Origin of the sequence: Methanobrevibacter thaueri, assembly GCF_015062905.1 — an archaeon.
GTDB lineage: Archaea > Methanobacteriota > Methanobacteria > Methanobacteriales > Methanobacteriaceae > Methanocatella > Methanocatella thaueri_A.
Window position 1 is genome coordinate 57,672 of the sequence record NZ_SUTK01000002.1, and the last position, 48,511, is coordinate 106,182.

Below are 48,511 nucleotides of genomic sequence, written 5' to 3' on the forward strand. Positions count from 1 at the left end.
TATATAATTTACATTGAAATGTTTCACTACAATTTTAATAATCATTAAAACATATCATTTAACATGATTGAAAAATCCCTCTATGAAAACTACCAAATCGATTTTAGTGATGAAATTACCCCAGATAATGACGATTACCTATTTGTTTTTAATGACATGAGACAGCTGTATCTGGATGAAGAAAAGAGATTGCCTGAAAACTTAGATGGTTTTGATGTTAATTTCTGCCTATTCATTGGAATGTATAAAGGAAGGAAGGCATTCGTCGCAAATGCTGATGGCGACGGGACATACCATGACCTGTTTGAGGTCTATGAATTCAATCATGACCTGTACCATATTGCAGGAAAAGCGGTTTTGATAAACGATTGGTATATATCACACAGGTTTTGTGGAAGATGTGGAGTCAAGACTCAATTAGATGAAAAGGACATGATGTTAAAATGCCCTGAATGCGGCCAAGTGCATTATCCTCGCATCGCTCCTGCAATTATTGTGGCCATAAGAAATGATGACAAATTGCTCATGGCAAAGCACAGCTACCACGACACCATCAGATATGCATTGATAGCAGGATTTGTGGAACCTGGCGAAAGCATTGAGGACGCCGTTCATCGTGAGGTTTTAGAAGAAGTAGGGATTAAAATAAAAAATCTTAAATATATGAAAAGCCAATCCTGGCCGTTTCCGAATTCACTTATGCTCGGATTTACTGCAGAATATGAATCCGGAGATATTAAAGTGGATGGTGATGAAATAGTCAAGGCGAAATGGTTTGAAGCTGATGAAATAATAAGATTTTCATCAGACATCAGCATTTCGGACTGGCTGGTGCAGAATTTTATTGATTCTGTTAAGCACACTTTTAAATAGCAATTATCCTTTTTCTATTTATTTAATTTCATAACCCTCCAAATTATAACTTGAATTAACTACAATAATTTAATATTTTCCCGCATAAGATCCTAATTCAATATGTCCCTGGGAATCATGCCCCCCATAGGTATAAGCTCCATCACCGGCAAAAACATAATATTCTCCATTTGAAGTTTCAATGAGTGCTAATTCCTGTTGTGTTTCAACTGTTCTATAATTACCGAAGTAAGGAGAATATTCAGAATATACACTAGTATCCACACTATTTTTATTATTATCAGATTCTTTGGTTTCTTCTTTAATTTTCAGTTTCTGTGATGCACTATTTCCAGTGTAGTTATCATTTCCGCCATAAGTGACATTAACAACATATTTGCCCTTTTTCAAATCCAAATCAAGCTTTGCCTTACCCTTGGAATTGGTTTTTACAGTTTCATTAACTACAACTTTACCCTTCTTGTTTTTTACAACAATCTTAACTTTTTCCTTTGATAATGCAGTCTTGTTTAAGTCTGTCAGTTGTATCTTAAGTTTTCCACCTTCATTTTGCTCCTTATCACTAGTAATTTTTATTTTAGTCGGTTCTTTAGCATTAATTGACTGCATAAACATTGCTCCTGCAATAACTGCAAGAACTATAACTATAGCAACTAAAATTATTATAATATTTTTGTTTTCCATGAATTCCAACTCCCCATTATTTAAATCCTAGACTATGTATCTCACCAGTCCTTACATCTACAGTTCTCATGTAACCATCCTGATATTCCTGTTTAACATGATATTCATCAATATAATATCTATTTGTTTCAGGATAAGGATCATTACTTGGAGGTAAATTATTAATATCATATGATGTGGTTGATGAAGATTGTGAATTTGAGGAGGTTGCTTCAGTAACAGCCTCTTTAATTTTCAATTTCTGGGATGCAATATCTCCCGTATAGTTCTCATTTCCACCATAAGTAACATTAACCATATATTTACCCTTCTTCAAATCCAAATCAAGTTTAGCCTTACCCTTGGAATTGGTATTAACAACATCATCAACAACCACCTTACCCTTTTTGTCTTTAATAGTAATATTAACTACTTCCTTTGAAATCGGAGTATTATTCAAATCAGTCAACTTGATTGACAATTCTCCATCTTCATATTGCTCCTTATCACTTGTAATTTTAATTTTTGTTGGTTCTTTTGAATTTACTGGATTCAATAACATTACTCCAATCGCAGCTGCAAGAACAACAATTATTACAACCAATATTATAATTATCTTTTTATCTTCCATTTTAATCACATTTTAAAGAGATATAATAATATATAACCAAATAGAAGTTATATATAATTTGTGAAAAAAATATTAAAAAAATAGCGGCATCCCAAGAAATTTTTTGGATTCAACTTCAAGGGATTCTTAATTGATTTAAAAAAAGTTTTTGTACTTATCATCTGATGAATACAAATTCATTAATCATCTTTTCGGTTTTTTAACCAATTTCGGCCTGTCTCCGGATTTATCCCAGTATGTATCCAACTTCAATCCGCAGTTGATGCACCTTATTGCATCGTCCCTGTTGGGATAGCTGCAGTAAAAGCACTGTTTAGTCATTTCAAATCACCTATTTCAATGAATTTTAAATGTTTCCTGATAATCTGTTGATGTTATTCAGGGCGATGACGCCTGATTTCAGTTTCAGCAGCCCTTCATTCAAGAGTTCCTGAGGGCATGCTATATTCATTCTTAAAAAGCTGTCTCCATTTTGACCAAAATCGCTTCCGGCAGATAAGAATAAGCCCTGATTCTGCCTTAAAAATTCTGACAATACCTTTGACGGAACATTTAATGCTGAACAGTCCAGCCACAGGAGGTATGTTGCATCACACTCGACAAGCTTTACAACCGGCAATTCATTGGCCATAAATTCCTTTACTATTTGCTTATTTTCATAAAGCACTTCCCTTAACTCTTCCAGCCAATCTTCAGACTCATCATAAGCGGCAATCACTGCAGATGTTGCAAATACGTTGCATGAATCTGAATTGTCAACATGCATCTGCTTTTTAATCCTTTCCAAGAGTTCACCGTTTTTGGTGTGAACCACAGAGCTTTGAAAGCCTGCAATGTTGAAGGACTTTGAAGGGGAGAGACATCTGATGACATTGTCCTCTGATTTGAACGGATTGTACTTGACTCCGGGATCTGTCAAATCGCAGTGTATCTCATCGGAAATCAGAATGACATCATGCTTCATGCACAAATCTGAAATCCTGTCCAGTTCATCCCTGGACCAGATTTTTCCGATTGGATTGTGGGGATTGCAGAGTATCATCATCCCGACCTTGGACAGCTTCTCATCCAGGCCATCAAAATCTATTTTATACTCGCCGTTTTCATAGACCAGCTCGTTTTCAAGGACCTTTCTGTCATTGTCCTCAATAACATAGTAGAAGACATGATATACAGGGGACTGAATCAGTATTTCATCGCCGACATCCGTCAGGCACCTGATCATTGAGGATATTGACGGCATTACGCCAATTGAATATGCCATGTCATCCCTTGACATGTCAAGGCAGTATCTTCTTTCCCACCAGCCAATATAGGCTTCAAAAAGCTCATCTGGAACTATCGTATATCCGTATACCGGATGCCTTGCCCTATTTGAGATGGCCTTTTCAATGGCCGGAGCCACCCTGAAGTCCATATCCGCCACCCACATGGGCAGGTCGTCATCAAAGAGTTCCCATTTGAGGGAATTGGTGCCTGTCCTGTCGATTACGCTTTCAAAGTCATATCTAGTATTTTTCATAGTGTATTCTTTCCTCGTCAAACTTGTCCATGAACTTGTTTTCCCATCCGTCAGCGGGATAACCGATTGTGACGATTGAGAAAGGCCTCAAATCGGTGATGTCATCGATACCGATTATTTTACCGATTGCCTTCATGCGCTCCTCTTCAGGGGCAACTCCATTCCAGAGACCTCCCAGTCCAAGGTTTACGGCTTCAAGGAGCATGTTTTCACATGCAGCACCCATATCCTGCTGCCAAACCAGCTTATAGAATGATCTTTCAATGTTGGCAACAAGAACGATTGCAACCGGAGCATTAGTAACCCTAGGCTTTATTTCACCGAGCTTTGCAAGAGTTTCCTTGTTTTTAACAACCACAAACTCCCACGGTTCGGCTCCAAGCCTTGAGCCCGGTGCCTGCATTCCCGCCTTAATGATTTTCAAAATGTCATCGTCACTTACATCCCTGTCTGCATATTGACGGATGCTTCTTCTGGTGTTAATAATCTCATCAAATTCTGCCATAATATAAATAACATTTTAAACATATATAAATTAAATGGAGGTGACAGTAATGAACGGCAACAAAGGCATGGGAATATTATCAATAGTCGTAGGTTTGATTTTCATATTGTTCCCAATGTTTTCCGAATCACTGATTTCAATAGTTGTTGGATTGAGCTTGCTGTTTTTCGGTATTTCCGCCGTATACACCGGATGGAATATGAGACAATATGCAAACAACACATATTCAAGCCCATTTATTGTAATTGGAATTATTGTAATTATTCTTGGATTCCTGTTCATATTCTATATTGATGCGCTATCATTCCTTGTGGGCATCCAATTCTATCTTGTAGGATTCATCATGATAATATTCGGTATAACCGGAATGTTATCAAGAATAAATGCATTCTCCCTTTTCACATCAATACTGGTTTTTGTAATGGGAATTGTCGCAATAGCTCTTGCAGCATTTGCAATGGCTCAACCAATATATATTGCAATAATAATCGGCGTTATCTTGGTCATTGAAGGTGTGGCATTGCTCTTCATTGACTAGGCAGCAACTAAGCTAACCATCACCCCTAAAAATTAAAAAAAATAGTTGAAGTGTGTAAAACACACTTTGACTTTCAAAAAATTATATCTCTGAATTTTCGATTGATCTGAATCCGATATCGTTTTCGCTGCAGTACTCTTCAACATGAGCGATGATTTCAGATATGTCCTCATCGGAATACTCGTTTTTAAAGTAGTATGCAATAGGCTGGGCATTGGTATAGACGGTGATTATCAGATACTCATTGCCGTAAACACACACATCCAGAGTATTGTAGATTTGAATATCCTTGATTATATCGCTTTTGGCCTTTTCAGCAGGAGTCTCATTTCCGATTGTCTTGACTTCAGTATTTTCATACTGGTTCTGCAGTTTGGCCAATTTTCCTTCATCGGTTAAAATATCGCTGTCAGGCTCGATTTCAACCAGCTTTTCTCTGAAGAGCTTTGCATTGTGAAGTTTTTCCTGAACCTCAACCAGTTCCTTTTCAAGTTCCTTTTCCTCTTCAATCAATGAGTTGATGAATGCTTCGGAACCGTTGTTGAATTCTTCATACATTTCCAATACATCTCTTGGAGATAAAATAGAATGATTTTTGAAAAATTCCTTGGTATGAGGTTTTACGCGTATACTTAGGGGTTTCAGGTTTTCCCTTTTGGATTTCTGATCAAATATTTCTTCTGCAAATTCGTTTCCTCTTTTGTGTAAGGATTCCATTTTTTGAGTGAATATTTTTTCAAAGTCTTCACGGGTCATATCTTCAGGGAAAGTGAATTCAAACTCTCCGGGAGTATATGAACCTCCGAATCTTTCATTTCCGAATACAAATTTTCTAGTTCTTTTTTGGTTTGACATTTTATCACTCTATCAATTGTATTACAAATTTGATTTTTGTATACAATTAAATATTGTGACAAGGTAGTATATAAAGGTTTGTATTCATTTTTAAAAAATGTATACACAAAAATTTGAAAAAAAATTAGCAGCTTAAATCTGCAGCAATTTCAAAAACCCTTTCCAAATCCCTGGACAGCTGCTCTTCTTTTGATTTCAGCTCATCATCGGATGACTTGGACTTCATATTCTTAGATATGTTTGAAAATGTCTCAATGACAACTTCCCCATTAAGCATTTCAAGCAAATCCTCGGACTGCTTAAGCTGAGGCCTTACAGACTTTTCGAAATAGCCCATAGGATAGTTGATGGTATAGAAAAGTCCGACATTCACCTTGCCCCTGAACTTGTTTCCGGTCTTGTATGAAACCAGACTATAAATCAGCCTTTCAAGCAGAGCCATGTAATGGCTTGTCGGCTGTGAGAAAAATATCGGAGCTGCAACCAACAGTGAATCCGCATCGAAAATCCTTTCAATCAATGGGGACAGCTCATCCCTCCAGAAGCATTTGCAGACATCTTCATCGTTTTTGCATATCAGACAGACATGGCATCCTGACAGGTCCATCTTATATAAGTCGACATATTCAACTTCCGAACCGACTGACTTCGCTCCTTCGGCTGCAGACTGTGCCAGCTGCGCATTGACATCCCTTCTTTTAGGACCTGCATTAATCACGACAGTTTTCATTTGCTCAGCTCCGCACCGATTTCAAATGCCTTTTCCAAATCATTCGGAAACTGCAAAATCCACTGCTTTTCCTTGGCCTCCTGCGAAAAGCCGGCCATGTTGAACTTGGAATAATCGCTGATTTGAATAGTATCGCATACAGGATATGTTACAATCTCCCCATTCAAAAATGAGAAGAGATACTCTGTTGTCGAGAGGCTGTCCTTCATGGACTGCTCGTAGAACTCCTTAGGGGCATTCATGGTGTAGAATATCCCCACATTGACCTTGCCGGTGAAATAGCTTGTGCCGTCATCATAGGACATGATGCAAAAAATCAGTCTTTCAACCAATGCCCGAAACTCGCTTGTAGGCTGTCCGAAGTAAATCGGTGAGCCGATTAAAAGACAGTCAGCATCGAAAATCTTATTTATGACATCTGTCAGGTCGTCATTCCAGTAGCACTTGCCCTTGGTGTTGGTCTTTAACTTGCAGGCAAGACAGCTCCTGCAGCCCTTGTAGACCAAATCATATAGATTGAAATATTCCGTTTCGGCACCAACCGATTCAGCACCCTTTTGGGCAGCCTGCATGATTTCTGCAGTGTTCCATGTCTTTCTGGGACTTGCATTGATCACAATTGTTTTCATTTTGACAACTCAGCACCAATCTCAAATGCTCTTTTCAAATCGACAGGGAACTGCTTTTCATGATTCAGTTTCTTGTCTTCCTCATCAAATGCACCCATCGCATATTGGGAATAGTCATTGACCTGCAATGTATTGAATACAGGGTAAATCTTGACTTCACCGTTAAGCATGCCGAAGACCTGTGATGAGCTTTCAAGGTACTCCTCCATCATTGTTTCATAATAGTCTTCAGGAGCGTTCATTGTAAAGAAGAGCCCAACATTGATTTTGCCTTCAAAATAGGAACCGAAACCGTCATATGACAATATGCAGAATATCAGCCTTTCCATCAGGGCACGGTAGTGGCTGGTAGGTTCGTTGAAGTAAATCGGAGAGCCAATTAATAATGTGTCAGCATCCAGAATCCTTTCAATCAATGGGGACAGCTCATCCTTCCAATAGCATTTGCATCTGTCCTTGTCAGCCTTTTTGCAGACAAGACAGCTCATGCATCCATGTAAATCAAGCTTGTATAAATCAACATATTCCACTTCCGCACCGGCTGATTCGGCACCTTTGGCGGCCTCCTTCATTACCTGTGCGGTGTTCCATCTTCTTCTCGGACTTGCATTAATAACTACTGTTTTCATAATAATCAATATAACTATTTGTCGAAATCCTTAAATAAATGTGATTGGAAAAGGCTATCTTCACTGAGTTTTTCAAGTTTCAGGAACAGATTCCATGGCATTGTAAGTGTCACGTAATCGTTAGGAATGAAATGCTTCATATGTTTACGTGCCGCAAGGTCAACCGGACCCAAAAGCATATGAGGATCCTCGCTTTCGGCCTGTTCGAATGTGAAACATCCAATCAGCTGGCATGCAGAAGATTGGGGCACGCAGACGTAATTGCTTTCAACCCTGTGGGACCCGTCAAGCTGCAGCAATAGCATCAGTTCAAATGCATTGACTGTGAATATAACTGAATCAGGGATTTCACCTTCCTCCAGCTCTTCCAAAGGCTTGAAGACCACATAATCCTCGCTGTCATAGATTGGCCTTGATGATATATGTCCATAGGCTGTTTCAAAATCCTCATAGATTCTTTCACCTTCAGTGAACATCTCCCTTATATGCATAGGCCTTGATTCCAGTTTTTTGAGGTATTCATCTCTGTCTTTAGCTGAATCAGCTCCTTTTGAAAGAAATGTTGCCTGAAATTCCTTTGCCTCTTCAGTGGCAAAACCGTCTCCCCATCCAAAGCCTGGCCAGATTCCTCCGCAGGTTCCGTTTTCACGGCCAAAAACAAATGCTTTTCTTTTAGCGATGCACTGTGCAACAAAAGACATTACACAACCGCCACGCCCTTCCTTCGGACCTTTTATATCATCGGGCTTTTCATTGGTTTTGATTAAAACGATAGGGTCGAATTTTCCATTTAGATAATTGGCGATACTACTCTTCATGAGTAATAGTTTATTATGTGTAGTTTAAATGTATTTTGAAAAGAAAATTGAAAGTAATATATTATTTACTTCAATCAAAAAAAATAGTTGAAGTGTGTGTAAACACACTAGAATTTAAAATAACTTATTTTTTAGCTTCAATGACAGTTTTTCCATTCATGTAAGGGACCAACACTTCAGGAACTTTAACGCTGCCGTCAGCCTGCTGATAGTTTTCCAAGATACAGCACATTGTTCTTTCGGTTGCGATTGCAGTACTGTTTAAGGTATGTAGTATCTGCGCATCGCCTGAACCTGCCCTTCCAACACGGGTCTTGGTCTTACGTGCCTGATAGTCCTTACAGTTGGTACATGAAACCAGTTCACGGTAGGTTTCAGATCCAGGGAACCATGCCTCAAGGTCGTATTTGATGGCCGCATTGTCGTTCAATGCAGATGACACTATAGCTATGACCTGGTATGGAAGACCCAGTTTCTGATAGATTCCTTCAGTCACTTCCATCAGTTTCTCATGCTGGTTTTTGGAGTCTTCAGGTGCTGAGAAGATGAACTGTTCGATTTTTTCAAACTGGTGGACCCTGAAAATTCCCAGGGTATCCTTACCGTGTGAGCCAGCTTCCTTTCTGAAGCAGGTTGAAAGAGCGCAGTATCTCAACGGCAACTCATCGGGACTTATGATTTCATCACGGTGAAATGCTGCAAGGGTCTGCTCAGCGGTTGCAATCAGGTACATGTCTTCATTCTCAACCTTGTACAGGGTCTCTTCAAACTCGCCGAGTTCGGAAGTTTCGGCTGCAACTTCCCCTTTTACAAAGAATGGGGTCTGCATCGGAATGTAACCTTCATTTTCCAGTTCATTGAGTGCAAATTGAATCAAGGCCAGGTTAAGGTGCAGAATATCTCTTTTCAGATAGTAGAATCTTGCTCCTGCGATTTCAGCTGCAGTCTCCAAATCTGCACCGTCAATTGATTCAATCAAATCGACGTGATTGAGAGCTTCGAAATCAAATTCCGGCTTTTCGCCGTAGGTCCTCACAACCACATTGTCATCTTCAGTGTCTGAAATCGGAACATCCTCGTCAATGACGTTTCCGACCTTGTATCTGTAATCGTCTCTGAGCTTGAGGTAATCGGCATTTTTGGCTGTCAGCTCCTTGATTTCCGCAGCCACTTCCTTGGATCTGGCAATGACCTCTTCAAGATTGCCTTCCTCTTTAGCCTTTTTGAATGATTTGGATAATTTGTTTTTCTCAGCCCTTAATGAATTGAGCTTTTTCTCACCTTCTCTCCATAAGGTGTCATATTCTATTACCTTTTCCACATTTTCAGTGCCTCTAAATCTCTTCTTTTCAGAGTCTATTATTATTTCCGGATTTTCTCTGAACAATTTTATATCTAACAATATTTTGTCCCCTAAAATATTTTATTCAATATTAATTAAGTTCCTTTTGTATATTAAAGTTAATGAAAAAAAGTAGCTTTTTAGGGTCCACACCGAAACCCAAATATTAATTTTTCAACCTAAAGCAGGTTTTCCTGAAAACTTGTTTTCAGGTCATTTCTGATTTTATCAGAGTAGTTCTCGCTGTCAACGGTCACCATGGCGATTTCATATATAACCTTGTTGAGCGATTTGCCCTTTTCGGTCAATATGTACCTGACGTTCTTCTTGTCGCACTTGTCGACAATCTTTTGAATCAGACCGTTGTTTTCCATGTCTTTCAGGCAGTGGCTCAATACCTTGTTTGAAAGATCAGGTTTGTCTTCCTTGAATTCATGAAAACGGGATTTACCGAAAAATAAATCTCTCATTATCTGAATTACCCATTTTTTGTTAATCAATTTTACAACCAATTCTATAGGACAAGATGTTACATGTTTAGTGATGTTCATGATAGTTACCTCCAAAAAATCAGTCGGCTATATTGACTTGTTTTTGAAGTATATAAACTTTTCTGTTTATGGTGACCAATCGGTTACCAAAAGTTTTTAAATAGCATTGACCTACTATTGAGTGAAAGCGCAGTAATGCACTTTCGAGAGATGGTGAATTCAAAAGATTGCAAATGAACATGGTCGCCCATTTTCCTCTAAATATAACACGCATACATATTCAATGACCATGGGATTTTAAGAGAGTTTTTTGACAAGTCATTGCGATATCAGCCAAAACAGTTAATTCCCTTTTAAAAAGTTGAATCAAAAAATTCTAACCCATCTCTATTCCTTTTTTAAGTGACATGAAAAAATTTATATACATATAATAACAATTGTTATATGGTTGATTTGAATTCTCAATTGCATTAAAAAATAAGTATTAAGGCAACAATACCAAGATATAAATATTTTTCAAAGCAATATACAAATTAACTTATTACATTTTAGAGTTGAAAGAATGAACGACACAACAAAAATATTAACAATCCAGGATATATCCTGTTACGGACAGTGCTCAATAACCGTTGCACTGCCTGTAATATCTGCATTTGGAATAGAGACTGCAATATTGCCTTCCGCTGTTTTATCCACACACACTTCAGGATTTACAGACTTTACCGTAAGGGATTTGACAGAAGATCTTCCTGCCATCCAAAAGCACTGGGAAAAGGAAGGAATCTATTTCGATGCGATATATACCGGATTCATAGCTTCAATAGAACAACTAGACTACATCAAAGACATTATTGAGTCTAGACTGAAACCCGATGGACTCGTATTTGTTGACCCTGCAATGGCAGACCAGGGCGAATTCTACAACGGATTCGACCAGGAATTTGCAGACAGTATGGGGGAACTCTGTAAACTGGGTGATTTTATCCTTCCAAACACAACAGAAGCATGTTATATCCTGCATAGACCCTGGAAGGAAGAATTCACAAATGAGGAAATGGTGGAAATGGCAAACGAGCTTGCCGAGTTTACAAAAAAATACGTTATCCTGAAAGGAGATACCCACAAGGAAAATAAGATGGGAATGATTGTCCTGGACAAAAGCGAATCCTCACTTGAAATGGTATACAACGACAGAGTCGATTACGTATCCCACGGAACAGGGGACGTCTTTGCATCATCATTTGTAGGCTCAACCATGGTTGGCAAAAGCCCTACATCAGCAGCAAAGATTGCCGGCGAACTCACCAAAAAGGCAATAGAAGAAACAATTGATGATCCAACCCACACCTATGGAGTCCGATTTGAAAGGGTAATCAAAGACATACCGGATTTATTAAAAACATATTAATCAATTTCTTGATTGAAAAAAGACTAAAAGCATAGTACCATTATTATGCTTTTACATGTATTTTTTTTGAAAAACTATTATACGAGCTTGCAAAATTAGCTTCACCTGAAATGCATGATTAAGATACTTGAATATGCAGCAAATATAATGAATTTTGCATCAGGGGAATGGTGAAATATTGAAGCTGCATTTAAAAATTATAGCGATGATTTGATATCGAAAAAATAAAAAAGAAAGTAACTGCCGAAGCAATTACCTTTTAACTTTAACGGTTACTTTTTTGGTAACTTTACCATATTTTGCAGTATAAGTAACTTTTTTACCCCTTTTGAGTTTTTTAAGAACTTTTTTCTTGATTGTTACTTTTGCAACACCTTTCTTGTTTGTTTTTGCCTTGTATTTTTTGCCCTTGAATTTGAAGATGATTTTTTTGCCTTTGGCGGCCTTGCCGTTGATTTTAAGGGTTGCCTTCAATACAAGCTTTTTGGCTGACCTTTTGACCTTTACCTTTTTGAGGGTCAGTTTTATGGTGTTCTTTTTGACAACAGGTTTTGTATCGTCCTTTTTCTCAGGCTGTACCGGTTTTGCAGTCACGTTGAAAGTGGCTGTTTTGACACTGCTTAGGAAAAATGCATTCGGTGCAAAGGTTGCGGTTGCGGTGTATGTGCCCACATCCAAACCGGTGACGGAGACGTTACCTTTACCCTCTATGACATTGACGGTGAGGTTCTTGCCTGCAACCTGTACGAGGACATTGCCTGTGAATGTGGAATTGGTAGTGATTAACACAATTGCATCATTTCCGACTTCAATGTTAGCTATAGAAATTGTCAATGCAGGATCAATGTTTTCCTTTAAATCTACAGTGACATTCACGTTTGCCAGAGGTATGAGATCCATACCATTTTCAATGGAAACGCTTATTGAGTGAGGACCGTCTGTAAGTCCAAGCTGAGTCTGGTTTATGAAGTATATCTTCTTGCTTTGTGAATCAACTCCTTCGCGTAAACTTGATTTATCAAATCTTATAGGTTCGTTTCCGTCAATTGCAACCAATATGTCATTATCAAATGGAAGTTCATTAAATATGATTATCTTATCATCAGCAATGACATCATTGATGGAGATTCCATAATCGTCAGCACTCAATTCCTTGAATGTTACACTACCTTCCTCTTGAACCAAACCCTTGTTTCCATTGTAATATCTGACAGAAACATTGTATGTTCCATTCAATCCAACACTCATATCATTAGTGCGTATTAAAAGAGATTCCTCATCGTAACCTATTTCATTAATATCCTTTTCTATAGTGGCTATGACATTGCCATCACTGTCAGTTATTGTTACATTTACTAAACCGGTGATGTCACTGGATTCGGTGATTTCACCATCTACAAGGCTTATGGAAACAAAAGCATCATTGAGTGAGGTGTAGACGGTTTCATCCGCAATTTCAATTACAAGGTCAGTAGTTATAGTGACATTAGCAATGGCATTGGTTCCCTTGTATGTAATGTTTAAAGTATGATTACCCACTCCAAGATTTAATTGCTTTGATGAGATTGTATAAATTCCATCATCCTCTAATGTGCAATTGCCAAGATTAATTCTGATTGGAGATTCATTTCCATCAACATATATTATCACTTCATCATCATTCTGAGCATCAGTCGCATTGATTGTGATTACAGTTTTATCCTCATCGACACGAATAGAAAACCGAGTGACAATAATTGTTGCATTATCTCCTGTTATGACTTGGGAAGGAAGCAACACCAAGGTTTCAGGGTCCTCTTCATCATCATATGGATATATCAGCACTTCATTTTCATAGAAATAGCAGTGAAGCACGTATTCACCTGCCTGAGTTATGTTTAAATCAGCAATAGTTATATCATAATAGTTGTAGTCTTCATCTTCATCATCCGGCTCCAATTCGGACAATGTCTTTTCAAATGCAGGATTCTGATTGTCATTGAGACAGATTACGATTTTACCATTTGTGCCTTTTTTGACTTCATAATATAGTATTACGGTTTCATTCCATGCTCCTTCCATAGGAATCTCTAAATCATCATCACAAGTAACATCAACTTTGTATTCCTCATCATCAAAATAAATCTTTCCGTTCTTAATGGTCATAGTCCATGATTCGGAGGCTATTTCTGAATCTTCATCCGCCTCATCCTCAAGGAGTTCGAAATACATCTCATCACCGGAGGAAATGACTTCTTTGTCAATCAAATCAACGAATGAATCTGCACCAGGAAGATTCTGAGCGACATAATTGTTTAAATCATCCAGTGAAAAGGCAAAACAATAATAGTGAGTTCCGTCTTCATCGTCAAATTCTGAATATGGCCTTTCAGTAGTTGCTAAATCCTCTTTAAATACCTTATAGTCTTCACCATCATCAGTTTCAACTGTTATTATAAATGTTCCTATTCTTTCTGTGACATTGACAAATGTGAAATTTTCACTAGTTTTGTTTAGTGCAATGTCATTGGCCGAAATTTCAGCCCCGACTAGACTGTCGATTTCAGTCAAGAACATTGTTGAACCGGTTTTTCTGACTTTGCATGAGACTGTCATTTCTTCAAACTCGACATATTGACTATTCTTGTATTCAAAGAACTTGAATGAGAGAGTGTCGCCATCTTTAATATTGGTTGAAGCAAGGTCCTTTACAAACAGGTAACCATATAAAAGGTCTTCATCATCCTCATCAGGTACCCAATGTTCTTCATCATCAAGATCTATGTCTGAACTTGCTATTTCCTCATCAACATTGTAGACTCTGAAACTGCCTTTGTTTATACTGGAAGGCAAGTATATGGTTGCAACATCACCTTCATCATATTCCAGATCAATTCCCTCTTCATCATCTTCATTTACTTCGATATAATGTTCATATTCATCATATCCACTAAACGCAATAACGTCATCCCCCTCATCTGCGACCTGAAGGTCGACTGAGGTGGTGTTATTGTCCTCTGCGCTAACAGCGCCAATTGTCAAAGCCGCCAATAACAGAAACGTTATCAGCATTATTTTTCTCATTTTCATAATATCAACTCGTATAAATGTTATAAAGTAATTGTATAACCATGAATAAAGGGGAGATTATCTAATATTCCTCCTCGTCATTGTCTCTTCTTTCATATATGAAGCCCAATATCCAAATGGCTATTGCGGCTATTATAATTATCAGAAATACATATGAATTATCATCGATTTTCTTGACTGCATTTTCAGTTATTTCATAACCTTTAGGCCCCTCGCCGTTTCCGCTTCCGCTTCCCTGAGTGCCCAAGTTTCCGTCAAATCCCTTGCCGTTGAAGGATATCTGACCGTTGTATGTGCCGTTTCCGCTTCCGGCCACATTGGCATTTCCGGTTCCTGTACCAGTTCCTCCGTCATCGTTTCCTCCACCATCACCTGCATTATTTCTCTCTTCATCCGTTTGCGGATCATTGTGTGGAACCTGCGGTTCTGGCTGATGTGTGATTTCAATGGCACCTTTCAGGGTTTTGGAGTTGTATCTTGCGTTGCCTGCGAAATCTATGTCTACATCATATGTTCCGGAGCCGAGCTCGCTTAAATCAACTGTGAGGCGTTCTGTATTCCTGTCAACATTAAATTTCTTCACAAGCCCTCCTGCACTTACAGTCAAATCGGCACCGGTTTTGGACTTGCCTATGTCTATTTCAACAACAAGTGAATTTGAGCCTGTTGTGTGATATCTGACTGTAGGATCTTCCTTTTTGACTGTGACCTTTGATTTGAGTACTGCGTCATTGTAGATTTCATTTCCCTTGAGGGTGAATGTGGCGGTGTAGGTTCCCGGATCAACATCATCGAAAAGCACTTCCCTTTTACTGCCTGATGAGCCTTTCTTTACGTTGATTGTCTTTTTCTGGCCGTCAAGCTCAATTGTGCATGGTGAGTTGAGGTCTGAGCGGCAGGATGAGAAGTCAAGGGTGAACAGGACACTGAAGTCATTAGATGAATATTTCCTGTTGAATGATCTGTCTGCCTTTTTGACTGTGAATCTGGCAGTGTCGTAAGTATTGTCCGCCAGGTTTATGATTTTCATTGTGTAGGTTCCTGCCTTCGAAAGCATCTCATTTTCAAACTCGTAGTTCCACTCCCGAACATCATAGACGTTCATCAGATAGTCTCCGGTATATACCACCCCGTTATCGTCGCTTACTATTATTCCGACATCCTGTGTTCCTACAGGAAGCGGCTCGTCATCATCGTCATCGTCGTCATCATCATCGTCATTAATCTCATAGAGGTTCATCATGACGATAAATTCTGTATCGTCGAAATAGGTGTGGTTCCTGACTCCGACTATGTGGACAGTCTTCTGCTTTTCGGTGACTTTCAGGGTGGTGTTGAACTGGTAGCGGATGCCATCATTATGTACTGTGGAATCCTTTTGGGTGAATTTGAAGTTGAGAACGCCGTTTTTGAATTCAACATCAACATCACATTCATACAGTGCCTGGAACTCGAACCTCAGGGTATGGGTTCCGACCTTAATGTCCCTCTCGTTTACCTCTTCAATGGATGAGCGGGCAAGGAATGTCTTGACTCCGATTTCATTGAGACCGGTGTATTCGTCAAATATTTCAACGTCGTCCACAAACACTGTCAGGTTGTAGATACCCTGCAAATCATCGATTTTGAGTTTGATGTCATCAGTGTGGACGATGGTTACGCTTGCATCTGATGTGATAGGTATGAACTGTGCCGCATTATCTGTAATGGTGAGATTTGACCTTATGACGTATTTGTCGTTTACAAATGATGATGTGGCCTGTGAATCTAAAAAGTCGAAGGTGAGGGCATTGTTGTATTCAGTTACCTCCGGTTTGAATGTGGCGTACTTGTCTGAGAATGTGAACTCGAATGTGAGGTCATGCACGCCCTTATCAAAATAGTTTCCATTCGAATCCTTTGTAGGAATATATAGTGTATTTTCCCAGGTGAGGAGAATGGAGCTATCATAAACCTTTTCGCCGTCGATGTATACTGTGAGATTTCCTGCATCGTCGCCCCCGAAGCGTATCGGAACGCTTCTTGTGTAGGTTACCTCAACAGGAGGTGCGTCAACGTAAATCTCATTCAAATCAGGGATTTCACATACGTTCAGCGTTGCGTTGATTGTGGTGATGTATTTGTTTTGTGCGGTTGTGATCAGTGATTTGTCGAACTTTATGCTGACCGTGGATTTTGAGCCGTCTGCCTCCACAGTGTACTCTCCGCGGACCTTGCCTGTCTCCACAATGAACACTAGATTATATGATCCTATTGCCAGTTTGGTTGTGTCTATTTCATCTTCAAATGGGTTTTCATCGGTTTCGAATGAATCGAAAAACTCGCCGTCAAGATAGACATCAACACTGACGAAGTTCAATCCCCTGAGGGCAAATGAAAGGGAATCAGAACGGGTTATGTTGACATCACCCAGATCCAGTGTCTGGGATATCGGTTCGTTTCCCTTTATGATGTTGAACTGTGACGTGAACCGGTAGGTTGCATTTTGGGGGTTTTTGGTTGTTCGGATGAACTCAAAGTCAAAGTATACGACAGAATCGCTGACGAATGCGTTTGGCCTGTATACCGAAGTGGTGTTTGTGAACTTGAACTCATAGATTATGCTGTGCCTTCCAAGGCCCAGAGGCACCTCATCATCACCGCTGACGACACTTGTCGGAATGTCGATACGGTCATGGGAGACATTGTTCATGTCCTCATTGATTGTGGATTCCTTCCTGTCCATGTAGACGTTGAGGCTGTATGACTGGTCGACATCAACTCCAATCGGAATGTAGTCACCCTCTCCAACCTCCAGCGTTTTGCCATCGTCGTCAATGCTGGAGGTGTATTCAGTATCCCCAAGTACGGAGCCTGCAGTGCCGTTTGCATCATCATGAGCACAGACAGCCCCCATAAGCAGGAATATCAAAACAATCAACAGCAGCTTTTTCATAATGGTTATATGTTTGTATCTTATAGTATTAAAATAAATATTATATTTTCAAAAATTCAATTGATTTTTAAAAATTTGCATTCTTTAGGAAACTACAATAATTTCTCTTCCCATTCCTTTACCTTAAAGCCGACAAGCACGACATCATCACCGACCAGAATAGGCCTTTTGACAAGCATGCCGTCAGTGGCCAGAAGATTCAACTGCTCATCTTCAGACATGTCCGGCAGTTTGTCCTTCAGTTTGAGTTCGCGATATTTCATGCCGCTGGTGTTGAAAAACCTTTTGAGAGGCAAATCGGATATTTCCCACCATTTGCGCAATTCATCGGCAGCGGGATTGTCATCTATGATATGCCTTGAGTCATAATCAATATTGTGTTCGTCCAGCCATTTTTTGGCCTTTCTGCAAGTTGAACATTTGGGATAGTTTACGAATAACATAATTAATAGTTGGATTTTGGATTAAAAATACTTTGGTATCTCGCACATGTCATCAACGGATTCAAGAATATAATCGTTTTTCCAGTCGATTTCACTGCCATAACCCCATTTTACAACAACACAATCGATTCCAGCATTTTTCGCAGTGGCAATGTCTGTATTGGAATCCCCGATGTAGATTGCATCTTCAGGCGGGACTTCCGCCTTTTTCAATATTTTTTGAACACCGCACGGATGGGGCTTTGACGGGTCAACGAGATTGTGGCCTTCAACCATGACAAAATCAATGTCGCTGAAGAATCTATTGACAAAATGTTCCAGGGAATCTGACAGCCGATTTGAATTGATGGCCAATATCACCCCATCATCCTGCAGTTTCCTCAAAAGGCCATGGGCTTTTGGAAACGGAACGGTCAATTCCTTTTCAGACGAATAATACAAGTCAAGATATGTCTCCTTAACCGCTTCAACATTCTGGGGAGTGCTGTTGTCCTTTAAAACAAGCGAAACGATTTCATCGATATTTCCTCCCAGGCATGGAATGAGCTCCTCTCGTGTCAGTGCCGGAAAATCATGAATCGCCAGGGCCCTGTTGAAGCAAATAAGCACATCATGAATCGAATCGAACAGTGTTCCGTCAAAATCAAAAATCGCAAGTCTTTTCATGACATTAGTTCTGTTGGAGGTTTAATTTAAATATTGTTTCGAAAAAAATATATTACCATGAACAAAAAAATCAAAATCGCAATTGTCGTGATTGCTGCATTGGCCGTTGCATATTCCATATATTATTTAACGGAATACAGCCCTGCCGAAGCTGCTGCAACAGATTATTTGAATGGAACAAATGAGGTAAACATCACCAAAGTCAACAACGGATTGTTCCTGGACGGATATGGAAACGACACAGCATTGATATTCTATCCTGGTGCCAAAATTGAATACACATCTTATTTGCCGATGCTGTGCGAATTATCCTCAAACGGCATTGACTGCTATCTTGTTGAGATGCCGTTCAATCTCGCATTGTTCGGTGAAAATGAAGCGGACAAGATTATCGATACAACTAACTACTCAAAATATGTATTGTGCGGACATTCCCTGGGAGGAGTGGTTGCATCATCATATATGGCGCATTCGGGAAAAGGTGATGGGTTAATACTGCTTGCAGGATATCCGACTGAAAACATTACAAAACCGACACTCTCAATCTATGGATCAAACGACGGGAATCTTAACAGAAAATCATATGATGAAGCAAAGCCTCTTATGAGCAATATGAGCGAACATGTCATTGACGGCGGAAATCATGCCCAATTCGGATACTACGGAAAACAAAGCGGAGACAATGACGCAAACATTACCCCTGAAAACCAGCAAAACCAGACTGTGGCAAAAATCATTGAATTCATCAGCAAATTAGGCTGAATTGGACTCTGAAGAAATCAGCCTTGCCAGGGAAACCAATCCGACAAGAGTGGTAAAGCTTTCGATGGAAGCTGATGAAATGTCCCAAATCGCAAGGAAATAGATAACATAAATGGCGCTGTTTACGATGAAACTGATTTTAATAGGTTTGATTGTCTTTAGATAATAATTGCAAAGCGAAAGCTGTATTATTGCAATGATGGGCAAAACTCCAACAAGGCCCATGGTATTCACAAGAAGGCCAAAGACCACTGAAACAGCAATGAAAAACATGGTCCAGCTGAATGTCAGCCTGTCAAAATAGACCATGGCATTTCTTGAAGCCGCAACGGCCATGGTAACAACACCCGTCCATGAAAAGAAAAAAACTGAAGAGATAATCAGGATGAAAGCATTTAAGAATTGGTATTTGTATGCCTGCTTTTCATCATTGACCCACATGCTTAAAATGATGAAAACACCCGCAATCAACGAAATGACATTACCAATGACTATGTTTAAAGGCAAATCCATGTAAAGTTATTTATTGGAATTGTTAAATAAACTTAACCTATTCACACTTATCCAAAAATTCAATTCAACAAAGTACTGCTTTTAGTCCATACGGACGGCTTGATTAATTTTACGGAAACATTAAAAATCAATATGTTCAAGTTTTAGCAATGAAATTTTCCTATCTATACCGCCGGCATAACCTGTCAACTTTCCATCCTTGCCCAATACCCTATGGCATGGCACTATGATTGATATCGGATTGTGGCCCACCGCTACGCCAACAGCCTGTGCGGACATTGTTGGAGATATCATTGATGCAATCTCCCCATAGGTCTTTGTTTCGCCGTAGGGAATTTCAGACAATATTTTCCATACCCTCCGTCTGAATTGGGACCCGTGAGGTTTAAGCTTGAAATTTACCTTAGGATTTTTGCCGTTGAAATATTCATCCAGCCAATTGGCAACCTTCTTAAAAATAGCTAAATCGTCATTGACGATAAAATCAGTTGACGGGAAATGTTTCTGGCCGTAAAACCATACTCCGCAAATTGCCTCGCCGTCACTTGCAATCAGCATCTTGCCTATTGGGGAACTGTAGTCTGTCGAATAATACATTTCAATCCATGTATGACTTGAAGAATTCCTCGAATTCCTCATCCCCCATAGGTTCCGGAGTGGACACGTTTTCATTATGCATAATGCTTGAAGCAAGGTCTCGGTATTCTTGTGCTTCTTCACTATCAAAGTATTTTTCTACAACGGTTTTTGCATCTAATTCAGCATCCTGAATCAAATTACTTCTATGAATAGTACCAATAACATGTGTTCCAATCTTTTCAGCAAAGTCGTTGACTATCTGCTCCTCATTATCCACATTTCTGCAGTTGCAGACAATGCCGCTCAAGTTACCCTTAAGCTTCTTGACTCCACGAACAATATTGTTTGCCGCATATAATGCCATATATTCACCGGAAGTGACAATCAGAACTTCATCAGCATATTTCTCACGCAAAGGCACTGAAAAGCCGCCGCAAACAACATCACCCAATACGTCATATACGACAACATCCAAATCGTCATTGAATATGTCAAGCTGCTCAAGCCTTTTCATGGCCACAATAACTCCACGTCCTGCACAGCCGACACCTGGTTCGGGACCTCCGCTTTCAACGCATTGGATGCCCTTGAAACCTGTGAAAACTAGGTCATCCTTTTCAGGTTTCCTGTTATCCTTTAAAGTGTGAACGACAGTGGGAATTCTGGAGCCATATAAAGTACGGGTGGTGTCTGCCTTTGGATCGCAACCTATTACAAGACAGTTTAAACCTTCACTAGCCCATACAGCAGACAAGTTGGCCACTGTAGTACTTTTTCCTATTCCACCTTTACCATAAATTGCAATCTTTTTAGTCATCAATATCTCTCTCAACCAGTTTATAAACAAAATCGTTTTCTCTTACCTTGTCGGGCATTGCTATTGCAACATTGCATCCTCTTTCAGCCCCATCCACGGATTCCCCTTCAATCTGCATGGAATCGATTGTATGGGTAATAGAGCCTGTGGTCTTGCCCTGGATGATGATCTTATCACCAACCGCCAGGCCATCCCATATCCTCAACTCGGCCGCCTTTACCTTATTGTAATAGTTGACAACCTGCCCGATGTCCTTCTTAATGTATTTTGATTGGTTATCTTCACTTTTCTCAAATGGAGTGTTAAAGTAGAAGTTTGTGTCAAATCCTCGGTTGAACACGCTTGTAAGCTCGTCCATCCACTCTTCCTTAACAGCATAATTCAACGGATCATTCTCATAGTCGTCAATGGCCTGCCTGTAGATTCCAGTCACCATCGCACCGTAGTCGGGGCTTCTCGCCCTTCCTTCAATCTTGAATGATGCAACGCCGCTTTCCATCAGTTCGGGAATGTATTCAATCATGCACATGTCCTTCGGTGAAAAGAAATTGGTCCTGTAGCTTCCGTCATCGCTTCCTGTAATGACGAATCTCTCATCTTCAACGTCCGAAAAGTTGATGACATTGTCATCGCCTTCTTCATATGTCAGTGTCCAGTTTTTGCGGCAAGGCTGCAGGCAGTCCCCGCAGTTGGCGCTTCTTCCGTATAATCCGTAACTTAAAAAGCATCTTCCTGAAATTGCCATGCATATTGCGCCATGAACAAATATTTCAGTTTCGATTGGTGATTTTCGGGTGATTTCGGTAACTTCCCTAAGGGACAGCTCACGTGAAAGGATTGCCCTTTTAGCACCGAGCTTCTTAAGGGTTTTCAAGGTATAGGAGTTTGTGACGTTTTCCTGAACGCTGATATGCGCTTCAAGGCCATGTGATACTGTATCCTCAATCAGACCGATGTCAGATAAAATAAGCCCATCAATTTCCGATGATGAGATTGCCTCCAGGTTTGACTCAAGCTCTGAGGCCAGCCTCTCGTTTAAGATGATGTTTGTGCCAAGATAGGTTTTGGCACCATATTCCTGGGCAATGCGTGAAACCTCACTCAATTCATCCAAGGAAAAGTTTTTGGCATTGGCTCTCATATTGAAATTGTCCAGTCCGAAGTAGACTGCATCCGCACCATTCTCTAAAACGGCACGCAATGATATGAAATTTCCAGCTGGAGCCAATAGTTCAACCATGAAAATCTTTAAGGTTTGTAGTAAGTTTCAGCTTCTAGCCCTTCAGGAATTTCAGTAGGATAATCTTCATTTATACAGCCTAAACATAATTTCTCTTCAGGCATTCCGATTGCTTCAACCAAAGCAGGAATGGTAATGTAGCCTAAGGAATCTATGCCCAGCTGTTCTCGAATTTCTTCAGTACTGTAATTTGCTGCAATCAACTCATTTTTGGTTGCCATTGCCACTCCATAGTAACATGGAGATATAACCGGAGGACAACCTACAAGGAAGTGAATCTCTGCAGGTTCTGCCTCTTTTACAAGGTCCAGCAATTGCTTTGAAGTGGTTCCTCTTACAATACTGTCATCAATTAAAATAATCTTTTTGCCCTTAATTGCATCTTTTATAGGGTTTAGCTTAAGTCTGACAGCCAACTCCCTTTCTTCCTGGGTTGGCATAATAAATGTCCTTCCAACATACCTGTTCTTGATCAATCCTTCACCGTAAGGAATTCCTGAAGCTCTTGAATAACCGATAGCTGCAGGGATTGATGAGTCAGGCACCGGAATTACAACATCCGCATCAATAGGATATAGCTTGTGCAATTGGGCACCGATGTTCATTCTTGTCTTGTAAACATTAACGCCATCTATTGTACTGTCAGGTCTTGCAAAGTAAACGTATTCAAACATACAATGAGAAAGTTTGCATTTTCCAGCACTTTCCAACATGTGGGAGTTTATTTCATCGTTTTTGAAGTGAACAACTTCCCCTGGCATAATATCTCTAACAAATTCGGCATTAATTACATCAAATGCAACGGTTTCGGAAGCCAAAATAAATTTATCCTGTCTTTTTGCAACAGCAAGGGGCTTTATACCCATAGGGTCTCTTACACCATACAATTCGCCATCGATTAAAATAGTCAATGCATAAGAACCTACAAGTTTTTTGCATACAGCCTCAATAGCTTCCAAAACATCTTTCTTGTTGTCATAATGCTCTTTTTTAAGCATATAACAGATAACTTCAGAATCGGAATCTGATCTGAAATAGAATCCTTCATCCATAAGTTCCTTTTTCAGCTCATCGGAATTGACAATATCCCCGTTATGAGCCATTGCAATAAAGCTATCACCAAAATCAATTACGAAAGGCTGTGAATTTTCAACTTTTGACTGGCCAGTGGTAGAATATCTTACATGACCTATAGCCATATTTCCTTCAAGATTTTTGATTTCCTGATCAGTGAATACGCTGGTTATTAAACCCATTCCATAGTAGTGTTTAAAACCTTTTTCTTGATTAAAACTAGCGATTCCTGCTGATTCTTGACCTCTGTGCTGTAAAGCATACAAACAATAATAAACTAGTGGTGCAACATCCTTGGAACTGTCTTTAGAATGAATTCCAACAATACCGCATTTGTCTTCCATTTCTCCTTGCATATGCAAACTCCCATTATTAAATAGTATAATTATATCTTTGATAAAACTAGTATAAAATAATTAATGTTTTAGTCCCAGAAGTTTTCAAAAGTGTTTGGAATTTCATAGTCATCGATGACTTCAGGAGCTGTGGCTTCGTCATTGGAATCCAATTCTCTTTTCAAATCATCTTCATTATCATCTACAAAAATCAGTGCAGTCCTGACGATGTTGAGCCATTCTATAGCCTTATTTCTGGATTCGGCCGCAATATATCCCTGGCCAACAATGATGTTATCAGGTTTGAACTTGTTTGTGGCGATGACGATCCTTTCCTCATCAGTTAAGTCCTGCCTGAATGTATCCTGCCACAAATCATAGAGATTGAAAATTTCCAGGATTTCCTTTGAGTAGATATCCTCATAACGTGACTTGAATGCGGAATAATCGGATTTGATGTCATTTATATCTTCACGCAATTCACTGTTTTCACGTGTCAGCACTTCCTGCTCCTTGATGAGCTGATTGTAATCATCCAATAGGTTATTATAGTTATGAGTCACTTTCATCAGCTTGTTTTCCAAAGTGTGGATGTTGATTAGATTCAAGGAATAAGAAAGAGTGGATTTGATTATTGAATTCAGAATTTCCTTTTCGGCCAGCTTAAAGTCGATTGATTCGTCTTCAATAATTATGTTGTTATAATCAAACAGTCCTATATGGTTAAAATCAGTTTTCAATTCATTATAAAGAATATTATATGTTTCATCGTGACCATATCCTCCAATAAGCAAAATGTCAGCACCACCGGCAACCTTTTTGACAATGCTGAGTTCAACTGTCGGAATGATAGATGAAACAATTATGTTATAGTCATTTTCAAGCTGAATATTGTTTACAGCTTTTGATACAAGCTGTGCAATATCCAAACCGCCTACAATTATACGAACATCAATTTTTGAGTCATGATTCTGGGTTTCCATGGACATTACCTAAATTCCATTGATTTTCTGATGCCACATCCAGGCTGACTCTACAATCTTTTCCAAATCATATTGAGGAGTCCAGCCAAGCTTGTTTCGTATTTTGGAAGAGTCCGCTACCAAACGGGCAGGGTCACCTTCACGGCGTTCATCGACCTTAACTTCAAAGTCACGTCCTGTGACCTTTTTGCACATTTCGATTACTTCACGAACGGAAAATCCCTGACCATTTCCAAGATTAAAGACATCGGATTCACCTTCATTGCATAAGTACTCATATGCCTTAATGTGAGCATCGGCAAGGTCGTTTACATGGATGTAATCACGAATGCATGTTCCGTCGGGAGTGTCATAATCATCACCGTAGATATAAATGCAGTCACGCTTTCCGATGGCAGCATCCAATATCAATGGAATCAAATGGGTTTCAGGGTCGTGGAATTCTCCAATCTGACCATCGAAATCACATCCTGATGCATTGAAATATCTTAATGCGACATAGTTAAAGTCGCCCTTTTCAGCTTCCCTTTCAAGTGCCTTTTCAACCAGCCATTTTGAGTGTCCGTAAGGGTTGATCGGCTTCAGGTTAGAATCTTCAGTTATTGGAATCTTTTCAGGGTTTCCATAAACAGCCGCAGTTGAAGAGAAGATGAATTTGTCTACACCGTATTCCCTCATTACTTTAAGGAGATTTATAGTATTTTTATAATTGTTCTTTAGATATTTTTGAGGCATTTCAACAGATTCAGCAACTGAAATGAATCCTGCAAAGTGAATGACACCGTCAATGTCATATTTTTCGAAGACTTCCCTTAAATCACTACTTCCGATATCATAGTTTTCGAGGGTTCCCCATTTTACAAAGTTTTCATAACCCTTGGACAGATTATCCAATACAACAGTGTCATAACCTGCATTGTGCAAGGCCTTATTGGTATGGGAACCGATATAGCCTGCTCCTCCAGTAACTAAAATCAATTTGAACACCTATACGAATTTACCTAATTTAAGTAAAGCTTTTGGAGATACCTTAATTAATTTTTTAACGATTTCAGTGGTGGAAATCTTATCAAAGCTTTCACCTTGGAATGCGTGAGCAATGCTGTCCAATTCTTCATCAGATAATGTGAGCAAGTATTCCTGAACTTTTTTATATCTTTTGATTTCATGATCGAGTTCAGCATGTGCCATCTCATCATATTGTTTTAGGAATTTTTTGGAGCAGTCTTCCTTAATTGCTTGTGCTGCCACCTGACCTGCACACATACCACCGGTCATACCGGAGATGATTCCTCCACCGGTCAATGGGTTTACTTGTCCTGCAGCATCCCCTACAACCATGATGTTGTCATCATAAAGCTTTTTGGTCATTCCGCCGACAGGGTCTCCACCTACATTCAGCTCAACAGCCTGAGCGTTTTTCAGGTAAGGTGATTTTGCAACAAAATCGTCAAGGTATTCCTTTGCTGTTTTTTCAGCTTTGTGAGGAAGGATTGCTAAACCTACGTTTGCAATGTCGTCTCCTTTAGGGAAAATCCATACATATCCTCCAGGAGCGCAGGAACCTAAGTAGAATTCAATGACGCCAGGTCTTTCAAATTCAACGTTACACATTTCGTATTGTACACCGGATTCCATTTCTTTAGGTTTTGCAGCTGGTCTGAGGCCTGCCCATCTTGCAACGTGACCTTCCGGACCGTCTGCAGCGATTAATATTTTACATTTGTAATCAATCTTTTCGCCCATGCATTCGGTTTCGACAATGTAACCGTTTTCGATTTTTTCAATGCCTGTAACCAAGGTTTTGATTTTGATTTCAGCACCTGCTCTTGCGGCATCCATTGCCATGTGCTTATCAAATACTTTTCTTTCAAGAATGTAACCTGCTTCCGGCAACTTGACTTCATCTTTTGTCAACCATACATCAGTCGCATCAGGGGTCTGGATTCTTACACCTTGGATTTCCTGGGTCACCCATCTTGGGGAAGGTTCGATTCCTAACTTTTCTAACCCTTGGATTGAAACCCCTTCAGCGCATCTTTTTGGAGATCCGATTTCGGATTTCTTATCCATTAAAATTACTTTTGCTCCGCCTAATGCAGCGTGTTTTGCTGCGCTTGAACCTGCAGGTCCTGAACCTACTACAATTACATCAGTTTCAATCATGTTATCATTCCTCTCTTTCTAATGCATCAATAGGGCATGCATCAATACATATTGAACATTCTTTACATTCATCTTCATTAAATACCAAACTGTATTCTCTTACTTGAATTAAGTTTCTTGGACAAACTCCGGCACATTCGCCGCAGTATGAGCACCAATCTTTTACAATCATAAAAATATCTCCTTTAATATAAACAATTTATGTTATAAATAGTTAGTTTTTTATTATATTTAAAAGTATAGTAAAAAATAGCGATTTAATAGGAAATAGAAAAGAAAAAAAAGTTTTAAAGTATTATTTTACCAATAATACAGGAACTTCAGAGGTTCTCAGAAGCCTTTCTGAAACTGAACCGATTTGAGTGTCGCTGACATTATTCTCATCAAATGACACGAATCTGTTGTTGTTTGCACCATGTGCATGGATAACAACCAAATCTGCTCTGGTCTGGTCTACAATGAATTTCATGTCCCTTAAAGGGTCTGCAGTGAGCAGATGTTCAATGACTTCAACATCAGCTTCAGATGCCTTCTTGGTTATCCTTGCAAGGATTTCATCACCGGAATCCTCCTCGGAATCATAGCTGTTAAAAGAGAATTCCTCCAAAACATGCACGGCAGCGATTTTTGAACCGAATTTTTGAGCGATTTCAATGGCCACATCAGCGGCCTTGTATCCGTATTCGGACCCGTCGACAGGAACGGCAATAACGTCAAACATTGACTAATCCCCTTTCAAGTAATCAGCATGACAGAAATCAATGAAGTTATCGACTATTTCATCAATGTCTTCGCTGTCGTCAATGATTTTTCCATCATCCATGAACAATGCCCTGTTGGACAGTTCCTTGATGAAGTCTGTGTTGTGGGAAACCATTACGATGGTGATTCCGTAATCCTTGGATATTGTCTTCAATGCATTTGTAACATCCCTAAGGGTAACAGGGTCCAGATCACCGAACGGCTCATCCAGAAGCAGGAATTTCGGTCTTGAAACCAATATCAGCGAAAGCATAACACGTACCTTTTGACCGCCTGACAATTCATATGACTTTCTGTGCAGTATATCCATGTCCAAATCAAGACTTTCAAAGATGTCCGCAACAGCCTCTTTTGTAGCGGTTTCAGGGAACCTTGGGAACAGGTCATTCAGTATTTCTCCATCCAAACCGACCTGTCTTAAACGCTCCTTGGCCTCGCTTTCCGGCAAATCAGTCAATAGATAAAATGAATCCAGCAATTCTTCGCTTAAGCCTAATCTTTCAGCCCTTTCCTTTGCCTCGTTAACAATGTCCTGCTTCTTATATCCTAATCTTGTGGACAGCTGGCTCAATACTGTTGCATAGTGGGTTAAGGCAAATTCCTGGTGCATGAATCCTAATTTTGAGCGTATTTTCATACGGTCATATCCAGGGATGTCAATATCCGCCCATCTGTCCTCCACCTTGTAGAGTACTTCACCCTTGTCAGGGTCATCCAATCCGCCAAGCATCCTCAAAAGTACTGTCTTACCTGCACCGCTAGGTCCGATGATGCTTAGGATATTCTTGTCCTGAACCTTGAAGTTGATGTCTTCCATCTGAAGAACTTCCCCTCCGGTCAGGAGGTAGAACCTTTTATAGACATCCTTAACGTCAATGAGGTCCTCATCGGTTGAGACGTTCTTGATATCGACAATGTCATCCATATCCTCCATGAACTTGTCACAGATTTCCTTTGGTGAGCCTTCATCAACAATCTCTCCATCTTCAAGCAGGATCACCCTGTCCGCCAGGTATTTTTGAATATCAGGCAAGTGGGATACGATTATAATGGTAATGTTTAATTCCTTGTTGATCTTTTTTACTGCATCCAATATTTCTTGTTTTGTTTTAGGGCATGCCATGGTTGCAGGTTCGTCAAGAAGTAAAGCTGTAGGCTGTTTTGCAAGTTGCCTTGCCATGATGAGTCTTTGTTTTTCACCACCGCTCAAGACAGATGCATAGTGGTCTTTTTTATGGGTTAAAGAAACAAGCTCCAGCAATTCATCGGCTTCCTCACCGAATTCGCTTTCTGCAACTTCAAAATTGGTGTCCCCCTCATCGAAGTATCTTCTGGCATAGAGCTTACGCAATACATTTTCACGTACTGTATCAGGCCATATTCCGAAAGACCTTTGAAGATGAATAGCTGTTTCCTTTTTGAGATTATTGTAATAGAATTGAGAATCTCCAGCTTTTACTTTTACGTCTCCTACTTCAATGCTTCCTTCGTCAATATGTTCAACACCCCTTAATGCTCTCAGGAGTGTTGTCTTACCGGAACCACTCTTTCCCATGATTCCAAGTATTTCACCTTCTTTAACTTCAAAACTGACATTCTTAAGTGCTGTGACTTTGGTTCCGTCAGTTAATTCATAATCTTTACTTACATTTTCAACTTTAATCATTATAAATGCCCCTTATATTTATAGAAATATATTTTTGAAACTATTTATATGTTGACAATTTAATATTAAAACAAGTGATAAAAATGGCTAGCGAGAATAAAATTCAAGAATATATGGATATCTTAGAACAAGAAAAGATAATGATTGAAACACATTTTGCCAATATGGAAAGGATTTTGAGAGACGAACCTAAATTAGACCAGCAAAAGGCATTTGGACTACTGAATAACTTCAACACACTAAGTATCCAATACGACCAACTATGCAATGACCTAATCAACTTTATCAAAATATTCAAAGATAAAGATTCCCAGGAAATCAGAATCTATAAAACCGACGAACTTGTGGAACTTTTAGAGACAAGAATGGGTCAATTCTAATAATTATAATTTATTACAATATTTCCCGCCGTATTCGAAGTTGAATTTTCGGCTACGACCTGATCATCTTTTAAAAGTTGAATCTTAAGTTCACCGTCACCTAAATCTTCTTTTTGTGCACTGATAGCAACTCTTTCCCAAGGGGCACAGTCAAGCACATAAGTTTTTGTACCGTCACCCGCCTCTTTTACAAGGTAATTCGGATCTCCCATTTCGGCATACCAACTACCTTCGTACATGATTTTTGCTTTGTATGGATAAGAAGAAGATTGAAGATGACTTCCGTCATCAGTAATAACGTTTAATGATTCCTGTTCGGTCGGTTGAGTATTATTATAAACAAAAGAGAACAATAAATATGCTACAACAATAATCCCCAACACTATCACAATTTTTTTTACTATGCCCATGTTCCAGCTCTTTTCACGCTTCACATTGTTTATTCTATTACCATGTGAGTCGGCTAACAAATAGGCACAGTTATCACAATATACGGCTGAGGGTGAATTGTTATACCCACACCGTGGACATTTTACCATATAAATATAACCTTTTTAATTCTGTTATGAAAACATTATTAAAATTCTCATATTTAAAGTTAATGGAAAATTAGTATTTTCGAATAAAAAATAATTAGACGTTAGTGATAATAATTATAGACATTTTCAGCCGTTTTTTGATTCATGCCATCTATTTCAGCTAACTGGGCCACTGACGCCTTCTTGATATTATCAATGCTTCCAAACTCTTTCAAAAGAGCAACCTTCCTTTTTTTACCCACGCCAGCGATATCATCAAGCGAAGAGGCCGAAATATTCTTGCTGCGAAGTTTCCTATGATAAGTTATCGCAAACCTATGAGATTCATCACGCACTTGCTGAAGCAAATACAGTGCCTTATTGTTTTTGGGAATAATGATTGGACGTGAAGAATTAGGAATGAATACCTCTTCAAATTCCTTGGCAAGACCAATGATTGGAATATGTGTCAGATTCAATTTCTCCAAAACACCGCATGCCATGCCCAGTTGCCCTTTACCTCCATCAATGACTATTAAGTCAGGTTCGGGGTCACGGTCCACCATTTTCAACCTGCGGGTCAATAATTCCTCCATCATTGCAAAATCGTTCGGACCGGGGGTTTCCATTTTGAAATGTTTATACATCTTTTTGTTGGGCTTGCCGTCCTTGAATGACACTTTTGAACCTACGGCAAACTTGCCTGAAATGTTACTGATATCATATCCCTCAATTACACGAGGCATCTTTTCAAGTTTAAGGTATTTCTTAAGCTCTATTAATGCAGATTCCATAGTTTTCTTCTGATGCTTAATGATTTCAGCATTTTTCTTTGCCATTTTCACAAGCCTTAACTTGACCCCTTTTTGAGGAACTTTGATTTTTACCCTGTTTCCTCTCAAATCGCTTAACCAGTCCTGAAGCAACTCTTTATCATCAATATCCTCATCCAAAAGAATCTGCTTTGGAACATGACGGTTATAGCCATAATACTGTTGAATGAATGCGAACATGATTTCCGATGACGAATCATACTGTGATGCGCTCATGAGAAAGTCGTCCCTGCCCACAATTTTGCCGTTTCTGATTGGCATGATAATAACGACAACCTCATTTTCACCGGGTGCAATTGCAATCACGTCCTGGTCCAGGTCATCATCCACCAGATCAACAAACTGCTTTTCCATAATCTCCTCTATTGATGCAATCTGGTCCCTTATAACCGCAGCCTTTTCAAACTCCTCGTTGTCTGCGGCTTCCATCATTTCCTTTTTAAGGTTCTTTACAATTGTTGAGTATTTGCCCTGAAAAAACAGGTCAATCTTATTAATGATTTCGGAGTATTCCTCTTTGGTTATCTTTCCATCACAAGGAGCGTTGCATAAATCTATTTGGGCATTCAAACAAGGCCCATTCATGTTGCGGCAGGTTCTGATTTTAAATAATGACTTTAAAAACTTAACTGTCTGCTTGACAGAACCCACATCGGTGAATGGTCCGTAGAAAATACCGTTTTTTGTGACGTTTCTTGTTATTACCAAACGCGGAAAATCCTCATCTGTTATCTTTACATAAGGGTAACGCTTGTCATCCTTCAGCTGAACATTATACCTTGGACGGTGCTTTTTGATTAATGTGGCCTCTAAAATTAGCGCTTCCTTTTCGGAATTGGTTACAATATACTCCAGGCTGTCAAAGTGACTCATCAAAATTTGGGTTTTCGGCCTGTCCAATTTCTCCCGGAAATAGGATTTGACCCTCTTTATGAGATTCTTTGCCTTACCCACATATATGATTGTGTCGGAAGAATCTCTCATTATATAAACGCCTGGCTTATTTGGCAAATTATCGGGGGATTTAAGTTTGGTTGACATAAAACACACTATTTAAGCTCAACATGATCGTTGTCAATTTTAACTCTATTGTTCGCAATCATCAAATCCAAAACACTGTTTATTCTTGTTGCAGTCTTTTTGGAAGTTGACCTGAATCCGAAATTGCGTGAAGTCTCCTTGGCAACCTGATTTGTTGAAATATTAGGATTATAAGTTAATACAAGCTCTATACTTTTGGCTATCTCTTCATCAGAAATCAGGTCTATATTCGGTTTTTCCCTTCTTCTGATAAGAACATCATTGTTTGATGCATCATATAAAAAGTCTCCGATTCTGATAATGCTGCCTGAATTTTCTGAAGCTTCAATGGCTGCATTGACAGTCTTTTTCAAATTGGATCCTGCACGTTTGATATGACAGCTGTCCTTTATTCTTTTTGTAACTTCCTTAACATGAATCGGACCTTCAATATCTACGATAAGTTTAACAGAATCCGCAACATTGGATATTGGTTTTTTATACAGGTCATCAGATGAATTAAGTCCTATATCTGTTGATTCGACATAATCCAGGATATTGTCCTCAAGCTTCTTCTTGCCAGGCAACTTATGATTATCGAATGCCTTAAGCTGATTATTCTGTTTGTGCCTTTCTTTTTCAATTTCCTTATAATCTTCATCGGCAGACTGAATGATATCCTCTAAAGCCTGGTCCTTAAGCTCCTCTCTTCTGTATTGCTGATGGACAGGAACAATGACATTTTCATCGCTTTCTATTTCTTTTTGAAGAGCCTCCATAGTCATCTCTTTTTCGATTCTCATCTCTTCTTTTTCAGCGAAAGTCAATTCCTCTTCCCTTTGAATAATCTTATCTGAATCGTCATCACTTGGCATGTTGAGGTAATCGGCAGGGTCATACTCTTCAGTCCTGTCAACTACGGAAACATAATCTATCTTTGTCGGATTTTCAATTTCCTTTAATGACTTATTGATGTATTTCATGTCCTTCTTAAATCCTCTGATAGAGTCTTTAACAGACCTAGGCTTATTTTCATCATAATAGAAATTGTTTTTCCTCAGCTTGCTTGTGACATCATTTGAGCCCTGATAATATGTAACTCCATCTGTAGATTCCTGAGTAATCTCCTCTTCAATGACATCAGAACTTTCACTATCCGGAACATTATCATAATTATCTGCAACAGGAGTTTCCATTTCGACATTTGAATCCTCAATGTCTTCCGCGTAAGTTTCGTCATCATCCAAATCAAATACTTTCTTATCAGCATCAAATTCTATATTCTCAAAGGTTTCATCGATATATTCCTTTTTGGCATCCTCAACAATATCTGAAACATCACCTGAATCATCATTATTGTCCCAATCAGGCAGATTGTCATTAAAGATATTCCATTCCTCATCCTCTTGCTTGTCCCAATCAGGCAGATCATCATTCAATGCATTTAATCCATCATCATTGATAATTTCGGCATCAACAACAAACTCATCCTTAGGGGCGGGTTTATGCAACGGCAAATCGTCATCTTCAATGAATTCACCTTTAACCTTTTTAACCTCTTGAGGCTTTAATTTTGACTCGCCCATAACCACATCTGAAATCCTAGATTTGACGAAAATATCCCTTGATTTATGATGTGTATTAATAGGTTCGTTTGATATTTCATTATCCTTAATCTCTTCGTCATTTGATTGATGTTCGTCATCAGTAGGCTCATCATTACTGTGATCAACATAAATATAATCCTCATCAGAACCCAAATCGACCCTATCGTCAAATTCTTCATCAGCAGGCTCATCATTACTGTGATCAACATAAATATAATCCTCATCAGAACCCAAATCGACCCTATCATCAATCGTTTCCTCTACAACTTCCTCACGAACAGGCTCATCAACAACCTTCTCACGAACAGGCTCATCGACAAAATCAACAACAGGCTCATCAACAACCTTCTCACGAACAGGCTCATCTATTGTCTCTTCAACGATTTCCTCACGAACAGGCTCATCTATTGTCTCTTCAACGATTTCCTCACGAACAGGCTCATCGACAAAATCAACAACAGGCTCATCAACAACCTTCTCACGAACAGGCTCATCTATTGTCTCTTCAACGATTTCTTCGTCAAAAGAGCTGTCAATTTTTTTATCAAATGTAACCTTGGAAGAATTTTCCTCAGCTACTTCATCATTACTGTGATCAACATAAATATAATCATCATCGGAACCCAAATCAACAGTTTCTTCATGAGTATCCTCTTTAACATTATCAGGGGATTCTTGCTCTAAATCTACATCATTCAAATCTTTTGTGAATTTAACACCCAACATTGAAGAGTCTTCATCCTCTTCCTGAAGATGACTATGACCTAAAAATGATTTTAGTTTGTCTTTAATTGATTTTGGCTTTTCTTCATCAGAATAATCCTTTTCATCTTCCCATACTTCAGCATTATCCTCTGGGGAAACACCCTCGTCAGATTCCCATACTTCAGCATCATCATTTTTATTTGAGGAATCATCATCACTAACTTCCCAAACTTCGGCATCATCATCTTTAGGAATTTCTGCTTCAACTTCCTGAGACACACCATCATCTAAATCATTTTCGCCAAGAGACTCATCAGAATCATCCTTAGCTTCACTAGGCTCATTAACTTCAACAAACTCAGACTCACCAACATCATCAGAATAATCCTTAACCTCAGGAACCTCAACTTCAACAAACTCAGACTCACCAACATCATCAGAATAATCCTTAACCTCAGGAACCTCAACTTCAACAAACTCTGATTTGGCCTGAGAAGGACCATCCTCATTAATTGTTTTGGATGAGCCCGCATCTTCTGCATTTACCTCCTTAAAGAATTCATCAGGATCAAGTTCCCCAACGTCGATAGGTTTTTCAAAGAAATCTCCATCATCTACCTTTTCGACTTCAACGAAGTCTTCAGGACCAATGTCAGCTGCATCAATCTCATCGCTTTCAGCCTCTTCTTTGGCTTTTCTTTCGGCTTCCTCTTTTTCACGGGCAATGCGTAATTCTTCGGCTTTCTTTTCAGCTTCCAATCTTCTTTTTTCAGCCAGCCTTTTTTCCTCTTCGGATCTGCGTTTTTCCTCTTCGCGAGTTTCACGAATTGACTTTTCAACAAAGTCCAGAAGTTTTTTACGTCCCAAATCACGGTTCCTATACCAGTCTGTAGACCATAAATGATATAATTTCCATCCGAGTCCTGTCAATACCTGTTCACGAAGCCTGTCCCTGTCACGGGCAACTTTGCTTGAGGCATACATCTTTCCATCAGTTGTGATACCAAGTATGTATTTTCCAGGATTTTCATCATCAACAATAGCCAAATCCACTCTGAAACCGGCACAACCGATGTGCTTATCTACTGTATAACCGTTTTCCTGTAAAAAGCTAGCAATTGCATCTTCAAACGGTTCTTTTGATGTCTCACCGGAACTGTGGGTTCCAAGTGTCAGGTTTTCAGCATACTCCAGGAATTCCCTTAGTGATTTGACACCATATGGAGGATTTGCTGTCAAGTTCATGTCATATGCTTTGAAGTTTGAAAATACGACACATTTCTCTCTTGCACGGGTAATCAATACGTTTAGCCTTCGCTCACCACCGTCCTGATTCAGCGGACCGAAGTTAAGTGACATCTTGCCGTCCTGGTCGTAACCATATCCTACACTTATTAGGATAACGTCCCTTTCATCCCCCTGTATTGTTTCAAGGTTTTTAACAAAGAAACGCTCTTCCTTATTTTCAGAGAACAGTGGCTCGAATTCAGGATGTTCCTTACGTTTCACTTCCAGCTCTTCAAGAATTGCATTTTTCTGCGCAACTGAAAATGTTCCTACACCCAAACTTTTAGTGTCGCCATACTTTTCAAAGTGATTGAATATCTCTTCGACGACATCCTTCGCTTCCAATGGATTTTTGGATGACGCTCCCCTTAAATATTGGGTGTTCGGATTGTAATGGAATTTCAAACCAAGTTCAGGGTCTGAATGTGAAGGTGAAGGATAAACCAATAGGTCATCATCATAAAACTCCCTGTTTGACACGGTAATCAGGGATTCATGGCGTGAACGGTAATGCCATTTCAGCATTTTAACAGGGAATGACAATTTACATAAATGCAGGATACTTTCCATATCCAGGGAGGTCGCTTCCTCCTCATCGCTGTCCGCATCTGACATCTGGTCAAAGAATGATGTCGGAGGCAATTGCTGGGTATCTCCCATGACAACTGCAGTCTTTCCCCTCATGAATGCACCGAGCGCATCTTCAGGTTTTACCTGACTTGCCTCATCAAAAATAACAACATCAAATTGCAGTTCCTCATTTGTAGGATCCAAGTATTGGGCAATTGATAATGGGGACATCATGAAACAAGGCTTAATCTGCTTGATCATTCCACCGGCCTTTTCCAAAAGCTTTCTAACCGGCATATGTCCGCTTTTTCTTGTGAATTCACCGGCCAATATCTTAGCCTGAGGGTTTTCAGTCCCTCCAAATATTTTAGGAATATTGCTGTTAAGTTTATGGTAAATCCTTTTACGATTGAGAGTTAAAATCTTCTTGTCCAAATCCTTGAACTCTTTGATACGGTTTTCATGCAATTCTCCAACGAATGTTGCCAATTCCTGATTTTCAATAAATAATATGTTTAATAATGAATCTGCGAAGTTTCCATTAACCAACGCTTCAATGTCATCTTTCTTAATGTTTCTCTTTTCAATTGAATCCACAAACATTTTTGCATTGGATGTTTTAAGGGCATTTTTAGTGTTGAGGTACTGTGACCATAAGTGAAGGCTTGATAGCTGTCCTCTCCAATTATACAGCTGTTCTTTCCATGCTTCAAACGGCACATCACCGGTTTCCCTTTTAAAGATTAATTTGCTTCTTGGATTCAACTTGTCCTTAAGCCTTGAAAGCACCCTGACGAATTCCTCACCTGAATCTATGTAATCCGCAAGGTCTCTTTCGGGATTGATGTCGAACAGGTCCTTACTCATCAAATCGATGGTATTCTGGGAAAATGTTCCCTGACGAACCAATGCGGTAAATTCATTCATCCAACGTGCAATGGCCAATAAGTCATTAGGATTTGCATTCAGATGCCAATATCCTCCGAAGTATTTTTGACCCAGGGCATTGTTTGCCTCCAGGGTTTTTCTGATATGGATAACTGCCTTTGCCTGTTGAAGGTCCCTGATAATTTCCTCAATGCTGTTTGGAACCGGAACCGCATAATACATCTCAACAAGCGCAATGTACTGCTTATTGTTGAAGAAGCGGAATCTTTTGGCTGAGAGATGTTGCAGCTCATAAATCAGCCTGTCGATGTCTGCCTGGAAAATGTTTTGGTTAAATTTGGTTAATGCACGAGCATGTTTCTGGTATTTTTCAAGTTCCCGAATCAGCAGGAATGCATCATCATTGTTATTGTTCCATGCGCCTGACTTGAGTATGCTGCCGTCAATCAGTTCAGCATTCTGAGACTTGATGACCTCAAATGCAGACAATGAATTCTGAAATTCATTCAATGTGTCTGGCTGCTTGATTCCATAAATGTCATACACCCTTCCGCGCTCCACCATGAAATTGTCAAGAGCATGCAAAGTGTCATTGATAAGCATCTCTATTTCCCTTAAATCAGCCGGCAGGAGACTTTTTGGAGCGCACTTGCTCCAAGGGTTTTCCTTTGAAATGGTCTGGTACAGTTCGGCCAGGTTTTCAAGGGCAATTTTCATGTCGTCCAGATCCTTTAGGGAAACAGTTTCAGGACTTTCGAATCTGACCAATGGCATTAAAGTGCCTTTACGGGAAAAATGGTCATCGGCAGATTCCTTCAATCCATAAAGTTGGAACGGAGACAGGTTAACTGCAAAAGCAGGCCTATGAATAATATGAGAATAATCATCCAGTTGACGACGTAGCGTTTCCAGTTTGCGAATGGTATTGTCAATGTTTAAAGGCTCCTGTGCCCTTACATTAGTCGCCTTCTGAAGGTCCTTCAGGAATTTCTTACGTCTGGTCTTGTGAGAGTGCAATTCCAGAACAAACTTGCCCAAGCCAACACTGGTAAGCCTGTCTTTCACCACATCAAGTGCAGCCATCTTTTCAGATACGAATAAAACTGATTTTCCCTCTGCCAACAGCTCGGCAATAAGGTTTACGATTGTCTGGGACTTACCTGTGCCTGGAGGCCCTTCCACCACCAGATTGCGTCCTGCCTTAACATCCTGAATGGCAGCAATCTGGGAGGAATCTGCATCAAGAACCTGATACATGTTCTGATATTCCAACCTTGAATCGATGTCCTCTTCCCTGAAGGATTCCTGGTCATTCTTGGCAGGATTGAATATCGCTTGAATCAACTCGTTTTTAGTCAAATCAACATTGTCTTCCCATGCTTCAGGGTTCAAATCGTTATACATTACGAATTTTGTAAAACTGAAAAATCCTAAGGCAACATCATTGTTGACATCCCATCCGTCCATACGTGAAACTGCACGTTTGACGCTTGCAATATAATGGTCAACAACTTCCCCATACTTCTTAAATTCAAAATCAGGAAGTTCAATGCCTGCCTCAAGAAGCTTGGCCTTAAGTGAAATGTTGGTTTGGATATCCTCTCCGGTCCATTCAAGATTGAATGATTCGCCTACCTTTTTCCTTTCCATTGAAACAGGAATCAGTACCAGCGGCGCCTTGTTCTTCTGCCTTGGCTTGGACTTGTCCTTCCACTCCAAAAAGCCGATGGCCAGATACAGGATGTTATAACCCTGTTCCTGAAGCATTGTTTTAGCCTGGTTATTTATGTAATATAATCTTTTTTGGAGCTCTTTTGGAGTCAAATCAGTAGCTAATTTCTTGTCCCCTTCTGAAAACTTTGAAAAATCAAATGGAATGTGGTCCCAGACTGAAGACTTATCTTCCTTCTTATCCTTCTTGTTGGCCACAAAATACATCTTGTTTTCCTGCAGCACCAATGTCTGATAAAGGTTAATAGGAGACTGATTTACTATAGTGATAGTTTTAGCTCTTGATTTAAAATTAAGAAGTTGGTTTCTTAAAGTTAAGTCCAATAGCTCCTTACGTAAATTCTTAAATTCCTTTTCGATTATATTAGTTGATTTGTTTAACATGATGACCCTTTAAAAGTGTAAAAAAAATTCAAAAATGCATATATAATTATAATCATATTAATTAATAAAGTTTTCTAATCAAGGTAATTTCAAATAAAAAGTATTGAAAATAAGATATGATGGCCATTTAAAATAACTAATATAAATTTAAAAAAAATTGATTAACTTTTAAAATTATAGGGTCCATAATTTTCTATTTTTTCACTGGCAATCTTGGAGGCAAAATTTCCGGCGATTTCGGGAGGTTTGAACAATAATTTCTGTGAGACATATGCTGCCATGTATGTGTCGCCGCAACCGGTCGTATCCACAAGATTAACACAAGGAACGGCATCGATTTTAATTTCCTTATCCGAAAGTATTCTGGAGCCGTGAGAACCATTGGTTATAACCATCTCACCTACATCATACTCTGTACCTATGATGTTTTTCTCCTTCTCATCTAAAAATATTACATCAACGCCTGATAAAATGTCTTCCAATTCATCAAACTTGGATAATTTTATGGTGTAATTTTCATTTGCTTGAACATCGGGAAGTCTCAGGAAACCCTGAACCGATGCGAATATAGGGACGTCAAAACTTTTCAGATATTCGATGGTTTCGCCAGGAAAATCATAGCGATTCAAGGGATTCAATACAAAACCATCGATTTCAGAAGGCAGAATCCCATCCAAATCACTTGGAAGTATAGGAATATTGGCGAAATTGCTAAATTGCTCCCTTGTGTCCCGGTCATCTTCAAACGGATAGTTATTTATGAAAAAATGAGTGTCATCCTTTTTAATCACCTTAACTTTGTCACTTGAAGGAAATTCATCAACCAGTTTTTCATCAGAACAGTTAACGATGGCCAAATAATCATTATGAAATTCTTCGAAAACAAAGCTTTGGAAATAGGTCGCTCCACCTATCCTTTGAGACTTCTCATCACCGATAACAATCAGGTCACGTGTTACAGGTCCAATAACCACCAATGTCATGAATTCCACCATTTAAAAAGATCAATCAAACTCTATAGTAATGTCAACAATATGATATCTGGAAGCGATATCATAGATTTCTTTCTTTATCTCCTCTTGCATTTCCCAGTTGCCGATTGAAACCTTGACTGTCAGAACAGAATCAATGCCGTCAAGTGACCAGACATGAAAGTCATCGATTGCATTCACACCGTCAATGGAAGTGATTGAAGCCTTGAATTCATCGACATCAAAATTGTCTGGGGTCTTCTGAAGCAATATCTGAACCGATTTAATCAGGTTGCGTCCGAGATTGAATATGAGCCATATTGCAATGCCTATGGAAACGAACGGATCGAGATATGCCGCACCGTCCCAGAACATCAATACCAAACTCAGTATCAGGATTGCAACCCATTCGAATACATCCCCAAGCTGGTGAAACAGAATCGCCTTTTCATTGAACGTTTCGCCACGGTGAAGCCTGTAGACCGAAAGGGATTTGAATACCAGACCTATGACTGCAATGACCAGCATTCCACCAGCGTCAACGCCTTCAGGAGCAAACAATCTAGGAATGGCTTCAGATAAAATTACAAATGCCATTATAATGACAAAAACGGATATTATCACTGATCCAAGAATTGAAAAGCGCTGATAGCCATAGGAATAATTTTCAGAGGATTCCTTTTGAGCGATACGCTCCAAAAACCATGCCAAAGCTATGGAGATTGTGTCTGACAAGTCATGAATGAAATCGCTCAATATTGCCATACTGTTTGTGGCAAGAGCTCCTATTATGACGATTATATTGAATGTCAGGTTCAGGAAAAATACCACAGCCAGATTATCGCCTGCCTTTTTGTGATGATGATGCGTATCCACTCTCATAACCTAATATTTAAAAAAATTAATATAAAAAGTTTATTTAATTCTCAAATAATTAAATTTAAAGTTAAATTTATATAACTAAACAAGGTAAAATTATAGTAGTGATTAAAAATGGCAATAGTTGGAACTACAATATTTTCTCATATTCTTCCAGTAATCTTTGGATTTTTTGCAATAGTATTGATTGTTTCCGGATCACTTGAAGAAAATAATCCTAAATTGGCTTTAGGAATTATACTATTTATTATGGCATGTGTATTCCCATATGCAGTTTTAAGCGTTCTAGTCTAGGAGTTTTACCTCTCCTGAATGTAGACTAGTTCCTATCAATACTTTTTTTATGCCCAATGATTCCAATTCAACCAAAGAATCTTTATTTAACCCACCAGCAATGATTAATTTGTCCTTAAGTTCACCGAATTCATCCAATAATTTTTTGTTGTATCCCTTTTCAGTGCCTACGCCTGTGATATCCAGAAGTATGATTTCATTTGGATCCAACCTTATCAAAATCTCTTTAAGTTCAGACAAACTCAAATCAAGGTGTTTTGCAAGCAGCTCACTGTCCTTTGTATCAATGCTGACCACAATCCTTTCCTTAGGATACTTTTCAAAAATCTTTTCCATCTCCTCAATGCTTTCAAGGGTTTCTGTTGGAATGATTACCTTGAATGCATAGTCAAGGAAAAATTCAAATGACTCGCAGTTTTTAACGCCGCCGTCGAACATGACGGGAATGACAGTGTTGACCATCTTGATTTCTGAGATGTTGTGGCCGTTTGATTCAATCAAATCCAAATCAGCTATATACATTTCATCAGCACCGTTCAATTTCAGGCCCTGTGCAATTTCAACCGGATTGGATGAAGATGCAAAAACAGTGTTTAATGGTTGATAGGTATCCCTCATTCCGGATTTGCCGCTTACAGCCTGATGCTGTTTTAAATCTATTACTGGAATTTTTTTAATCATAATATAAAATAAGAAAAAACTAGTATTAAAAACTTAAGGAGGTGAGAGAAGCTGAAGTGTTTTCCAGCGCCTCCCTCGAATAAAAAAATAATGATCAATTCATATGGTAAATAACAGTTATAGTTATGAACCTCTATTAATAAAGTTAATCTACATCATATATAAATGTTACTATATTTTAGAAAAATTAAAGTAAACTTGAATAAATAATTTATAATAATTAATGAAAAAAATAAACAAAATATAATTATTATGATAAGAATATCAACATAAATATACGATTATTCAAAAAATATAAAACACGAAATTTTAGAGAAACCTAAAAAGCCAAAAAGTTATAAATTCTGTTTGATAAAGTCAAGTTGAAAAAAGTAATGGTTAATGAAGTTTGAAGTAATTAAGAGGGAATTTGAAAGATAGTATTACGTGTTTGTCCTTAATATTGCTAAGCTATTGTGATTACTTCAAACTCTATATAAAAGTTATACTTAATGATATAAATACTTTTTGATAAAAAAGTAATACTTTAATTAATATAAAATATATAAAAAGTATTACATAAAAATTTAAAAAAAAATAATCAGACCCTGAAATTCTCGTCAATGTAGGAATCGAATCTTACATAGGCCTCGTCAATAGCCTTGGCAATCTGGTCCTGGTTGATTTCAGACAGCTCATCAAAGCTGACTCCGACATCAACATCAACATCTAACTGCTTGTCTTCATAGCTTAAAATGATGTCCAAGTCCAAATCCTCGATTTCCTTGGCAGGCAATGCTTTTGAAATTTCACTTTCTAAAATTTCACCGAAATCATCTGAAATTGTTGCCAAGTCATCCTGTGATAATACCTTAAGTTTTGACATGAAAATCTAAAAAAAGAAAAAGTTAAGGTTTAAGCCTATTGGCCCATACCTTGCATAGCTGATTGGATAGCGGTTTGCATTTCCTGGAGTTTTTTCATGACTCTTTCTTCTTGGCGGGTCATGGTTTGTTTTCTTAACTCGAGAGTTTCTAACTTGTCTTCCATGTCAGCTAAAGCATCTTTGTATTCTACTTTGATAAGTAAAGTACCTGCTTGTTTGAATACTTCAGTATTTTCATCAGACTTTTTAAGTTCTTCTAATGCTTTTTCAGTTTCTTGAATCTGTACTTCAACATTCTGAACTTGCATAGTTACAGCTTGAGCCTGTTGTTGTAATTGTTGAAACTGATTTAATTGTTCTTGAATATTTTCAGGAATCTCCATTTTATCACCTTAATTATTATATAAGTATTAATTTGTCAAATTATTTATTTCTAATGCTAATTTAATCCACTTGATTGCTGAGTTGACAGAGGCCCTAAAAGAGGTAGCGTCCTGCGCATCAATATCGATAAGTATCCTGGATCCGTCCAGCTCAATGGTCATTGATGACCTGAAATCAGGAGCGGTTTCAAATTCCAGAATTATTGCATCGTAAACAATTTTTGCCTGATCGCCACTATCAAATTCAACAGCTATATTGCTTTTGACTCCTTCCAGAGGACTTTCATCAATCATTTGTGACCTCTAAAATCTTTTTGACATTAATCTGGAAGTTCAATCTGTCACCAAATTTATTTACAAAATGGATTCTTGCTATTGAATCGTCACTTTTAGAAACTAGAATATAATTTTCTTCAGCTTTGTCCACTAAATCCAAATCTAAAATGTCACTTAAGACATCAAGCTTTTTAACTTCAGACACTATTTTCAATTGGGATGGAGCGATATTTGTTTTTTCATTATCCAATGTCACTCCAATGAGAATTGTGAGCAATAATTCGCCTTTGTTTGAGAAGAAGGAAATTCTACTTGGGTTTCCCTTAATTTCATTGACAATGGCCAAATTATATTCATCAACCTCCAGTGCCTTTAGCAATAACTCGCGCATGTTCATCTTGCCTCTGTTGACTGAGGTTGAATCTGTAACGCGTGCTAAATTTTTACAAAACTTTCTAGTCTTTTGAGAAGGTTTTCTAGAAGTTGATATTAACATTTAAATCAAAAATAGTAAAAAATTTAGTAAAAGCAAAGATTTTATCTTGCTTTTATAATTCTAGTTGTTTCTGGAACATTCTTAAATAAAATCCTATATCTGCATTTAGGACATTTATTTTCCATGTAGCTTTTATGGTCTACTTCTGCTCCACAACGTGGACACCTATACAAGGCCTATTCCTCCACTTTAATGTCTCTGATACTGCGTGCTGCAGATTTTGCCATTGGAGTTTGAGGAACGTATGCTCCACCGGTAAATACTGCACCGCATTTTGTGCATTTCCAAATTCCAGCAGCTTGTCTTTTAACGTATGGTCTATCACATTTAGGACAAACATGATTCTTTTTCATGTTTTCTTCAATGATTTTAACAGATCTTTTTGCTTTTCTTCCGTATCTTGCACCGAACCTACCTGTAATACCCACTTTTTTAGTTCTTGCCATTTATATCTTCTCCATAATAATTAAAATTTAAAATAAATTGATTATATAAAATAACCATAAAATTATCTAATATGATAATATTTGATTAACTAATATTTAAAGGTTTGCTTAAAATTAGTATTTTAAGAAAAAAATTACTTTTTGATGAGAAAAAATAATTCCTATAAATCATTATGCCAAATTCCTGAATTCCCATCAAAAAAATATAAAATTATATCCAACTAGTCAAGAGTTGGATAATTAGGACTTTCATTAGTAATCAACAAGTCATGAGGGTGGGATTCTTTAATACCACTGCTTGTAATTCTAACGAAGTTTGCTTTTTCCTGCATTGCTTTGATATTTTCAGCACCGCAATAACCCATAGATGATTTTAAACCACCCACTAACTGGAACAGGATTTCAGCAACTGTTCCTTTGTATGGCACAGCACCTTCAATTCCTTCAGGCACATATTTAGTGTGGTTCATCTTACTTTTTTGGCCTTGGAAGTATCTGTCTGCTCCACCGTCAAATTCGCTGGTCATTGCACCCATTGATCCCATTCCACGGTATTTCTTGTACTGTTTACCATGCATAATAACAATGTCACCAGGTGCTTCCAGGGAAGCCGCAAGCAGGTTACCTAACATTACTGCATCTGCACCAGCACCGATAGCTTTTGCAACATCACCTGAGTATCTGATACCACCATCGGCAATGACAGGAATGCCTGAATCAGCCGCAGCATCAGCAACATCAGAGATTGCTGTGAGTTGTGGCACACCGACACCAGCTACAATACGGGTTGTACACATTGAACCAGGACCGATACCCACTTTAAGTGCATCTACACCCATTGAGATTAAGTCTTCTGCAGCTTCAGCGGTTGCAATGTTACCTACACAAAGCTCAGCATCAATATTGTCCTTAATGGTTTCAGTGAACTTTACCACATTCATGTTGTGAGCATGAGCACAGTCGATTGAAATGATATCCGCACCAGCCTGGTCTAAAGCCATAGCCCTATCCAAATCAAATGGACCGCAAGCAGCAGCAACCAGGAAGTTGCCGTCCTTATCTCTTGCAGCATTAGGATATTGTGATTGGTTTAGAATATCTTTGATTGTAATGATTCCAACTAGTTTGCCGTCACGGACAACAGGAAGCCTTTCAACCTTATTGTCATATGCAATGTTTAAAGCCTCTTCAGCGGAAACTCCTTCCTCAACGGTAACGACATCTGAAGTCATTATATCTTTAATTGCTGTAGCCGGTTCGGATTTCAAAAACGGCCTGATATCCCTTTTTGAAATAATACCTAAAATTTCATCATCATCAACTACAGGCAAACCGCTGATGAGCTCATTACGCATTGTTTCTTCAGCTTCACTTACAGTAGAATCAGGAGAAATGGTAATTACATCACGTATTGTTAAATCTTCAGCATTTTTAACCTTTCTGACTTCTTCAACTTGTCTTTCAAGTGTGATGTTTCTGTGAATTACACCTACCCCTCCTTCCTGTGCCATGGCTATAGCGAGATCAGCTTCTGTAACTGTATCCATAGCAGCACTTAAAACAGGGATATTCAATTTGATTCCTTTACCTAATTCAATTTTAGTATCAATGTCCTTTGGTTCAACATAACTTGCGTTAGGGGTCAAAAGGAAATCGTCAAAGGTATAAGACATTCTTGCTTCTTGAACTTTTTTTGAAAATGACATGATTAACACCTAATTAAAATGAATCTAATAATTCTTTAAGCTCTGCAACTGCGGTATGGTGTATTTTTCCAGTGTTTCTGTCACCGCCAACACATGCTGCTCCCCTAATACCAACAACATCACAGCCGATATCGTGCAATGGTTTCAGTTGGTCTTTTTTAACAGATCCTGCAAGGGCAGTCAATAAACCATATCCGTGAGCTTCATCGACAAATTCTTTCAATTTGTCCAAATCTAAATAATCAAATAATGTATGACCGTCTTTAACAGCAGTGTCAAGCATTGCAAGGTCGCATCCTGCATCCTTTGCAACTTTTGGTATTTCCATAGGGTCAACTGCACCTACACGGTGAGCATCTGCATAACCTGCTGCCACAATAATTGTATCTTCACTTACATCTTTTACAGTTTTTACAACGTTTTCCATGACTTCAACCGCTTCATCATGGTCTTTTGTTCCGTATAATCCAACTTTAATATAATCCGCTCCGGAAACGTGAGCTCCCATTGCTGCAAGTGAAACTGTACCTGGTTTGTAAGGCACATCTCCTAAAGTAGCACTGACAAGCTTATCTTCAGGAGTCAATTCCCTGATTTCTTTAATAACCCATGGGAAATTGGCTCCAAGAGAACCTTCCTTAGGATTTTTCACATCAACAATATCTGCTCCACCTTCAATAGATTCTAGAGCTTCTTCACGATTTATAGGACTTATTAATAGAAGCATAAATTTCCTCCAATAAAATATTATTTTATAATATTGTAATATTAGTTCTTTATTATTTATAATATTATTGTTTTTTTGGAAAAAAACAAAAGTAATCAAAAATTTATATTAAAAAAATAGTGTCCAGAAAATTATATTCCTCTCAATTAGTTTTAAAAACGAGGACAGGAAAAATATAAGAAAATTTCAACAAATTATTATATATATTCCACAAAAAAATAATAAACAATGAAGATGTCTGAAAATATTCCTGAAATTTTTTTAAAATCAAAAAATTATTTGATAATCTATTTAATATTCATTGCCGTTACCTGTGCATCGACACTTTCGGCTAGAAACTTCGCAAACCCGCAGTTTGTAATGGCTTCATTTATCATCGTTGCGATTTTGGGAATATTCTGCATCATTTATTATTTCATGCATGACTCTGAAAATGAGCTGTATAAGGTTGCCTTTGTAATCATATTATGCTTTGGAATAATGTCGGCGCTAATCGTACCAATTGCAGATGTCAGCGACGAGCTGGAACATCTTACACGTGCAGAAATCACGTCACAGGGAGTGATATTTCCTCATTGGGAGGATGGTCCTAACAATCTCACCAGATTGTACAACCATACTTCAGAAGGAAAGATCAGCCAGGAGCTCAATACTGATGTGGGTTTCAGGACATCTCAAAGCCACATGTTCTTTTTAGACAACCTGGAAAAGACAGTTTTTGAAACGCCTGACGATACAGACAAAATCAGCAACTCAACAATGCTTGACGGCTCTGCCTTTGAGCAGAACCCATTTTATGGATACCTCCCTCAAGCAGTCGGCATTTTTTTGGCAAAACTATTTGACATGAATGTTATCTGGATGCTGTGGCTTGGCAGAATATTTAATTTAGTTTTTTATGCTTTTTTAATATCTCTAGCTATCAAAATATCACCTGTGCTGAAAGTTCAGCTTCTCACCGTTGCCTGCATACCCCTTTCGATTTATCAGGCGGCTTCAGTCAGCATTGATTCGATGATGATTGGATTGGGAATACTTACAATTGCATATTTCATATACCTGTATAAAGCCGAAGAGGAATCCCTTGGTGCAAAGCATGTCGCACTATTCTGCGGACTTTCATTACTGTTAGGTCTTTGCAAGCTGCCGTATCTTGCATTTGTATTTTTAATATTGCTGGTTCCTCAAGGAAACTTTAAGGACAAGAATATCTTAAGATA

48 protein-coding genes are annotated in these 48,511 nt (G+C 38.7%); 7 read left to right on the top strand and 41 right to left on the bottom strand.

Annotated elements, in window-relative coordinates; genetic code table 11:
* Positions 1-63 precede the first annotated feature (63 nt).
* The gene (nudC, locus tag E7Z79_RS00740) at positions 64-873 is read left to right on the top strand and encodes an NAD(+) diphosphatase (RefSeq protein ID WP_303738069.1); all 810 of its coding nucleotides are present in this window, start codon (positions 64-66) and stop codon (positions 871-873) included.
* Between the two features lie 69 nt (positions 874-942).
* Here nudC and E7Z79_RS00745 read toward each other — a convergent pair whose 3' ends face one another.
* The 5 genes from E7Z79_RS00745 to E7Z79_RS00765 form a co-directional block, all read right to left on the bottom strand.
* Entirely contained in the window at positions 943-1,557 is a 615-nt protein-coding gene (locus E7Z79_RS00745; RefSeq protein ID WP_303738070.1) for a hypothetical protein, read from the bottom strand.
* Positions 1,558-1,573: 16 nt separating this feature from the next.
* Complete coding sequence (locus tag E7Z79_RS00750) at positions 1,574-2,167, bottom strand: hypothetical protein (protein WP_303738071.1); 594 nt, start codon at positions 2,165-2,167, stop codon at positions 1,574-1,576.
* A 183-nt stretch (positions 2,168-2,350) separates the two neighbouring features.
* Positions 2,351-2,488 (bottom strand): hypothetical protein, encoded by a 138-nt coding sequence (locus tag E7Z79_RS00755; protein WP_303738072.1) that lies wholly within the window; start codon positions 2,486-2,488, stop codon positions 2,351-2,353.
* Between the two features lie 25 nt (positions 2,489-2,513).
* Positions 2,514-3,689 (bottom strand): MalY/PatB family protein, encoded by a 1,176-nt coding sequence (locus E7Z79_RS00760; protein WP_303738073.1) that lies wholly within the window; start codon positions 3,687-3,689, stop codon positions 2,514-2,516.
* Complete coding sequence (locus E7Z79_RS00765; protein WP_303738074.1) at positions 3,676-4,194, bottom strand: nitroreductase family protein; 519 nt, start codon at positions 4,192-4,194, stop codon at positions 3,676-3,678. The genes E7Z79_RS00760 and E7Z79_RS00765 overlap by 14 nt, the downstream gene beginning before the upstream one ends.
* Before the next feature lie 49 nt (positions 4,195-4,243).
* On the opposite strand from E7Z79_RS00765, the gene E7Z79_RS00770 reads away from it, so the two are divergent.
* Positions 4,244-4,732, top strand: coding sequence for a DUF308 domain-containing protein (locus tag E7Z79_RS00770; RefSeq protein WP_303738075.1), 489 nt, complete (start codon positions 4,244-4,246; stop codon positions 4,730-4,732).
* 81 nt (positions 4,733-4,813) lie between these two features.
* On the opposite strand, the gene E7Z79_RS00775 is transcribed toward E7Z79_RS00770, so the two are convergent.
* The 7 genes from E7Z79_RS00775 to E7Z79_RS00805 form a co-directional block, all read right to left on the bottom strand.
* Complete coding sequence (locus tag E7Z79_RS00775) at positions 4,814-5,587, bottom strand: hypothetical protein (RefSeq protein ID WP_303738076.1); 774 nt, start codon at positions 5,585-5,587, stop codon at positions 4,814-4,816.
* 124 nt (positions 5,588-5,711) lie between these two features.
* On the bottom strand, positions 5,712-6,317 hold the full coding sequence (locus E7Z79_RS00780; protein WP_303738077.1) for a flavodoxin family protein: 606 nt from the start codon (positions 6,315-6,317) through the stop codon (positions 5,712-5,714).
* Positions 6,314-6,946 (bottom strand): flavodoxin family protein, encoded by a 633-nt coding sequence (locus E7Z79_RS00785; protein ID WP_303738078.1) that lies wholly within the window; start codon positions 6,944-6,946, stop codon positions 6,314-6,316. Before E7Z79_RS00785 ends, E7Z79_RS00780 begins: the two co-directional genes overlap by 4 nt.
* Positions 6,943-7,575 (bottom strand): flavodoxin family protein, encoded by a 633-nt coding sequence (locus E7Z79_RS00790; RefSeq protein ID WP_303738079.1) that lies wholly within the window; start codon positions 7,573-7,575, stop codon positions 6,943-6,945. Before E7Z79_RS00790 ends, E7Z79_RS00785 begins: the two co-directional genes overlap by 4 nt.
* A gap of 14 nt (positions 7,576-7,589) precedes the next feature.
* Positions 7,590-8,393, bottom strand: coding sequence for a DUF169 domain-containing protein (locus E7Z79_RS00795; RefSeq protein WP_303738080.1), 804 nt, complete (start codon positions 8,391-8,393; stop codon positions 7,590-7,592).
* 124 nt (positions 8,394-8,517) lie between these two features.
* Positions 8,518-9,795 carry a serine--tRNA ligase gene (gene serS, locus E7Z79_RS00800; protein ID WP_303738081.1) on the bottom strand — a complete coding sequence of 426 codons (1,278 nt, stop codon included), beginning with the start codon at positions 9,793-9,795 and terminating at the stop codon, positions 8,518-8,520.
* A gap of 119 nt (positions 9,796-9,914) precedes the next feature.
* Complete coding sequence (locus tag E7Z79_RS00805; protein ID WP_303738082.1) at positions 9,915-10,286, bottom strand: helix-turn-helix domain-containing protein; 372 nt, start codon at positions 10,284-10,286, stop codon at positions 9,915-9,917.
* Between the two features lie 502 nt (positions 10,287-10,788).
* Between E7Z79_RS00805 and E7Z79_RS00810 the strand changes: the two genes are divergently transcribed.
* On the top strand, positions 10,789-11,634 hold the full coding sequence (locus E7Z79_RS00810) for a pyridoxamine kinase (protein WP_303738083.1): 846 nt from the start codon (positions 10,789-10,791) through the stop codon (positions 11,632-11,634).
* A 252-nt stretch (positions 11,635-11,886) separates the two neighbouring features.
* Here the strand turns inward: E7Z79_RS00810 and E7Z79_RS00815 are convergent, their stop codons facing one another.
* From E7Z79_RS00815 to E7Z79_RS00830, 4 genes are all read right to left on the bottom strand, one after another.
* Positions 11,887-14,703: an Ig-like domain-containing protein gene (locus E7Z79_RS00815; protein WP_303738084.1), complete on the bottom strand. Its 2,817-nt coding sequence runs from the start codon at positions 14,701-14,703 to the stop codon at positions 11,887-11,889.
* Between the two features lie 61 nt (positions 14,704-14,764).
* Positions 14,765-17,638 (bottom strand): hypothetical protein, encoded by a 2,874-nt coding sequence (locus E7Z79_RS00820; RefSeq protein ID WP_303738085.1) that lies wholly within the window; start codon positions 17,636-17,638, stop codon positions 14,765-14,767.
* A gap of 92 nt (positions 17,639-17,730) precedes the next feature.
* The gene (locus E7Z79_RS00825; RefSeq protein WP_303738086.1) at positions 17,731-18,081 is read right to left on the bottom strand and encodes an arsenate reductase family protein; all 351 of its coding nucleotides are present in this window, start codon (positions 18,079-18,081) and stop codon (positions 17,731-17,733) included.
* Between the two features lie 21 nt (positions 18,082-18,102).
* The gene (locus E7Z79_RS00830) at positions 18,103-18,747 is read right to left on the bottom strand and encodes an HAD family hydrolase (RefSeq protein WP_303738087.1); all 645 of its coding nucleotides are present in this window, start codon (positions 18,745-18,747) and stop codon (positions 18,103-18,105) included.
* 57 nt (positions 18,748-18,804) lie between these two features.
* Between E7Z79_RS00830 and E7Z79_RS00835 the strand changes: the two genes are divergently transcribed.
* Positions 18,805-19,509 carry an alpha/beta hydrolase gene (locus E7Z79_RS00835; RefSeq protein ID WP_303738088.1) on the top strand — a complete coding sequence of 235 codons (705 nt, stop codon included), beginning with the start codon at positions 18,805-18,807 and terminating at the stop codon, positions 19,507-19,509.
* On the opposite strand, the gene E7Z79_RS00840 is transcribed toward E7Z79_RS00835, so the two are convergent.
* From E7Z79_RS00840 to E7Z79_RS00890, 11 genes are all read right to left on the bottom strand, one after another.
* Positions 19,501-20,022, bottom strand: a complete 522-nt coding sequence (locus tag E7Z79_RS00840) for a YgjV family protein (RefSeq protein WP_303738089.1) — start codon at positions 20,020-20,022, stop codon at positions 19,501-19,503. The two genes, E7Z79_RS00835 and E7Z79_RS00840, sit on opposite strands and share 9 nt — an antisense overlap.
* Positions 20,023-20,142: 120 nt before the next feature.
* Positions 20,143-20,619, bottom strand: a complete 477-nt coding sequence (locus E7Z79_RS00845; protein ID WP_369693414.1) for a methylated-DNA--[protein]-cysteine S-methyltransferase — start codon at positions 20,617-20,619, stop codon at positions 20,143-20,145.
* A 1-nt stretch (position 20,620) separates the two neighbouring features.
* The gene (gene cfbC / locus E7Z79_RS00850; protein WP_303738091.1) at positions 20,621-21,418 is read right to left on the bottom strand and encodes a Ni-sirohydrochlorin a,c-diamide reductive cyclase ATP-dependent reductase subunit; all 798 of its coding nucleotides are present in this window, start codon (positions 21,416-21,418) and stop codon (positions 20,621-20,623) included.
* Positions 21,411-22,658, bottom strand: a complete 1,248-nt coding sequence (locus tag E7Z79_RS00855) for a peptidase U32 family protein (RefSeq protein WP_303738092.1) — start codon at positions 22,656-22,658, stop codon at positions 21,411-21,413. Before E7Z79_RS00855 ends, cfbC begins: the two co-directional genes overlap by 8 nt.
* An 8-nt stretch (positions 22,659-22,666) precedes the next feature.
* The gene (gene purF / locus E7Z79_RS00860) at positions 22,667-24,088 is read right to left on the bottom strand and encodes an amidophosphoribosyltransferase (RefSeq protein WP_303738093.1); all 1,422 of its coding nucleotides are present in this window, start codon (positions 24,086-24,088) and stop codon (positions 22,667-22,669) included.
* A 68-nt stretch (positions 24,089-24,156) separates the two neighbouring features.
* Positions 24,157-25,050, bottom strand: a complete 894-nt coding sequence (locus E7Z79_RS00865; protein WP_303738094.1) for a hypothetical protein — start codon at positions 25,048-25,050, stop codon at positions 24,157-24,159.
* Positions 25,051-25,059: 9 nt separating this feature from the next.
* Positions 25,060-26,028, bottom strand: a complete 969-nt coding sequence (galE, locus tag E7Z79_RS00870; RefSeq protein ID WP_303738095.1) for a UDP-glucose 4-epimerase GalE — start codon at positions 26,026-26,028, stop codon at positions 25,060-25,062.
* A gap of 9 nt (positions 26,029-26,037) precedes the next feature.
* Positions 26,038-27,216 carry an NAD(P)/FAD-dependent oxidoreductase gene (locus tag E7Z79_RS00875; protein WP_303738096.1) on the bottom strand — a complete coding sequence of 393 codons (1,179 nt, stop codon included), beginning with the start codon at positions 27,214-27,216 and terminating at the stop codon, positions 26,038-26,040.
* 4 nt (positions 27,217-27,220) lie between these two features.
* Positions 27,221-27,388, bottom strand: a complete 168-nt coding sequence (locus tag E7Z79_RS00880) for a 4Fe-4S binding protein (RefSeq protein WP_303738097.1) — start codon at positions 27,386-27,388, stop codon at positions 27,221-27,223.
* 123 nt (positions 27,389-27,511) lie between these two features.
* Positions 27,512-27,937 (bottom strand): universal stress protein, encoded by a 426-nt coding sequence (locus E7Z79_RS00885; protein WP_303738098.1) that lies wholly within the window; start codon positions 27,935-27,937, stop codon positions 27,512-27,514.
* 3 nt (positions 27,938-27,940) lie between these two features.
* Positions 27,941-29,644, bottom strand: a complete 1,704-nt coding sequence (locus tag E7Z79_RS00890) for an ATP-binding cassette domain-containing protein (protein WP_303738099.1) — start codon at positions 29,642-29,644, stop codon at positions 27,941-27,943.
* 83 nt (positions 29,645-29,727) lie between these two features.
* Here E7Z79_RS00890 and E7Z79_RS00895 point away from each other — a divergent pair, with 83 nt between their 5' ends.
* Entirely contained in the window at positions 29,728-30,024 is a 297-nt protein-coding gene (locus E7Z79_RS00895) for a hypothetical protein (RefSeq protein WP_303738100.1), read from the top strand.
* On the opposite strand, the gene E7Z79_RS00900 is transcribed toward E7Z79_RS00895, so the two are convergent.
* From E7Z79_RS00900 to E7Z79_RS00920, 5 genes are all read right to left on the bottom strand, one after another.
* Positions 30,021-30,263, bottom strand: coding sequence for a hypothetical protein (locus E7Z79_RS00900; protein ID WP_303738101.1), 243 nt, complete (start codon positions 30,261-30,263; stop codon positions 30,021-30,023). The genes E7Z79_RS00895 and E7Z79_RS00900 overlap by 4 nt on opposite strands.
* A gap of 401 nt (positions 30,264-30,664) precedes the next feature.
* A complete protein-coding gene (gene uvrC, locus E7Z79_RS00905) occupies positions 30,665-32,416 on the bottom strand; it encodes an excinuclease ABC subunit UvrC (RefSeq protein ID WP_303738102.1) in 1,752 nt (583 codons plus the stop codon).
* A gap of 8 nt (positions 32,417-32,424) precedes the next feature.
* Positions 32,425-39,567, bottom strand: a complete 7,143-nt coding sequence (locus E7Z79_RS00910) for a DUF3320 domain-containing protein (RefSeq protein WP_303738103.1) — start codon at positions 39,565-39,567, stop codon at positions 32,425-32,427.
* Positions 39,568-39,728: 161 nt separating this feature from the next.
* Positions 39,729-40,550 carry a PfkB family carbohydrate kinase gene (locus tag E7Z79_RS00915; RefSeq protein ID WP_303738104.1) on the bottom strand — a complete coding sequence of 274 codons (822 nt, stop codon included), beginning with the start codon at positions 40,548-40,550 and terminating at the stop codon, positions 39,729-39,731.
* A gap of 21 nt (positions 40,551-40,571) precedes the next feature.
* The gene (locus E7Z79_RS00920) at positions 40,572-41,420 is read right to left on the bottom strand and encodes a cation diffusion facilitator family transporter (RefSeq protein ID WP_303738105.1); all 849 of its coding nucleotides are present in this window, start codon (positions 41,418-41,420) and stop codon (positions 40,572-40,574) included.
* Positions 41,421-41,531: 111 nt separating this feature from the next.
* Here E7Z79_RS00920 and E7Z79_RS00925 point away from each other — a divergent pair, with 111 nt between their 5' ends.
* The gene (locus E7Z79_RS00925; protein WP_303738106.1) at positions 41,532-41,711 is read left to right on the top strand and encodes a hypothetical protein; all 180 of its coding nucleotides are present in this window, start codon (positions 41,532-41,534) and stop codon (positions 41,709-41,711) included.
* On the opposite strand, the gene E7Z79_RS00930 is transcribed toward E7Z79_RS00925, so the two are convergent.
* The 9 genes from E7Z79_RS00930 to E7Z79_RS00970 all read right to left on the bottom strand — a co-directional run bounded on the left by E7Z79_RS00930 (position 41,703) and on the right by E7Z79_RS00970 (position 47,291).
* Positions 41,703-42,392: a HisA/HisF family protein gene (locus tag E7Z79_RS00930; RefSeq protein ID WP_303738107.1), complete on the bottom strand. Its 690-nt coding sequence runs from the start codon at positions 42,390-42,392 to the stop codon at positions 41,703-41,705. The two genes, E7Z79_RS00925 and E7Z79_RS00930, sit on opposite strands and share 9 nt — an antisense overlap.
* A gap of 580 nt (positions 42,393-42,972) precedes the next feature.
* Complete coding sequence (locus E7Z79_RS00935; RefSeq protein WP_303738108.1) at positions 42,973-43,257, bottom strand: DUF3194 domain-containing protein; 285 nt, start codon at positions 43,255-43,257, stop codon at positions 42,973-42,975.
* Positions 43,258-43,292: 35 nt separating this feature from the next.
* Positions 43,293-43,640 (bottom strand): prefoldin subunit beta, encoded by a 348-nt coding sequence (locus tag E7Z79_RS00940; protein WP_303738109.1) that lies wholly within the window; start codon positions 43,638-43,640, stop codon positions 43,293-43,295.
* 27 nt (positions 43,641-43,667) lie between these two features.
* Positions 43,668-43,934: a KEOPS complex subunit Pcc1 gene (locus E7Z79_RS00945; protein ID WP_303738110.1), complete on the bottom strand. Its 267-nt coding sequence runs from the start codon at positions 43,932-43,934 to the stop codon at positions 43,668-43,670.
* Positions 43,927-44,412 carry a Brix domain-containing protein gene (locus E7Z79_RS00950; protein WP_303738111.1) on the bottom strand — a complete coding sequence of 162 codons (486 nt, stop codon included), beginning with the start codon at positions 44,410-44,412 and terminating at the stop codon, positions 43,927-43,929. Before E7Z79_RS00950 ends, E7Z79_RS00945 begins: the two co-directional genes overlap by 8 nt.
* A gap of 41 nt (positions 44,413-44,453) precedes the next feature.
* Entirely contained in the window at positions 44,454-44,585 is a 132-nt protein-coding gene (locus tag E7Z79_RS00955; RefSeq protein WP_082706360.1) for a DNA-directed RNA polymerase subunit P, read from the bottom strand.
* Positions 44,586-44,588: 3 nt separating this feature from the next.
* Positions 44,589-44,858 carry a 50S ribosomal protein L37Ae gene (rpl37A, locus tag E7Z79_RS00960; protein WP_303738112.1) on the bottom strand — a complete coding sequence of 90 codons (270 nt, stop codon included), beginning with the start codon at positions 44,856-44,858 and terminating at the stop codon, positions 44,589-44,591.
* A gap of 221 nt (positions 44,859-45,079) precedes the next feature.
* Positions 45,080-46,564 (bottom strand): IMP dehydrogenase, encoded by a 1,485-nt coding sequence (gene guaB, locus E7Z79_RS00965; protein WP_303738113.1) that lies wholly within the window; start codon positions 46,562-46,564, stop codon positions 45,080-45,082.
* 13 nt (positions 46,565-46,577) lie between these two features.
* Positions 46,578-47,291 carry a (5-formylfuran-3-yl)methyl phosphate synthase gene (locus E7Z79_RS00970; RefSeq protein ID WP_303738114.1) on the bottom strand — a complete coding sequence of 238 codons (714 nt, stop codon included), beginning with the start codon at positions 47,289-47,291 and terminating at the stop codon, positions 46,578-46,580.
* A 228-nt stretch (positions 47,292-47,519) separates the two neighbouring features.
* On the opposite strand from E7Z79_RS00970, the gene E7Z79_RS00975 reads away from it, so the two are divergent.
* On the top strand, positions 47,520-48,511 hold a 992-nt coding region (locus E7Z79_RS00975), incomplete at its 3' end, for a DUF2142 domain-containing protein (RefSeq protein ID WP_303738115.1).

Bases quoted from the DNA above. Each gene is read 5' to 3' on its own strand.
- nudC (WP_303738069.1), top strand. From the start codon at position 64: ATGATTGAAAAATCCCTCTATGAAAACTACCAAATCGATTTTAGTGAT.
- E7Z79_RS00745 (WP_303738070.1), bottom strand. From the start codon at position 1,557: ATGGAAAACAAAAATATTATAATAATTTTAGTTGCTATAGTTATAGTT.
- E7Z79_RS00750 (WP_303738071.1), bottom strand. From the start codon at position 2,167: ATGGAAGATAAAAAGATAATTATAATATTGGTTGTAATAATTGTTGTT.
- E7Z79_RS00755 (WP_303738072.1), bottom strand. From the start codon at position 2,488: ATGACTAAACAGTGCTTTTACTGCAGCTATCCCAACAGGGACGATGCA.
- E7Z79_RS00760 (WP_303738073.1), bottom strand. From the start codon at position 3,689: ATGAAAAATACTAGATATGACTTTGAAAGCGTAATCGACAGGACAGGC.
- E7Z79_RS00765 (WP_303738074.1), bottom strand. From the start codon at position 4,194: ATGGCAGAATTTGATGAGATTATTAACACCAGAAGAAGCATCCGTCAA.
- E7Z79_RS00770 (WP_303738075.1), top strand. From the start codon at position 4,244: ATGAACGGCAACAAAGGCATGGGAATATTATCAATAGTCGTAGGTTTG.
- E7Z79_RS00775 (WP_303738076.1), bottom strand. From the start codon at position 5,587: ATGTCAAACCAAAAAAGAACTAGAAAATTTGTATTCGGAAATGAAAGA.
- E7Z79_RS00780 (WP_303738077.1), bottom strand. From the start codon at position 6,317: ATGAAAACTGTCGTGATTAATGCAGGTCCTAAAAGAAGGGATGTCAAT.
- E7Z79_RS00785 (WP_303738078.1), bottom strand. From the start codon at position 6,946: ATGAAAACAATTGTGATCAATGCAAGTCCCAGAAAGACATGGAACACT.
- E7Z79_RS00790 (WP_303738079.1), bottom strand. From the start codon at position 7,575: ATGAAAACAGTAGTTATTAATGCAAGTCCGAGAAGAAGATGGAACACC.
- E7Z79_RS00795 (WP_303738080.1), bottom strand. From the start codon at position 8,393: ATGAAGAGTAGTATCGCCAATTATCTAAATGGAAAATTCGACCCTATC.
- E7Z79_RS00805 (WP_303738082.1), bottom strand. From the start codon at position 10,286: ATGAACATCACTAAACATGTAACATCTTGTCCTATAGAATTGGTTGTA.
- E7Z79_RS00810 (WP_303738083.1), top strand. From the start codon at position 10,789: ATGAACGACACAACAAAAATATTAACAATCCAGGATATATCCTGTTAC.
- E7Z79_RS00815 (WP_303738084.1), bottom strand. From the start codon at position 14,703: ATGAAAATGAGAAAAATAATGCTGATAACGTTTCTGTTATTGGCGGCT.
- E7Z79_RS00820 (WP_303738085.1), bottom strand. From the start codon at position 17,638: ATGAAAAAGCTGCTGTTGATTGTTTTGATATTCCTGCTTATGGGGGCT.
- E7Z79_RS00825 (WP_303738086.1), bottom strand. From the start codon at position 18,081: ATGTTATTCGTAAACTATCCCAAATGTTCAACTTGCAGAAAGGCCAAA.
- E7Z79_RS00830 (WP_303738087.1), bottom strand. From the start codon at position 18,747: ATGAAAAGACTTGCGATTTTTGATTTTGACGGAACACTGTTCGATTCG.
- E7Z79_RS00835 (WP_303738088.1), top strand. From the start codon at position 18,805: ATGAACAAAAAAATCAAAATCGCAATTGTCGTGATTGCTGCATTGGCC.
- E7Z79_RS00840 (WP_303738089.1), bottom strand. From the start codon at position 20,022: ATGGATTTGCCTTTAAACATAGTCATTGGTAATGTCATTTCGTTGATT.
- E7Z79_RS00845 (WP_369693414.1), bottom strand. From the start codon at position 20,619: ATGTATTATTCGACAGACTACAGTTCCCCAATAGGCAAGATGCTGATT.
- cfbC (WP_303738091.1), bottom strand. From the start codon at position 21,418: ATGACTAAAAAGATTGCAATTTATGGTAAAGGTGGAATAGGAAAAAGT.
- E7Z79_RS00855 (WP_303738092.1), bottom strand. From the start codon at position 22,658: ATGGTTGAACTATTGGCTCCAGCTGGAAATTTCATATCATTGCGTGCC.
- purF (WP_303738093.1), bottom strand. From the start codon at position 24,088: ATGCAAGGAGAAATGGAAGACAAATGCGGTATTGTTGGAATTCATTCT.
- E7Z79_RS00865 (WP_303738094.1), bottom strand. From the start codon at position 25,050: ATGGAAACCCAGAATCATGACTCAAAAATTGATGTTCGTATAATTGTA.
- E7Z79_RS00875 (WP_303738096.1), bottom strand. From the start codon at position 27,216: ATGATTGAAACTGATGTAATTGTAGTAGGTTCAGGACCTGCAGGTTCA.
- E7Z79_RS00880 (WP_303738097.1), bottom strand. From the start codon at position 27,388: ATGATTGTAAAAGATTGGTGCTCATACTGCGGCGAATGTGCCGGAGTT.
- E7Z79_RS00885 (WP_303738098.1), bottom strand. From the start codon at position 27,937: ATGTTTGACGTTATTGCCGTTCCTGTCGACGGGTCCGAATACGGATAC.
- E7Z79_RS00890 (WP_303738099.1), bottom strand. From the start codon at position 29,644: ATGATTAAAGTTGAAAATGTAAGTAAAGATTATGAATTAACTGACGGA.
- E7Z79_RS00895 (WP_303738100.1), top strand. From the start codon at position 29,728: ATGGCTAGCGAGAATAAAATTCAAGAATATATGGATATCTTAGAACAA.
- E7Z79_RS00900 (WP_303738101.1), bottom strand. From the start codon at position 30,263: ATGTACGAAGGTAGTTGGTATGCCGAAATGGGAGATCCGAATTACCTT.
- uvrC (WP_303738102.1), bottom strand. From the start codon at position 32,416: ATGTCAACCAAACTTAAATCCCCCGATAATTTGCCAAATAAGCCAGGC.
- E7Z79_RS00910 (WP_303738103.1), bottom strand. From the start codon at position 39,567: ATGTTAAACAAATCAACTAATATAATCGAAAAGGAATTTAAGAATTTA.
- E7Z79_RS00915 (WP_303738104.1), bottom strand. From the start codon at position 40,550: ATGACATTGGTGGTTATTGGACCTGTAACACGTGACCTGATTGTTATC.
- E7Z79_RS00920 (WP_303738105.1), bottom strand. From the start codon at position 41,420: ATGAGAGTGGATACGCATCATCATCACAAAAAGGCAGGCGATAATCTG.
- E7Z79_RS00925 (WP_303738106.1), top strand. From the start codon at position 41,532: ATGGCAATAGTTGGAACTACAATATTTTCTCATATTCTTCCAGTAATC.
- E7Z79_RS00930 (WP_303738107.1), bottom strand. From the start codon at position 42,392: ATGATTAAAAAAATTCCAGTAATAGATTTAAAACAGCATCAGGCTGTA.
- E7Z79_RS00935 (WP_303738108.1), bottom strand. From the start codon at position 43,257: ATGTCAAAACTTAAGGTATTATCACAGGATGACTTGGCAACAATTTCA.
- E7Z79_RS00940 (WP_303738109.1), bottom strand. From the start codon at position 43,640: ATGGAGATTCCTGAAAATATTCAAGAACAATTAAATCAGTTTCAACAA.
- E7Z79_RS00945 (WP_303738110.1), bottom strand. From the start codon at position 43,934: ATGATTGATGAAAGTCCTCTGGAAGGAGTCAAAAGCAATATAGCTGTT.
- E7Z79_RS00950 (WP_303738111.1), bottom strand. From the start codon at position 44,412: ATGTTAATATCAACTTCTAGAAAACCTTCTCAAAAGACTAGAAAGTTT.
- rpl37A (WP_303738112.1), bottom strand. From the start codon at position 44,858: ATGGCAAGAACTAAAAAAGTGGGTATTACAGGTAGGTTCGGTGCAAGA.
- guaB (WP_303738113.1), bottom strand. From the start codon at position 46,564: ATGTCATTTTCAAAAAAAGTTCAAGAAGCAAGAATGTCTTATACCTTT.
- E7Z79_RS00970 (WP_303738114.1), bottom strand. From the start codon at position 47,291: ATGCTTCTATTAATAAGTCCTATAAATCGTGAAGAAGCTCTAGAATCT.